The organism is Nocardioides oceani (assembly GCF_030412965.1).
Taxonomy (GTDB): Bacteria; Actinomycetota; Actinomycetes; order Propionibacteriales; family Nocardioidaceae; genus Nocardioides; species Nocardioides oceani.
The window spans coordinates 746,133-803,280 of sequence record NZ_JAUHJQ010000001.1 but is presented as its reverse complement, the minus strand read 5'-3'; the positions used below and the strand labels follow the sequence as shown (position 1 = coordinate 803,280).

The 57,148-nt window shown below is 74.4% G+C and carries 47 protein-coding genes and 2 tRNA genes (1 of these 49 running past the window's edge); 33 read left to right on the top strand and 16 right to left on the bottom strand.

Translation table 11 applies throughout. From position 1 onward, the window contains the following. The first annotated feature begins 32 nt into the window (after positions 1 to 32). The 3 genes from QWY28_RS03840 to QWY28_RS03830 all read left to right on the top strand — a co-directional run bounded on the left by QWY28_RS03840 (position 33) and on the right by QWY28_RS03830 (position 1,022). On the top strand, positions 33 to 494 hold the full coding sequence (locus tag QWY28_RS03840) for a hypothetical protein (RefSeq protein WP_300950976.1): 462 nt from the start codon (positions 33 to 35) through the stop codon (positions 492 to 494). 72 nt (positions 495 to 566) lie between these two features. Next, positions 567 to 660: transfer RNA gene (locus tag QWY28_RS03835), tRNA-Ser, on the top strand. 227 nt (positions 661 to 887) lie between these two features. After that, on the top strand, positions 888 to 1,022 hold the full coding sequence (locus tag QWY28_RS03830) for a hypothetical protein (protein ID WP_300950975.1): 135 nt from the start codon (positions 888 to 890) through the stop codon (positions 1,020 to 1,022). A gap of 159 nt (positions 1,023 to 1,181) precedes the next feature. Here QWY28_RS03830 and QWY28_RS03825 read toward each other — a convergent pair whose 3' ends face one another. Together QWY28_RS03825 and QWY28_RS03820 are read right to left on the bottom strand one after the other, a co-directional pair. Then, positions 1,182 to 2,180, bottom strand: a complete 999-nt coding sequence (locus tag QWY28_RS03825) for a phospholipase D-like domain-containing protein (RefSeq protein WP_300950974.1) — start codon at positions 2,178 to 2,180, stop codon at positions 1,182 to 1,184. Positions 2,181 to 2,309: 129 nt separating this feature from the next. After that, positions 2,310 to 4,118: a phosphoenolpyruvate carboxykinase (GTP) gene (locus QWY28_RS03820; protein WP_300950973.1), complete on the bottom strand. Its 1,809-nt coding sequence runs from the start codon at positions 4,116 to 4,118 to the stop codon at positions 2,310 to 2,312. A gap of 329 nt (positions 4,119 to 4,447) precedes the next feature. Here QWY28_RS03820 and QWY28_RS03815 point away from each other — a divergent pair. Then, positions 4,448 to 4,520: transfer RNA gene (locus QWY28_RS03815), tRNA-Arg, on the top strand. 79 nt (positions 4,521 to 4,599) lie between these two features. Here QWY28_RS03815 and QWY28_RS03810 read toward each other — a convergent pair. Genes QWY28_RS03810 through QWY28_RS03795 form a run of 4 tightly spaced genes read right to left on the bottom strand, consistent with a single transcriptional unit; the run spans position 4,600 to position 8,895 of the window. Then, the gene (locus QWY28_RS03810) at positions 4,600 to 5,313 is read right to left on the bottom strand and encodes a TSUP family transporter (protein WP_300951307.1); all 714 of its coding nucleotides are present in this window, start codon (positions 5,311 to 5,313) and stop codon (positions 4,600 to 4,602) included. Continuing rightward, the gene (locus QWY28_RS03805) at positions 5,313 to 6,689 is read right to left on the bottom strand and encodes an MFS transporter (protein WP_300950972.1); all 1,377 of its coding nucleotides are present in this window, start codon (positions 6,687 to 6,689) and stop codon (positions 5,313 to 5,315) included. The genes QWY28_RS03810 and QWY28_RS03805 overlap by 1 nt, the downstream gene beginning before the upstream one ends. Further along, positions 6,686 to 7,516: an SDR family NAD(P)-dependent oxidoreductase gene (locus QWY28_RS03800; protein ID WP_300950971.1), complete on the bottom strand. Its 831-nt coding sequence runs from the start codon at positions 7,514 to 7,516 to the stop codon at positions 6,686 to 6,688. The genes QWY28_RS03805 and QWY28_RS03800 overlap by 4 nt, the downstream gene beginning before the upstream one ends. Beyond that, positions 7,513 to 8,895 (bottom strand): flavin-containing monooxygenase, encoded by a 1,383-nt coding sequence (locus tag QWY28_RS03795; RefSeq protein WP_300950970.1) that lies wholly within the window; start codon positions 8,893 to 8,895, stop codon positions 7,513 to 7,515. The genes QWY28_RS03800 and QWY28_RS03795 overlap by 4 nt, the downstream gene beginning before the upstream one ends. A gap of 81 nt (positions 8,896 to 8,976) precedes the next feature. On the opposite strand from QWY28_RS03795, the gene QWY28_RS03790 reads away from it, so the two are divergent. Then, entirely contained in the window at positions 8,977 to 10,179 is a 1,203-nt protein-coding gene (locus tag QWY28_RS03790) for a helix-turn-helix domain-containing protein (protein WP_300950969.1), read from the top strand. Between the two features lie 6 nt (positions 10,180 to 10,185). Here the strand turns inward: QWY28_RS03790 and QWY28_RS03785 are convergent, their stop codons facing one another. After that, entirely contained in the window at positions 10,186 to 10,956 is a 771-nt protein-coding gene (locus QWY28_RS03785) for an IclR family transcriptional regulator (protein ID WP_300950968.1), read from the bottom strand. A 125-nt stretch (positions 10,957 to 11,081) separates the two neighbouring features. Here QWY28_RS03785 and QWY28_RS03780 point away from each other — a divergent pair, with 125 nt between their 5' ends. Genes QWY28_RS03780 through QWY28_RS03770 form a run of 3 tightly spaced genes read left to right on the top strand, consistent with a single transcriptional unit; the run spans position 11,082 to position 14,067 of the window. Continuing rightward, positions 11,082 to 11,855: a CoA transferase subunit A gene (locus QWY28_RS03780; RefSeq protein WP_300950967.1), complete on the top strand. Its 774-nt coding sequence runs from the start codon at positions 11,082 to 11,084 to the stop codon at positions 11,853 to 11,855. Further along, positions 11,852 to 12,493 (top strand): 3-oxoacid CoA-transferase subunit B, encoded by a 642-nt coding sequence (locus QWY28_RS03775; RefSeq protein WP_300950966.1) that lies wholly within the window; start codon positions 11,852 to 11,854, stop codon positions 12,491 to 12,493. Before QWY28_RS03780 ends, QWY28_RS03775 begins: the two co-directional genes overlap by 4 nt. 29 nt (positions 12,494 to 12,522) lie before the next feature. Then, a complete protein-coding gene (locus tag QWY28_RS03770) occupies positions 12,523 to 14,067 on the top strand; it encodes an alpha/beta hydrolase family protein (protein ID WP_300950965.1) in 1,545 nt (514 codons plus the stop codon). 7 nt (positions 14,068 to 14,074) lie between these two features. On the opposite strand, the gene QWY28_RS03765 is transcribed toward QWY28_RS03770, so the two are convergent. Further along, a complete protein-coding gene (locus tag QWY28_RS03765) occupies positions 14,075 to 15,436 on the bottom strand; it encodes a cytochrome P450 (protein ID WP_300950964.1) in 1,362 nt (453 codons plus the stop codon). Positions 15,437 to 15,489: 53 nt separating this feature from the next. Here QWY28_RS03765 and QWY28_RS03760 point away from each other — a divergent pair, with 53 nt between their 5' ends. The 3 genes from QWY28_RS03760 to QWY28_RS03750 all read left to right on the top strand — a co-directional run bounded on the left by QWY28_RS03760 (position 15,490) and on the right by QWY28_RS03750 (position 18,068). Beyond that, positions 15,490 to 16,140, top strand: a complete 651-nt coding sequence (locus QWY28_RS03760) for a TetR/AcrR family transcriptional regulator (RefSeq protein ID WP_300950963.1) — start codon at positions 15,490 to 15,492, stop codon at positions 16,138 to 16,140. A gap of 171 nt (positions 16,141 to 16,311) precedes the next feature. Beyond that, on the top strand, positions 16,312 to 17,241 hold the full coding sequence (locus tag QWY28_RS03755) for an alpha/beta fold hydrolase (protein WP_300950962.1): 930 nt from the start codon (positions 16,312 to 16,314) through the stop codon (positions 17,239 to 17,241). A gap of 32 nt (positions 17,242 to 17,273) precedes the next feature. Next, the gene (locus QWY28_RS03750; RefSeq protein WP_300950961.1) at positions 17,274 to 18,068 is read left to right on the top strand and encodes an HAD-IIA family hydrolase; all 795 of its coding nucleotides are present in this window, start codon (positions 17,274 to 17,276) and stop codon (positions 18,066 to 18,068) included. Positions 18,069 to 18,077: 9 nt separating this feature from the next. On the opposite strand, the gene QWY28_RS03745 is transcribed toward QWY28_RS03750, so the two are convergent. The 3 genes from QWY28_RS03745 to QWY28_RS03735 all read right to left on the bottom strand — a co-directional run bounded on the left by QWY28_RS03745 (position 18,078) and on the right by QWY28_RS03735 (position 21,159). Beyond that, on the bottom strand, positions 18,078 to 19,751 hold the full coding sequence (locus QWY28_RS03745) for an FAD-binding dehydrogenase (RefSeq protein WP_300950960.1): 1,674 nt from the start codon (positions 19,749 to 19,751) through the stop codon (positions 18,078 to 18,080). Positions 19,752 to 19,830: 79 nt separating this feature from the next. After that, positions 19,831 to 20,199, bottom strand: a complete 369-nt coding sequence (locus QWY28_RS03740; RefSeq protein WP_300950959.1) for a response regulator transcription factor — start codon at positions 20,197 to 20,199, stop codon at positions 19,831 to 19,833. Between the two features lie 138 nt (positions 20,200 to 20,337). Further along, positions 20,338 to 21,159 (bottom strand): adenylate/guanylate cyclase domain-containing protein, encoded by an 822-nt coding sequence (locus QWY28_RS03735; RefSeq protein WP_300950958.1) that lies wholly within the window; start codon positions 21,157 to 21,159, stop codon positions 20,338 to 20,340. Between the two features lie 176 nt (positions 21,160 to 21,335). On the opposite strand from QWY28_RS03735, the gene QWY28_RS03730 reads away from it, so the two are divergent. The 12 genes from QWY28_RS03730 (at position 21,336) to QWY28_RS03675 (ending at position 34,901) form a co-directional block, all read left to right on the top strand. Next, positions 21,336 to 22,403: a TerC/Alx family metal homeostasis membrane protein gene (locus QWY28_RS03730; protein ID WP_300950957.1), complete on the top strand. Its 1,068-nt coding sequence runs from the start codon at positions 21,336 to 21,338 to the stop codon at positions 22,401 to 22,403. Positions 22,404 to 22,556: 153 nt separating this feature from the next. Then, the gene (pstC, locus tag QWY28_RS03725) at positions 22,557 to 23,567 is read left to right on the top strand and encodes a phosphate ABC transporter permease subunit PstC (protein ID WP_300950956.1); all 1,011 of its coding nucleotides are present in this window, start codon (positions 22,557 to 22,559) and stop codon (positions 23,565 to 23,567) included. After that, positions 23,564 to 24,793, top strand: a complete 1,230-nt coding sequence (gene pstA, locus QWY28_RS03720; RefSeq protein WP_300950955.1) for a phosphate ABC transporter permease PstA — start codon at positions 23,564 to 23,566, stop codon at positions 24,791 to 24,793. The genes pstC and pstA overlap by 4 nt, the downstream gene beginning before the upstream one ends. After that, positions 24,790 to 26,436, top strand: a complete 1,647-nt coding sequence (locus QWY28_RS03715) for a phosphate ABC transporter substrate-binding protein PstS (protein WP_300950954.1) — start codon at positions 24,790 to 24,792, stop codon at positions 26,434 to 26,436. The genes pstA and QWY28_RS03715 overlap by 4 nt, the downstream gene beginning before the upstream one ends. After that, a complete protein-coding gene (locus tag QWY28_RS03710) occupies positions 26,433 to 29,033 on the top strand; it encodes a hypothetical protein (protein ID WP_300950953.1) in 2,601 nt (866 codons plus the stop codon). Before QWY28_RS03715 ends, QWY28_RS03710 begins: the two co-directional genes overlap by 4 nt. Further along, entirely contained in the window at positions 29,030 to 29,998 is a 969-nt protein-coding gene (locus QWY28_RS03705) for a sortase (protein ID WP_300950952.1), read from the top strand. The genes QWY28_RS03710 and QWY28_RS03705 overlap by 4 nt, the downstream gene beginning before the upstream one ends. 64 nt (positions 29,999 to 30,062) lie before the next feature. Then, entirely contained in the window at positions 30,063 to 31,601 is a 1,539-nt protein-coding gene (locus tag QWY28_RS03700) for a substrate-binding domain-containing protein (protein ID WP_300950951.1), read from the top strand. A gap of 85 nt (positions 31,602 to 31,686) precedes the next feature. Further along, positions 31,687 to 32,565, top strand: coding sequence for a phosphate ABC transporter ATP-binding protein (locus QWY28_RS03695; RefSeq protein WP_300950950.1), 879 nt, complete (start codon positions 31,687 to 31,689; stop codon positions 32,563 to 32,565). Then, positions 32,562 to 33,356, top strand: a complete 795-nt coding sequence (locus QWY28_RS03690; RefSeq protein WP_300950949.1) for a lytic murein transglycosylase — start codon at positions 32,562 to 32,564, stop codon at positions 33,354 to 33,356. Before QWY28_RS03695 ends, QWY28_RS03690 begins: the two co-directional genes overlap by 4 nt. A 4-nt stretch (positions 33,357 to 33,360) precedes the next feature. After that, on the top strand, positions 33,361 to 33,903 hold the full coding sequence (locus QWY28_RS03685; protein WP_300950948.1) for a nuclear transport factor 2 family protein: 543 nt from the start codon (positions 33,361 to 33,363) through the stop codon (positions 33,901 to 33,903). A 48-nt stretch (positions 33,904 to 33,951) separates the two neighbouring features. Beyond that, a complete protein-coding gene (locus tag QWY28_RS03680) occupies positions 33,952 to 34,416 on the top strand; it encodes a PGPGW domain-containing protein (RefSeq protein ID WP_300950947.1) in 465 nt (154 codons plus the stop codon). Then, positions 34,413 to 34,901 (top strand): PGPGW domain-containing protein, encoded by a 489-nt coding sequence (locus QWY28_RS03675; RefSeq protein WP_300950946.1) that lies wholly within the window; start codon positions 34,413 to 34,415, stop codon positions 34,899 to 34,901. Before QWY28_RS03680 ends, QWY28_RS03675 begins: the two co-directional genes overlap by 4 nt. Positions 34,902 to 35,244: 343 nt before the next feature. Here the strand turns inward: QWY28_RS03675 and QWY28_RS03670 are convergent, their stop codons facing one another. After that, positions 35,245 to 35,946, bottom strand: coding sequence for a hypothetical protein (locus QWY28_RS03670; protein ID WP_300950945.1), 702 nt, complete (start codon positions 35,944 to 35,946; stop codon positions 35,245 to 35,247). Positions 35,947 to 36,248: 302 nt separating this feature from the next. On the opposite strand from QWY28_RS03670, the gene QWY28_RS03665 reads away from it, so the two are divergent. The 5 genes from QWY28_RS03665 (at position 36,249) to QWY28_RS03645 (ending at position 46,233) form a co-directional block, all read left to right on the top strand. Beyond that, a complete protein-coding gene (locus QWY28_RS03665; RefSeq protein ID WP_300950944.1) occupies positions 36,249 to 36,917 on the top strand; it encodes a SemiSWEET family transporter in 669 nt (222 codons plus the stop codon). A gap of 102 nt (positions 36,918 to 37,019) precedes the next feature. Further along, positions 37,020 to 40,349 (top strand): exodeoxyribonuclease V subunit gamma, encoded by a 3,330-nt coding sequence (gene recC, locus QWY28_RS03660; RefSeq protein WP_300950943.1) that lies wholly within the window; start codon positions 37,020 to 37,022, stop codon positions 40,347 to 40,349. Further along, positions 40,346 to 43,741, top strand: coding sequence for a UvrD-helicase domain-containing protein (locus QWY28_RS03655; RefSeq protein ID WP_300950942.1), 3,396 nt, complete (start codon positions 40,346 to 40,348; stop codon positions 43,739 to 43,741). The genes recC and QWY28_RS03655 overlap by 4 nt, the downstream gene beginning before the upstream one ends. Beyond that, complete coding sequence (recD, locus tag QWY28_RS03650; protein WP_300950941.1) at positions 43,738 to 45,576, top strand: exodeoxyribonuclease V subunit alpha; 1,839 nt, start codon at positions 43,738 to 43,740, stop codon at positions 45,574 to 45,576. Before QWY28_RS03655 ends, recD begins: the two co-directional genes overlap by 4 nt. Before the next feature lie 45 nt (positions 45,577 to 45,621). Beyond that, entirely contained in the window at positions 45,622 to 46,233 is a 612-nt protein-coding gene (locus QWY28_RS03645; protein ID WP_300950940.1) for an ACT domain-containing protein, read from the top strand. A gap of 134 nt (positions 46,234 to 46,367) precedes the next feature. Here the strand turns inward: QWY28_RS03645 and QWY28_RS03640 are convergent, their stop codons facing one another. Further along, complete coding sequence (locus QWY28_RS03640) at positions 46,368 to 46,820, bottom strand: nitroreductase family deazaflavin-dependent oxidoreductase (RefSeq protein WP_300950939.1); 453 nt, start codon at positions 46,818 to 46,820, stop codon at positions 46,368 to 46,370. 71 nt (positions 46,821 to 46,891) lie between these two features. On the opposite strand from QWY28_RS03640, the gene QWY28_RS03635 reads away from it, so the two are divergent. The 3 genes from QWY28_RS03635 to QWY28_RS03625 are packed head-to-tail and all read left to right on the top strand — an operon-like array spanning position 46,892 to position 49,108. Continuing rightward, on the top strand, positions 46,892 to 47,836 hold the full coding sequence (locus tag QWY28_RS03635) for a 1,4-dihydroxy-2-naphthoyl-CoA synthase (protein ID WP_300950938.1): 945 nt from the start codon (positions 46,892 to 46,894) through the stop codon (positions 47,834 to 47,836). Positions 47,837 to 47,859: 23 nt separating this feature from the next. After that, positions 47,860 to 48,381: a DUF4333 domain-containing protein gene (locus tag QWY28_RS03630; protein WP_300950937.1), complete on the top strand. Its 522-nt coding sequence runs from the start codon at positions 47,860 to 47,862 to the stop codon at positions 48,379 to 48,381. A 37-nt stretch (positions 48,382 to 48,418) separates the two neighbouring features. After that, positions 48,419 to 49,108, top strand: coding sequence for an NAD-dependent deacylase (locus tag QWY28_RS03625; RefSeq protein ID WP_300950936.1), 690 nt, complete (start codon positions 48,419 to 48,421; stop codon positions 49,106 to 49,108). 157 nt (positions 49,109 to 49,265) lie between these two features. Here the strand turns inward: QWY28_RS03625 and treZ are convergent, their stop codons facing one another. Genes treZ through glgX form a run of 3 tightly spaced genes read right to left on the bottom strand, consistent with a single transcriptional unit; the run spans position 49,266 to position 55,614 of the window. Further along, positions 49,266 to 51,041, bottom strand: coding sequence for a malto-oligosyltrehalose trehalohydrolase (treZ, locus tag QWY28_RS03620; RefSeq protein ID WP_300950935.1), 1,776 nt, complete (start codon positions 51,039 to 51,041; stop codon positions 49,266 to 49,268). Next, positions 51,038 to 53,446, bottom strand: a complete 2,409-nt coding sequence (gene treY, locus QWY28_RS03615) for a malto-oligosyltrehalose synthase (protein WP_300950934.1) — start codon at positions 53,444 to 53,446, stop codon at positions 51,038 to 51,040. The genes treZ and treY overlap by 4 nt, the downstream gene beginning before the upstream one ends. A gap of 2 nt (positions 53,447 to 53,448) precedes the next feature. Then, a complete protein-coding gene (gene glgX, locus QWY28_RS03610; protein ID WP_300950933.1) occupies positions 53,449 to 55,614 on the bottom strand; it encodes a glycogen debranching protein GlgX in 2,166 nt (721 codons plus the stop codon). Between the two features lie 148 nt (positions 55,615 to 55,762). Here glgX and QWY28_RS03605 point away from each other — a divergent pair, with 148 nt between their 5' ends. Then, positions 55,763 to 56,908 (top strand): acyl-CoA dehydrogenase family protein, encoded by a 1,146-nt coding sequence (locus QWY28_RS03605; protein ID WP_300950932.1) that lies wholly within the window; start codon positions 55,763 to 55,765, stop codon positions 56,906 to 56,908. Between the two features lie 152 nt (positions 56,909 to 57,060). Next, positions 57,061 to 57,148 carry the beginning of a GNAT family N-acetyltransferase gene (locus tag QWY28_RS03600; RefSeq protein ID WP_300950931.1) on the top strand. It continues 224 nt past the right edge of the window, so the window shows 88 of its 312 coding nt (coding positions 1–88); its start codon is at positions 57,061 to 57,063; its stop codon lies off the right edge, out of view.

Here is a 57,148-nt window from a genome sequence, read left to right as displayed (position 1 = left end):
GGGCGACAAGGGGCTGGAGGACAATCGGGGGCATGCCCGACGCCGCGCCGACCCGCTACCGCCTCGCCCCGTCCGTGGCCGCCCGGTTCGTCGGCCTGGCGCTCGTCCTGCTCGCGGTGCTGGTGCTGGTCGGGACCGCGTTGGTCTCCTTCGCCGGCCTGCCCGGCGACGCCGTGGTGGTGCTCGCCGCGGCGGGGCTGCTCGGCGTGCTGGCCCTGGCGTGGTGGCTGCGCGCCGGCCTCGCGGTCGTGCGGTTCGACGACGCCGGGTACCGCGTCCGGATGGTGCGCGGGGCCGGCACGAAGCAGGCGGCCTGGACCCAGGTGCAGGAGGTGTCGACGGCCTCGCCGCGCGGGATCCGCTGCGTGGTCCTGCGCCTGGTCGACGGGAGCGCCACGACGATCCCCGTCGACGTCCTGGCGGCCGACGGCGACGCGCTGGTCCGCGAGCTGCAGGTGCGGCTGCGCCACGGCGAGGGCCTGCGCCCGTTCTGAGCCACAGGTGCCCGGCCGGGCCCCTGATTGGCCGCAGCGGTGCGGGGCCTTGTAGCCTGTGCGCGCTGTCGAGGAGGCGTCGCCTAGTCCGGTCTATGGCGCCCGCCTGCTAAGCGGGTTGAGGGCTACAACCCTCTCGCGGGTTCAAATCCCGCCGCCTCCGCCAGCCCGGCCCCCGCGCGGTTCGATCCGCGCGGGGGTCGTCTGCACTACGGTGCCTGCGGCGCGTCCCTCCCCCGAGCGGCGGCGGCTGTCGTGCTGCCCGCCGACTGCACGTTCGTGCAATGCACATTTCTGAGCCAACCCGCGGGGAGTCGGCCGCGCGCGACCGGGTCAGACTGAGGTTCCGACGCCGGCACGGGGGTCGGGACTCAGGACACAGAGGTGGGACTCATGAACTTCGCTCGCAAGGTCGGCATCACGTTCGCCGCAGCCGCCGTCAGCTTCGGTCTCCTCGCGGTCTCCGCGCCGGCGGCCCAGGCCGACACCACGTGGGGCTACCGGATCGCCCCCACGGCCGGGAGGTAGACCCTGCAGACCCGCTCGGGACGCTGCCCCTCCCCCCGGTAGCAGCGATCGTCGTCCACCCCCCAAGAAGGACGGCGCCCGAGCCGCTCGAGACCGGCGACGTCCGTCGCCGGTCTCGTGGCGTCTCCGGGGCAGGTCCGCTCGTGCGGCGGAGCGGGGTCACTCCTCGCCGGAGAGGCCGAGCTGCCCGATCGTGTAGCCGAGCTGGAAGCGGGTCTCGGCCTCGAACTCGTTCTTCAGGTCGGCCACGTAGCCGGCGTAGGTCCGCGGGCTGACGCCCAGCCGCTTGGCGGAGACCGGGTCGGGATGGCCCTCGATGAGCATCCGCAGGGTCATCGCCCGCTGCTCCGCGGCGATGTCCTTGAGCATGGTGGCGCTGCGGCTGGTAAAGGGCCGCCCGCGCTCCCAGGAGCGCTCGAAGACGTCGACGAGGTAGGCGACCACCGACGGCTCGCGGACCGCCAGGGCGGTGCTGAGGTCGTCCCCGCTGGGGATCACCGCCACACGCCGGTCGATGACGATCATCCGGTTGAAGAACTCGTCGAGCGTGCGGACCTCCGCGCCGCGGGCGCTCACCTCGGCGACGTACTCCCGGGTGGCGGAGCTGCGGCGGGCGCTGTGCTGGTAGAGCGTCCGGATCCGGGCGCCGCGCTCGAGCAGGGCGGTGTCGCGCCGGATGCCGACCGCGAGGAGCTTGGGGTCGCGTCCGGTCTGCGGCTGGGCGGTGAGCGCCTCCTCCTGGCACTCCGCGACGAGGGCGGCGAGGAACGGCTCGATCGCCTCGGCCCGCAGGTAGGTGAAGGGCCCGACGTCGGCGGCCTGCGGCGTACGTCGCCAGGCCTGCCCCAGCGCGGCCAGCGTCGAGGACCAGGCGGCCGACTCCTCGAGGAGGCGCGCGCCCTCGCGCCCCAGCGGCGAGACGACCCGCGCGACGCTGCTGGTCGGGTCCTCCGGCAGCCACCGGTCGGTCTCGGTGTCGCGGCGCACCAGGCCGAGGTCGAGGAGCAGCTCGAGCGCCCGCCGCGGCTCGGCGTCGGGAGCGTCCGGGGCGAGCCGCGGGTCGTCGGGGGCGAGCCCGGACCCGGTCAGCATCTCCTCGTACAGCGGCGCGGCCACCGTCTCGAACAGCCGCCGGTCCTGCGAGTCGTACTCGGCCACGGACCTCCCCTTGCTCTCCTGTTGCGGCCCCGAGACCCGGCTCATGCTCCCACACGCGCCGAGGGCCCCGTCCGGGTGGACGGGGGCCCTCGGTGGGTGCTGCGGGGTGCTGCGGGGTGGAGCCGCGGCTCAGGCGCCCAGGCGGGACTTGAGGCCGTCGAGCTCGGTCCAGAGCACGGCGGGCAGGTCGTCGCCGAACTTCTCGAACCACTCCTGGATCTGCGGGAGCTCCGCCTTCCACTCCTCCGGGTCGACCTCGAGGGCCGAGCGGAGCGCGTCCTCGGTCATGTCGAGGCCGTCGATGTCGAGCGAGCCCGGCGCCGGCACCCGGCCGATCGGGGTCTCCTCGGCGGCGGCCTGGCCGTCGATGCGCTCGACGATCCACTTCAGCACGCGGCTGTTCTCGCCGAAGCCCGGCCACAGGAAGCCGCCCTCGTCGTCGCGGCGGAACCAGTTGACGTAGAAGATCTTCGGCAGCTTGGCCGCGTCGTTGTCCTTGCCGACGTTGATCCAGTGGCTGAAGTAGTCACCGGCGTTGTAGCCGATGAACGGCAGCATCGCCATCGGGTCGCGGCGCACGACGCCGACCGCGCCGACCGCGGCGGCGGTGGTCTCCGAGGAGAGCGTCGCGCCGAGGAAGGTGCCGTGGGTCCAGTCGCGGGCCTCGAAGACCAGCGGGACGGTCGTCTTGCGGCGGCCGCCAAAGAGGATCGCGTCGATCGGGACGCCGCGCGGGTCGTCGTACTCGTCCGCGAGGATGTCGCACTGCTTGATCGGCGTGCAGTAGCGGCTGTTCGGGTGGCTGGAGAGCTCCTCGGACTCGGGGGTCCACGGCTCGCCCTTCCACGAGGTCGCCTTGGCCGGCGGGTTCTCCAGGCCCTCCCACCAGACGTCGCCGTCCTCGGTGAGCGCGACGTTGGTGAAGACCGAGTTGCCCTTCTCGATGGTCTTCATCGCGTTCGGGTTGGTGTGGTAGTTCGTGCCCGGCGCGACGCCGAAGAAGCCGTACTCGGGGTTGACCGCCCACAGGCGGCCGTCCTCGCCGACCCGCATCCAGGCGATGTCGTCGCCGAGGGTCTCGACCTTCCATCCGGGGATGGTCGGCTCCAGCATGGCGAGGTTGGTCTTGCCGCAGGCGCTCGGGAACGCGGCGGCGATGTACTTCACGACGCCCTGGGGGCTGGTCAGCTTGAGGATCAGCATGTGCTCGGCGAGCCAGCCCTCGTCGCGGGCCATGACGCTCGCGATGCGCAGCGCGTAGCACTTCTTGCCCAGCAGCGCGTTGCCGCCGTACCCGGAGCCGAAGGACCAGATGCCCCGCTCCTCGGGGAAGTGCACGATGTACTTGGTGTCGTTGCACGGCCAGGCGACGTCCTTCTCGCCCTCGGCGAGGGGGTGCCCGACGGAGTGGACGGCCTCGACGAAGTCGGCGTCGAGCTCCTCCATGCGGCGCAGGACGTTGGTGCCCATGCGGGCCATGACGCGCATCGAGGCGGTGACGTACGCCGAGTCGGTGATCTCGATGCCGAACATCGGGCGCTCGGACTCGAGGTGGCCCATGACGAAGGGGATGACGTACATCGTGCGGCCCTTCATGCAGCCCTCGTAGAGGCCGTTCATGAGGGTCTTCATCTCGTCGGGGGCCATCCAGTTGTTGGTCGGCCCCGCGTCCTTCTCCTCGACCGAGCAGATGTAGGTCCGGTCCTCGACGCGCGCGACGTCGATCGGGTCGGAGGCGGCGTAGAAGGAGTTCGGCTTCAGCTGCGGGTTGAGCCGCGTGAAGGTGCCGGTGGACTCGAGCGCTCGGGTCAGCTCGTCCCACTCCTGGTCGTCACCGGTGCACCAGTGGATGCTGTCCGGCTGCATGATCGCGGCCCACTTCTCGACGAAGTCGGCGATGCCTCGGTGGGTGGTCGGTGCCTGCGTCTCGGCGGTCATAACCTTGAGTTCCGTTCCCTCTCGCGCATTCGCGGTGGCCGCCCCGCTCGGGCGGAGGCGCCGCCGGCCGTCGAGCGTATCGACGGTGTGTCGTGGAGTTGCTGTGGATCGCGCGGCGTCGTTGTCGGCGACTTCTGTGGGTCACCGGGGTCGGCGAGGATGCGCCGGGGCCTCCGGTCCGCTGAATGTACCCCCGGCCTCTGGGGGTCACTATTGGATCGTTCAACGGTTGGTGGGCCAGGTCACACCGCGGTCGCGGGCCCCTCCAGATTTCGGCTTCGCCGCTGTCGTCGGCTAAGGTCTTCCCTTGTCCGCCGCGAGGTGGACGGGCGCCCGTAGCTCAACGGATAGAGCATCTGACTACGGATCAGAAGGTTTGGGGTTCGAATCCCTACGGGCGCGCAGATCGAGAGCCGCAGGTCAGTCCACCGACCTGCGGCTCTCGTGTTCTCCACCCGTACGTCGGGTGGGGGCCCGCGGCTCAGACGGTCCCGGTCACGAGCCAGACGCCGCCGATGAACGAGACGGCCAGGATGCCGGCGCGCACGGTCGTGACGCCCATCCGCCCGGCGAGCAGCAGCCCCGCGGCCGTCCCGAGCACGAGCGCAGCGAGCTGTGCCGGGTCGGGCAGCACGAGGCCGAGGACCAGGGCGGTGACGATGTTCTGCACGCCGAAGAACGCCTGGAGCGTGCCGCGGGCGGTGCGCGGCTCCCAGCCGGCGTTGGCCACGTAGAGGCCGACCGGTGGTCCGCCGACGCCGCCGACCACGTTGAGCGCGGCGCTGGCGGCCCCGACCCCGACGGTCGCCCCGCGGCGGCGGAGCCACGGGGAGCGCAGGCCGCTGGCGAGCAGGAGCGTCGCGAGGATGACCCCGACGCCGCCGCCGAGCGCGAGCCAGCGCGTGTCGACGTCGTGGACCACCCAGGCCGCGACCGGGGTGAACGCCAGGGTCGGGACCAGGAGGCGGGCGACCGCGCGGGGGTCGACATGGGCGCGGTTGCCCCACAGCGGGGCGACCGAGGACAGGGCGGCCAGCACCAGCGTCACGACGACGCCGTCGCGCGGCCCCAGGACGGCGGAGAGGCAGGGGGCGACGACGAGGGAGAAGCCCATGCCGGTCGCGGCCTGCGCGATCGCACCCACCACGATGGCGGCGAGCGCGACGAGCGTCGCGACCGAGCCCGGGTCGGCCATCACCTCCGCGCGGTGGGGGCGTCGAGGGCGCAGCGGCGCTGGATGAGCCACGCGAGGGTCATGAGGACCGCCGGGACGGCGGTGAACCCGAGGAGCACCGCGCGGACGGCGGTCGCCGTCTGCGGCACGCTCTCCCCGTCCACCGAGGCCGCGAAGCCACCCAGCGCGAGGGCGGCGGAGTAGACGTAGGGCCCGACGGCGGTGCCGACCGCCTCGGTGGCCGTCCACACGCCGGTGTACGCGCCGGCGCGCGACTCGCCCCGGCGCTCGGCGGCGGCCACCGCATCGGGCACCATCGAGAACGCCAGCAGCTGCAGGCCGGCGAAGGACGTGCCGAGGAGGACGACGACCACGACGGTGACCGCGGTCGGCACGTGGTCGCCGGCGAGGAGCGCCACGGTGCCGAGCACGAACATCAGCTGCGCGAGCAGCAGCCCGCGGTGCTTGCCGATCCGCCCGGAGACGCGCAGCCACAGCGGCGAGGTGACGATCGCCGGTGCGAGGAACGCCCCCATCAGGACGGCGGTCAGTCCGGAGCGGCCGAGCACGTGCTCGGCGTAGAACGGCACGGCCGCGAGGACGAGGTGCGTCGTCGCACCGGTGAAGAGGTAGGAGAGCACCAGCAGGCGGAAGTCCCGGTCGCGCCAGGCCAGCCGGAGGTCGGCCAGGGCGGACTGCGCGTGCGGGGTCGGCGCCCGGAAGCCGCAGGTGTCGTTGAGGCCCCGCACGCCGCGCACCGCGACCCAGGCGGTCCCCAGCATGAGGACGGCGAAGACGAGCGCCATCCGGGTGTAGCTGCCGCGCTGCTCGTCGGAGACCAGCACCGGCGCCAGGACGCCGGCGAGGAGGAGCCCGACCGTCAGCAGGACCATCCGCACCATGAAGACGCGGGTGCGTTCGTGGTAGCCGACCCGCAGGTCCGAGGGGGTCGTGAGGTAGGGCACCTGGAACGCCGCGAAGAGCACGTTCCCGACGACGTACCAGCCGGCGACCCACAGCGCGGCCGGCGTCCCGTGCAGGTCACCGGGCACGGTGAACATGGCCAGCATCGCGCCGCCGAGCAGCAGGCCCCAGCGCATCATGCCGCGGCGGTGGCCGCGCCGGCCGGCCTGCCGGTCCGACCACGTCCCGAGGAGCGGGTGCAGGACGGCGTCGACGATCTTGGGCACCAGCAGCGCCAGGCCGGCGACCAGCGGCGAGACGCCGAGGGTGTGGGTGAGGAAGTAGAGGAGGAGCAGTCCCGGGACCGTCACCCAGGCGCCCATGCCGAGCGAGCCGGTGGCGTACTGCACCAGGGGCCCGCGCCCCGCGCGGGCCGACTCCTCGTCCGTGACCTGCGTGCCGGCGCCGGGCGGGACCGGTGCGGTGGCGGTCACGACCCGGCCTCGGCGTGCCGCGCCACGGCGGGGGCGGCGAGCGCGGCGTCGCCGAAGGCCCCCGCACGGATCCGGGAGGAGAACGTGCGGGCGACGATCCGGTCGGTCAGCGCGGGCAGGTGGCGGGCCAGGAACAGCTCCACCGCTCCTCGGCGGGTGGTGGGCACGTCGCGGGGCGCCCGCGGCGACAGGGCCGCGCGGACCACGGCGTCGACGACGCCCTCGAGCGGCTCGTAGGAGCTCATCCCCTCCAGGGACAGCCCGGCCTGCGCCGTCGAGTCGTGGATCGGGCTGCGCACGGCGGAGGGGTAGACGCAGGAGACACCGACGTGCGTGCCGAGCTCGAGCCGGAGGGCGTCGGCGTAGGCGACGAGGGCGCGCTTGGAGGCGCCGTACGCCGCGGCGAGCGGCAGCTGCATGGCCGCCATCCGCGAGGCCACCATGACCACGCGGCCGCGGGAGTCGACGAGCGCCGGCACGCAGGCCGCGGTGACCCGCCAGGCGCCGAGCAGGTTGATGTCGAGCTGGCGCCGGACCTCCTCGCCCGGCGGCAGCTCGGCCGGCGCGGGGCCGCCGATGCCCGCGTTGTTGACCAGCAGGTCGAGCCCGCCGAGCTGCTCCAGCGCCGCGGCGACCGCCACGGGCACGGCGTCGTCGTCGGTCAGGTCGCAGGCGATGACGGGGACCGGGTCGTCGGGCCGCGGCGCGACGTCGAGCCCGACGACGTGTGCGCCGCGGGCGGTCAGGTCGGCGGCGAGCGCCCGGCCGAAGGTGCCGGAGGCGCCCGTGACCAGGACGCGGAGGCCGGTGGCGTCACGCAGGTTCATGCGAGGACCTCGTCGGTGGTGGTGGCGGTGGTGGTGGCGGACGGCTCGAACGGGTGAGCGCCGCTGGTCAGTCGCTGCCGGCCCGCCGCGAGCTCGCGGGGGACCGACGCGACGTAGGCGTCGAAGTCGATGCGCATCGCGGGGCGCTTCTCCCCCCACCGGGCGCGGGCGTCGCGCAGCGCGCGGGCGGCGAGCGCGCGCCGCTCGGTCGCGTCGGGGAGGGCGTAGGAGCCGCCGAGGTGGGCCGCGACGAGCGTGGCCTGCGCCTCGACGACCGGGAGGGCGGCGCCGGTGGACTGCATGAGGCCGACGAACGCCAGGCTCGGGTCCTCGAGGTGGAAGACGCGGTGGTGCAGCTGCAGCCGCTCGGGGTCGGGGCCGAGCCAGCGCTCGGAGAGGAACGGGATGGTGACGCGGTAGCCGGTCGCCCACACGATCGTGTCGACGCGGTCGGCGCGGCCGTCGGTGAACACCACCCGGTCGCCGTCGAGCCGCTCGATCCCGGGGCGCGGCACGACCTCGCCGTGGGTGAGCCGGTGCAGGATCGTGTCGCTGATCGTCGGGTGGTTCTGGAACAGGCCGCCGGCCGGCGCGGGCAGGCCGTAGTCCTCGGGCCGGCCGACGGCGATGCGGAGCATGGTCTCGGCCAGCCGCTGCCGCAGCCGCCACGGCAGGCCGGAGATCGCGCCGCCGGTGGCGTCGGCGGGGCGGCCGAAGAGGTACTTGGGCACGATGTGCACGCCGTGGCGGGCCGACAGCAGCACCGGCGAGGCCGCGACGTACGACGCGTCGACGGCGATGTCCATCGCGGAGTTGCCCATGCCGACGACCAGCACGTGGCGGTCGCGGAAGGCCTCGGCGTCGCGGTAGTCGTGGGCGTGCACCTGGGTGCCGTCGAACGTGCCGGGGTAGCCCGGCGTCGGCCAGCGGGGGTCCCAGTTGTGGCCGTTGGCGACGACGACGGCGTCGTACCGCTCCGTCGCGCCGTCCTCGGTGGTGACGCGCCAGGTCCCGCGCGCGGGGCCGGACTCCTCGCGCTCGACGCCGGCGACGGCTGTCGAGAACCGGATCCGTTCGGTCACGCCGAAGGTGTCGGCGTAGTCGGCGAGGTAGCCCGCCACCAGCGAGGCCGACGGGTAGTCGACCCAGTCGGCCGGCATCGGGAAGTCGGCGAACTGGGTGCGGCCCCTGCTGGTGTTGAGGTGGAGCGAGTCGTAGGCCGGGGAGAGACCGCTGCTGTTGCGCTGGTCCCACAGGCCGCCGGGACGATCGCCCTTCTCGTAGGTCACGACGTCGGCTCCGACGTCGAGCAGCGCCTTCGTGGTGGCCAGGCCGGCAGCGCCGGCGCCGACCACGGCGACGCGAGGGGACGTGCGCATGGTGTGTGCTCCTGTTCGCGGGGAGTGATCGGGGCCACTCCGTGGTGACGGGCACAACGCTAGGCCGCCGGCAGGCGGCCGGTGCTGGCGCTCGTCACCGACCTGGGCCGCTCGGTTGTGGCCGGCCACAAGGTGCGCGACCATCACGACGTGGCGGAGGACCGGGAGTGGCAGGCGTTCGTCGACCTGGTCGAGCGGGTCCTCGCCGACGAGGAGCTGCTCCCGCAGGTCGTCGCGGCGGTCCGCGGGCACGTCCAGGAGTCGGCGACCCTGCCGGTCTCCGACATCACCGGTCACACCCGGGTGCTGCTGACCGCCGCCGCCCGCGCCCTGGTCGGGCGGCGGGCGCCGACCGAGGCCGAGCTGACGGTCGTCGAGCAGCTCGCCGTCACCCGTGCGCGGCAGGGCATCCCGATCGAGGTGGTGCTCGGCTCGGTGCGGATCTCCGAGCGCGCCATCTGGGCGCGGGCCCGCGAGCTGGCCGAGGCGGCGGCCATCCCGGCCGAGCGGCTGCTCGACGCGCGCGAGCTGTACGACGACTGGGCCGACGCCGTGCGGTCCCGGCTGATCCGTGCCCACCGGGACGCGCCGCGTCACCACGACGCCTGGGACCGCGACACCGAGTCGGTGCGCCGCCTGCTGGAGGGAGGCTCGGCGGCGACCCTCGCCGCTGCCGAGCGGGGGTTCCCGGCCGGCGCCGGCCTGTGGGTGCTGGTGACCCGTCCCGGCGACACCGACGCCACCGCCGCCCTGCGGCGGCTGGTCGACGGTGCCGGACCCGGCATCGCGGCCCTGGTGGGGGACACGCTGGTCGCGGTGGTGCCCGGCCGCCCGACGTTCCGGGCCCGGGGACCGCGCCAGGTGGTCGGCATGGCCGGACCGGTCGTGGCCGAGGAGCTCGGGCTCGCGCACCGCTCGGCCGTGGCGGCCGTCCCGGCCGCGGAGGTCACCGGGCTGGTCGGCCCCGTCCACATCGCCGAGGTCGCCCCGGTCGTCGCCGTGCTGTCCCGGACCGACCTCGGGGGCGCCCTCGCCGCGCACCACCGCGCGGCACGCACCGCGCTCGGCGCCCCCGCCGCGGCGATCGCCCGGACCGTGCGCGCCTGGCTGGAGGCCGACCGCGACGCCGCGCAGGTGGCCCGCGACCTGTACGTCCACGAGAACACCGTCCGCAACCGCGTGCAGCGCTTCGCCGCCGTGACCGGCATCGACCCGCACTCCACCTTCGGCGGCGTGACGGCGTGGTGGCTGTGCCGGGCCTGGACGGACGGGGACCCGAGCTAGGCGTTCCTACCGGGCCCGGGCGCCCGACGGCGGCGCGTCGGTGCCGAGCCGGTGGGCTGCGCGCATGAGCAGCGCGCCGAGCTCGGGCACCCGGGAGGCGGGGAACCGGCTCTCGACGCCGGTGAGCGAGAGGGCGCCGACCGGACGCCCGCGGTCGTCGAGGACGGCGGCCGCGAGGCCCCAGCTGCCCTCGACGACCAGTCCGGGGTTGACCGCGTAGCCGACCCGCCGGGCCTCGGCGAGGCGGTCGGCGAGGGCGGGGGTCGCGTGGGCCGGGCCGTGGTGCGCCGCGAGGTCGGCGTGCTCGAGGTGGCGAGCCGCCTCGGGCTCGGGGACGAGCGCCAGGATGATCAGCCCCGCGGAGGCGACGCCGAGGGGGAAGCGCTTGCCCACGTGGAGGACGTGCGAGCGCAGCGGGAAACTGCCCTCCTCGGCGATCAGGCACACGGTCTCCGCGCCCCGCCGCACCGAGTAGAAGGCGCTCTCGCCCGTGGCCAGCGCCAGCTCGCGGACGACGGGCTGGGCCCGGGCCGAGACGTCGTGGCGCGGCGCCGCGGCCACGCCGAGGAGGTAGGCCTCCGGTCCGAGCGTCCACCGGGCGTCGACGGCACGGTCGAGGAACCCCTCGTCGGCGAGGGCGTGCAGCAGCCGGTGGGCGGTGGCCCGGGGGAGGCCGGTGCGCCGGGCGACCTCCGTGGTCGAGGCGCCGGACGGCTCGCACGCGGCGACCGCGCGCAGGACCGCGGTCGCCTTGCCGACCAGCTCGACAGTGGCCACGCGCGCTCCTCGGGGGCGTTCACCAGGTGGACGCGCGGAACGCTACCCGTCCGCCGGCCGAGCACGTCGCGGGCAGTTCCCGCGAGGCGGTTGCCGGCCCGCGGCCCGCGCGGTTGCATCGGCGCATGGACAAGGTGATGGGTTCGGCCGCCGAGGCGGTGGCGGACGTCGCGAGCGGCTCGACCGTCGCGGTCGGCGGGTTCGGGCTGTGCGGGATCCCGGCGGTGCTGATCGAGGCGCTGCTCGAGGCCGGTGTCGACGACCTCGAGGCGGTGTCGAACAACGCCGGGGTCGACGACTGGGGCCTGGGCCGGCTGCTCGCGGCCGGCCGCCTGCGGCGGATGGTGGCGTCGTACGTCGGGGAGAACCGCGAGTTCGCCCGGCAGTACCTCGCCGGGGAGCTCGAGGTCGAGCTGACACCGCAGGGCACGCTCGCCGAGAGGATGCGCGCCGGCGGCAGCGGCATCCCGGCGTTCTTCACCGCGACCGGCGTCGGGACCCAGGTCGCCGAGGGCGGCCTGCCGTGGCGCTACGACAGCGACGGGAACGTCGTGGTCGCCTCCCCGCCGAAGCCGACCCAGGTCTTCGAGACCGCGGAGGGCCCGCGGGAGTTCGTGCTGGAGCACGCGATCGTCGCCGACGTCGCGCTGGTCCGGGCCTGGAAGGGCGACCGGCACGGCAACCTCGTCTACAAGGACGCCGCCCGCAACTTCAACCCGCTCGCCGCGATGTGCGGCCGGGTCACCGTCGCGGAGGTCGAGGAGCTCGTCGAGCCCGGCCAGATCGACCCGAACCAGGTCCACACCCCCGGCGTGTTCGTCCAGCGAGTGGTCGCGCTGACGCCCGAGCAGGCCGCCGACAAGCGCATCGAGAAGCGAACGGTCAGGAGCGCGTCATGAGCTGGAGCCGCGAGGAGATGGCCGCGCGGGCGGCCTCGGAGCTGACCGACGGGTCCTACGTCAACCTCGGCATCGGGCTGCCGACGCTGGTGCCGAACTACGTCGCCGACGACGTCGAGCTGGTGCTGCAGTCGGAGAACGGCATCCTCGGCGTCGGTGCCTACCCGCTCGAGGGCGAGGAGGACCCCGACCTGGTCAACGCCGGCAAGGAGACCGTGACGGTGCGCCGCGGGGCGTCGTTCTTCGACTCCGCCACCAGCTTCGGGATGATCCGGGGGGGCAAGATCGACGCCGCGATCCTCGGCGCCATGCAGGTGAGCGCGCGCGGCGACATCGCCAACTGGATGATCCCCGGGAAGATGGTCAAGGGCATGGGCGGCGCGATGGACCTCGTCCACGGCGCGAAGAAGGTCGTCGTGCTGATGGAGCACGTCGCGCGCGACGGCTCCTACAAGATCGTCGAGGAGTGCTCGCTGCCCTACACCGGCCGCGGCGTGGTGCAGCGGATCATCACCGACCTCGCGGTCATCGACGTCGTCCCGCCGGCCGAGGGGGGAGGGCTGCGGCTCGTCGAGCTCGCGCCCGGGGTCACCGAGGACGAGGTCCGCGAGAAGACCGAGCCCGAGCTGCTCCGGTAACCGCCGCGGGAGGCGGTCGTTGGTCCGGCGTGCGACGTACCCGGACCTCCCGCGCCCTGGCCCTGCTCGCGACCACGGTGGTCGGCGTGACCGCCGCGCTGGCGCCCAGCCCGTCGGGCGCCGCGCCCGAGGGAGGGGAGGACGGCCCGGAGGTGCACTCGCCGGCGTACGTCGCCCGCGACCTGCAGAACATCGCCGACGCCTACGGCCGCATCACCGGGCCCGGGGGACAGCTGCAGGACCCGGCGTACCTCCCGGCGCTCGTCGCGGCGTCCAGCGCCACGACGGTCGCCCAGCTGCTCGCGCAGGTGGCGACGCCGACCCGGCTCGCCCTGACCGCCGGCAACGTCGTGCCCGGGTGGAACGTCGGCAACCCGCTGCGCGCCGGCTGGGACGGCACGCGCGGCCGGATGCGCGAGGTCTCCTTCACCAACCGGTACGGCGCGCTGCTGCGCGGCACGGTCTACCGGCCCCTGCCGGGGGCGGTGGACCCCTACACCGGCGCGCGCGTGCGCGGCCCGTTCCCCGGCGTCGTGATCACGCCGGGGTCGGTGCAGGGCTCGGAGGGGATGTACCGCTGGCTCGCGCAGGACCTCGCCGAGCGCGGGTACGTCGTGCTCACCTACGACGTGCAGGGCCAGGGCCGCAGCGAGACCCTGCCGCACGAGGGCGACCAGCTGTCCGCGCTGCCGTTCTGCAACCCGTTCGCGCCGCCACGGGACCGCGAGGTGCTGGGCTGCCCGGGCGTGCCGTTCCAGCAGGTCTCGAACTTCGTCGTGGGCACCGAGGACGCGATCGACTTCTTCGTCTCCACCCCAGCGAAGCCCTACGCCAACCCGGCTGGCGCCGGCGCCACGCCGGATCGGTTCAACCCCTTCTGGCGCTCCTTCGACCGCAGCCGCGACCCGCGTCCGGCAACGCCGGGGCGCACGACCCGGCTGGCGATCATCGGCCACTCGATGGGTGCGCGGGCGGTCTCGGAGGTGCAGGGGACCGACGACCGGGTGGCCACCGTCGTCGCGCTGGACAAGCTGTTCGCGGGCGAGGACGGCGGGACCATCCCGTCGGTGCCGACCAACACGACAACGCCGTCGGTGCCGGCGCTGGCGGTGCAGTCGGAGTACGGGTTCACCGTCGCGCCGTACCTCCTCTCCGCCGGCTCCTCGCTGGTGCCGGCGCCGACCCCGGACGGGCCCGACCCCCGGCGCGAGCGCAGGGCCGGCTACGACCGGTGGGCGGCGTCGCGCCACGACGCGATGCTCGTCGTGCCCCGCGCCTCGACGCACCTCGACTACACCGACATCCCGCTCGTGCTGCCCGCGAGCCGGCACGGCCAGGCGCTGACCAGCGTCTACGTCCAGCGCTGGCTGGACCGCTACCTCAAGCACCGGGGCGGCCCCGAGGCGCTGCTGCGCACGTCGTACCGCTACCTGGAGCCGGCGGCCGGTGGCGCCCGGCGCGCTGTCCGGCTGCAGCGCGACGACCTGCTCAGCTTCTACTACTGCTCGGCCTACGACCTGGGTCGCGGGGAGGACCGGCGGACCGACGGCGACGTCACCGACGTGGGCTGCTGAGCCCGCGTCAGGAGAGGTACGCCGGCAGGGTCTCGAAGCCGCGGAGGATCCGGGTGTCGCGGCGGGTGGCGCCGGGTGCGAGCCGCAGGTCGGGGTAGCGCTCGGTGATCCGCTGCAGACCCACCTGGCCCTCCATCCGCGCGAGCGCGGCGCCGAGGCAGAAGTGCCGGCCGGCGGAGAACGACACGTGGTCGGCGGCGTTCTCGCGCGTGACGTCGAAGCGGTGGGGGTCGGCGAAGACCTCGGGGTCGCGGTTGGCGCCGGCCAGCAGCGTGGTCACCACGGCCCCGCGCGGCACGGGCATGCCGGCGACCTCGGTGTCGCGCACGACGGTCCGGCCGGTGAGCAGCACCGGCGGGTCGATCCGCAGCACCTCCTCGACGGCGTTCGGCCAGCGGTCCGGCTCGTCGCGGAGCAGCGCGCGCTGGTCGGGGTGGTCGTGGAGCAGGGCGATGCCGTTGGAGAGCAGGTTCACCGTCGTCTCGAAGCCGGCGGCGAGCACCAGGCCGGCGGTCGCGATGAGCTCGCGGTCGGTCAGCGCGACACCGTCGTCGTCCCGCGCGGCGACCATCTGGCTGAGCAGGTCCTCGCCCGGGTCGCGGCGCTTGGCGTCGATGTGGTCGACGAGCCAGGCCTCGAACGACACCAGCGCCCCCTCGACGCGGCGGAACCGGCGCCAGGACAGGCCCAGGTCGAGGCTCGGCGCGGCGGCGGTGCCGAAGTCCAGCACCTTCTGCCGCTCGGAGTCCGGCACGCCGAGGATCTCGGCGATGACGGTGACGGGCAGCAGCGCGCAGTAGGCCTCGACCAGGTCGACCGGCCGGCCACCCCGGCCCTGCTGCTCCAGGGAGGTCAGCAGGTCCTCCGCGATCTCCTCGGTCCGGTCGCGCAGCCGCTGGACGGCCTTGACCGAGAACACCCGGGTGACGAGCTTGCGCATCCGGGTGTGGTCCGGCGGCTCGGTGACCAGGAGCGAGGGCGGCGTGAGCGGCCCCATCGGCGTGGTCCGGTGCGCCCAGCGGCCGAGCCGCCCGAGCGGGCCGGCGCCGGTGCCGAGGTCGACCCCGGCGCGGACGTCGGGGTTGGCGAGCACCTCGCGGACGACCGGCAGGGTCGCGGTGACGTACGCGTACCGCGAGCGGTGGATCGGCCCGCTCGCGCGGATGGCGTCGAAGAGGTCGACCGGCACGTCGCTGCTGGTGCTGCTCGCCACGATGAGCCGGCCGTGCAGGTCGCCCCGGCGGGCGGCCGCGCCGATGACGCTCTTGGGCAGGGCGTGGCCGAGGCCCCACCGGACGGCGGGGCGGGCCGCCTCGCGCAGCGCGTCGGCGCGCGGCGCGAGCGGGCGGGTCGCGGTGCGGAGCAACACGGATCCTCCTGGATACTGATCGGTATCCAGTACTCTCCGGTATCGTCACGCGCATGTCAACGGTCCCGCCCACCCCGGCGGAGGTACGTCGCCGGCCACCGCGCGACGAGGTGCGCCGCGCGCTGCTGGACGCCGCGGCGCGGACGTTCGCGCGGCAGGGGATCGACGGCGCGAGCCTCGACGACGTGGCGGCCGCGGCCGGGTTCACCAAGGGCGCGGTCTACTCCAACTTCGGCAGCAAGGAGGGCCTGGTCGCGGCCCTCGTCGACGACCGCGTCTCGGCGTACCTCGACCTCGGCCTCGCCGCCGTCGACGACCCCTCGGCGACCCTGCCCGAGCGCGCCCGGGCGCTCGGGGACCGACTGACCGCCGCGAGCGACGAGCAACACGACTGGCACCTGCTCTTCCTCGAGCTGTGGCAGCGCACGGTGCGCACCGGCCGGTCCGACGGCTCGTTCCTGCAGCGTCGCCGGGAGCTGCACGCCGCCGTCACCGACGCGATCACCGCCCACGCCGAGCAGGCCGGCGCCCGGCTGCCGGTGCCGGCCGCCTCGATGGCCACGCTGCTGCTGGCGCTCTCCCACGGGCTGGCGATCGAGCGGATGGTCGACCCGGCCTCGGTGCCCGACGACCTCATGGGGCAGGTGCTCGCGCTGCTCGTCGAGGGCGGCCCGGTCGAGCCCACCGGACCGGACCGGCGCTGACCTGCACGTTTGTGGGGCCGAGGGGGCGGGCACCAGCCGGGCACCCCCGAGAAAGGTGAACCATGAACACCCGCACCATCGCCATCATCGCCCTGATCATCGCCGTCATCGTCCTGGCCCTGCTCGTCCTCTGACGGCCGCGCGCCCCCGGGCGGACGGGACACTGTCGGCGTGACCGTCTCGCTGACCGCCGTCCGCCTCGGGGGCCGACCCGACCTGCCCCTCCTCGTCCTCGGTCCGTCGCTGGGCACCTCGGCGAGCGCCCTGTGGGGCGACTGCGCGCGTGAGCTCGCGCGCGACTTCCAGCTCGTCGCCTGGGACCTGCCGGGCCACGGCATCCACCGCCTCGCGCCGGGTCCGTCCGAGCCGGGCGGCCGCGACGAGCCGCTGACCGTCGCCGCCCTCGCGGCCGCGGTGCTCGACCTCGTCGACACCATGGCGCAGGCGCTCCAGGCGCCGCGCTTCCACTACGCCGGCGTCTCGGTCGGCGGCGCCGTCGGGCTCCAGCTGCTGCTCGACGCGCCCGACCGGGTCGAGAGCGCCACCCTGCTCGGCACCGCCGCGCGCCTCGGCAGCCCGGAGTCGTGGTCCGAGCGCGCCGCGACGGTGCGCGAGCGCGGGACCGAGGCGCTCGTCGAGGCGTCGACCCGGCGCTGGTTCGGGCCCGGCTTCGTCGAGGGCGAGCCCGAGCGCGCGGCCGCGCTGCTCCGCTCGCTGACCGACGCCGACGACGAGGGGTACGCCGCGGTGTGCGGCGCGCTGGCCGGCTTCGACGCCCGCGGGCGGCTGGGCGAGGTCGCGGTCCCGGTGCTCGCGGTCGGCGGCTCCGCCGACGTACCCGCTCCTCCCGCACAGGTCCGCGAGCTGGCCGACGGCGTGCGGGACGGCCGCTTCGTCGAGCTCGACGGCGTGGCGCACCTCGCCCCGGCCGAGGCGCCGCTGGAGGTCGCCCGGTTGGTCCGCGAGCACGCGCTCGGGCCCGAGGAGGCGCCGCCGCCGCCCCAGGCCGAGCGGCTGGCCGAGGCGGTCCGGGCCGCCCGCGCCGGTGGCCTCGCGGCCGGGGACGTCGAGGCGGTCGTCCGGCGCGTGCTGGCGGAGTGACCGCCGCTCGCCCGGGTGCCAGACTCGGCGCCATGAGCGAGGACCGCCCGATCGAGTACTGGCTGACCGACATGGACGGCGTCCTCGTCCACGAGGAGGTGCCGATCCCCGGGGCGAGCGAGTTCCTCGAGGCGCTCCGGTCCTCGGGCCGGCCGTTCCTGGTGCTGACCAACAACTCGATCTTCACCCCGCGCGACCTGCGCTCGCGGCTGCTGGCGAGCGGCATCGACGTGCCGGAGGGCGCGATCTGGACCTCCGCCCTGGCGACCGCGCAGTTCCTCGCCGACCAGCGCCCCGAGGGCCGGGCGTACGTCGTCGGCGAGGCCGGGCTGACCACGGCGCTGCACGACATCGGTTACGTGCTGACCGACCGCGACCCCGACTACGTCGTGCTCGGCGAGACCCGCACCTACTCCTTCGAGGCGATCACCAAGGCGATCCGGCTCATCGACGACGGGGCGCGGTTCATCGCGACCAACCCCGACCCGAGCGGGCCCAGCCAGCAGGGGAAGCTCCCGGCGACCGGGTCGGTGGCCGCGCTGATCAGCACCGCGACCGGGCGGACGCCGTACTTCATCGGCAAGCCGAACCCGCTGATGATGCGCTCGGCGCTCAACCGGCTCGACGCGCACTCGGAGTCGGCGGTGATGGTCGGCGACCGGATGGACACCGACATCATCAGCGGCCTCGAGGCGGGCCTGCGCACGGTGCTGGTGACCACGGGGTCCACCCGCCGGGAGCAGGTCGAGACCTTCCCGTACCGTCCGACGCGGGTCGTCGACTCGGTGGCCGACCTGGTCGCGGTGGCGCGGGGCGGCGCGTTCTAGCGGGCTCGCTCAGACGGCCGCGGCCGCTGCCCGCCCGGCGACCCGGCCGGAGAACAGGCAGCCGCCGAGGAACGTCCCCTCGAGCGCGTTGTAGCCCATCATCCCGCCGCCCCCGAAGCCGGCCACCTCGCCCGCGGCGTACAGGCCGGGGTACGGCGTGCCGTCGGCGCGCAGGCAGCGGCCGTCGAGGTCGGTCTCGAGCCCGCCGAGGGTCTTGCGGGAGAGGATGTTGAGCCGCACGGCGATGAGCGGGCCGGCCGCGGGGTCGAGCAGCTTGTGCGGGCTCGCGACCCGGATCAGCCTGTCGCCGAGGAAGCTGCGCGCCCCGCGGATCGCGGTGACCTGCGCGTCCTTGCTGTAGGCGTTGTCCATCTCGCGGTCGCGGGCCTCGACGAGGGTGCGCAGCCGGGCGGCGTCGATCGGCGGGACGTCCTCGTCGGCGACGCGGTTCATCCCGGCGACCAGCTCCTCGAGGGTGTCGGCGACGACGAAGTCCTCGCCGTGCTGCTTGAACGCCTCGACCGGCCCGGCCGCGCCCTTCTTGACCCGCGACAGCAGCAGGCGGACGTCCTTGCCGGTGAGGTCGGGGTTCTGCTCGGAGCCCGACAGCGCGAACTCCTTCTCGATGATCCTCTGGGTCAGCACGAACCACGAGTAGTCGTGGCCGGTCGCCCGCAGGTGCCGCAGCGTGCCGAGGGTGTCGAAGCCGGGGAAGTACGGCGCCGGCAACCGGTTGCCCTCGGCGTCGAGCCACAGCGAGGACGGCCCCGGGAGGATCCGGATGCCGTGGTTCTCCCAGATCGGGTCCCAGTTGCGCAGGCCCTCGACGTAGTGCCACATCCGGTCGGGGTTGACGACGGTCGCGCCGGCGTCCTGGGCGATCCGGAGCATCCGGCCGTCGACGTGGGCCGGGACGCCCGCGACCATCCGCCGCGGCGGGGTGCCGAGCCGGGCCGGCCAGTTGCGGCGTACCAGCTCGTGGTCGCCGCCGATCCCGCCGCTCGTCACGAGCACCGCGGCCCCGCGGGCCTCGAAGTCGCCGACGACCGTGCGGCTCGACGGCCGGCCGCGGTCGACGGAGGTCGGCTCCAGGACGGCGCCGCGCACGCCGACGGCGACGCCGCCCTCGACGAGCAGGTCGTCGACGCGGTGCCGCAGGGCGAGCCGGATGCGGCCGGTGGCGACGTGCTCGCGGACCCGTCGCTCGAACGGCTCGACGACACCGGGGCCGGTGCCCCAGGTGATGTGGAACCGGGGGACCGAGTTGCCGTGGCCGCTGGCGGTGCCGTCGCCGCGCTCGGCCCAGCCCACGACGGGGAAGATCCGGTGGCCCATCTGCCGCAGCCAGGCGCGCTTCTCGCCGGCGGCGAACTGGAGGTACGCCTCGGCCCAGGCGCGCGGCCAGCGGTCCTCGGGGCGGTCGAACTGCGCGCTGCCGAACCAGTCCTGGCGGGCCAGCTCGAGGCTGTCCTTGACGCCCATCCGGCGCTGCTCGGGGCTGTCGACGAGGAACAGGCCGCCGAGGCTCCAGAACGCCTGCCCGCCGAGGTTCTGCTCGCCCTCCTGGTCCAGCAGGAGCACGCGCCGGCCCGCGTCGGCGGCCTCCGCCGCCGCGACCAGGCCGGCGAGGCCGGCTCCCACGACGACGAGGTCGGCGTCCAGCGGCGGGGTCAGGTCAGCCATGGCGACATGCTCGCCCATGCCGGTCGAGCGGCGGCGTACGGGGCGGGCGCTGGGCGGGTCCGGGCGGGTCCGGGACGGGTCAGGGGGTGGCTGCGTGCGCGTCGACCCAGGAGCACAGCGAGCGCATGCTGAACGGCTTGGTCATGTAGTCGTCGGCGCCGGCCGCGAGGCCGCGCTCCCGGTCGTCGGGGTGGGCCAGGGCGGTGAGCAGCACGATCGGGATGCTCGCGTTGCGGTCGCCGCTGCGGATCGAGCGGATGACGTCCAACCCGGTCGCGTCGGGCATCGAGACGTCGAGCACCGCCACGTCGACGTCGTGTTTCGCGTGCACCCGCAGCGCCTCGCGGCCGTCGGCGGCGGAGACCACCTCGTGCCCCGAGAGCTGCAGGGTCACCTCGAGGAGGTAGCGGATGTCGGGGTCGTCGTCGGCGACCAGGACCGTGGCCATGCTCCGAGGATCGCGCGGGGAGCGGTCGCGGGTGACCACAATCGTCCGATTGAGCGATGGCGACGTGTGCAAGCGCTTGCATCCGGTCAGAACCGCGCAGGTGAACGACGGCGACCGCCCCGGACGCCGGCGGGTGCGCTAGCCCACCGACCAGTCGACCGCGGCGACGAGGTGCTCGCCGGCGAGCCCCTTGAGCTCGACGGCGCGGGGCTGGTCGAGCACGAGGTCGTCGACCTCGGCGAGGGCGTCGACGACGGGACCGCTCACGAGGACCTCCCCGCCGGCGGCGAGCGCCGCGACGCGGGCGGCGTGCGCGACGTTGCGGCCGAAGATGTCGTTGTCGCGGTGGACCACGTCGCCCTGGTGGACGCCGATCCGCACGGCGACCGGCGTGCGGCCCTTGAGCCGGCCGCGGTCCAGGGCGCGCTGCACCGACGCGGCGCAGCGCACCGCGGCCTCGGCGGTCGGGAAGGCGACCATGAACCCGTCGCCCTGGGTCTTGACCACGTGCCCACCGTGCCGGGCGACGCGGCTGCGGACCAGCTGGTCGTGGCGGGCCAGCAGCTTGACGAACGCCTTGTCCCCGAGCTGGTCGTTGAGCGCCGTGGAGCCCTCGATGTCGGAGAAGAGGATCGCGACCGTCCCGTCGGCGCCGGCCATCCGCACCAGGTCCGGCCGCTCGACCTGCGCCCAGCCGGCGAGGTCCTCGACCGAGCTGCGCAGCGCGCCGCCGAAGCCCTTCTCCCGCACGAGCGCCGCGGTCTCCCACACCGCCTTGACCACCTCGTCGGGCCGGGGCACCAGCCTCCGGGGCGGCTTGCGCTCGCCGCTCAGCGCCGCGACCTTCGCGCGCAGGAACCGCACCCGGCGCCGGCCGCCCAGCCACAGCCCCAGCAGCACGGCGAGCCCCACCCCCTCGAGCGCGACCGCGACGACCAGCAGCAGCGTCGAGGTGTCCACGCGGAGATCATCGTGCCTTGGACCGGTCCTCTACGCTGCTGTCCGAGGGGAGTACCCCGCTCAGAGCCGCCGGTCAGTACGACGTCCCCTGCGACGTCCCGGTGGCCGCCCGGCCCGGCTCGTCCGGACCACCGGGTGGGGGAGACCTCGAACGACACCCGTTCGAGGAGTCCTGCATGCCCACCATCGGCACACCCCTGCTGTGGACGGTCACCATCGGTGCCGTCCTGGTCCTCCTGCTCGTCGACTTCCTGCTGACGCGCCGTCCCCACGAGGTCTCCATGAAGGAGGCGCTCGGCTGGTCGGCGTTCTACGTCGCCCTCCCGCTCGCCTTCGGCGTCTGGATCTGGGCGCAGCACGGCAGCACGACCGGCGTGGAGTACTACACCGGCTACCTGGTCGAGAAGACGCTGAGCGTCGACAACCTGTTCGTCTTCATGCTCCTGCTGGCGGCCTTCGCCGTGCCGCGCGAGCTGCAGCAGCGCGTCCTGCTGTACGGCATCGTCGGCGCGCTCGTGCTCCGCGGCATCTTCATCGCGCTCGGGGCGGCCGCCCTCGCGGCGTTCGACTGGGTCTTCCTGGTCTTCGGCGCGGTCCTGCTCCTCACCGGCCTCAAGCTGCTCCGCGACGCCGTCCGCGGCCAGGAGCACTCCACCGACGTCGACGACATGCGCGTGGTCCGGCTGGTGCGCCGGGTCTTCCCGGTGACCGAGGACTACGAGGGCCCGCGGATGCTGACCCGCACCACCGTCGCCGGCCGCACCCGCCGGGCGCTGACCCCGCTCGCGCTGGTCGTCATCGCGGTCTTCGCCACCGACGTCGTCTTCGCGGTCGACTCCGTCCCGGCGGTCTACGGCATCACCGGAGACCCGTTCCTCGTCTTCGCGACCAACGCCTTCGCGCTGCTCGGCCTGCGGGCGCTCTACTTCGTGCTCGAGGGCGCGCTCTCGAAGCTGGCGCACCTCTCCTACGGCCTGGCCGCGATCCTCGGCTTCATCGGCGTCAAGCTCGTCCTGCACTGGGCCCACCTGGTGTGGCCGTCGGTCCCGGAGATCCCGACGCTGGCGTCGCTGGCCGTGATCGTCGGCGTCCTCGCCGTCACGGTCACCACCAGCCTCCTGGCCTCGCGGCGCCGCCACGACGCCGCCGAGGAGCACGCCGGAGAGGAGCTCATCGAGGAGCTCACGGGGGCACCCCTGGCCCGTTCGGGCCATGCGGGCCAGGGTTCGAGTAGTCCCTTGTGACCAGCGGGAACGGCGGCGCCTGACCTGTTCGGGAAAGGCCGGAGACGAGTTCCCCGGCCGTTCACCGGAGGCGGCCCATCCGTTCCCGGAGGGTCCTGAGCATTCAGGGCGCGCGGACACCTGGTCCGCGCGCCCGACCAGATCAGGACCACCGTGACCACCCTCCCGCTGCCCGGCACGGACGACGACGTACGTCCCCGCCGGATCTCCCGTCGCGCCACCGGCGCGGACGCGGTCTTCGAGCACGCCAGCCGTGCCGTCGGCGCGTCCGTGCTGGTGGTGACCGGGGGCGTCGGCCTCTTCCTCGCCTGGCAGGCCTACCCGACCCTGGACCGGTACGGCTGGTCGTTCTTCACCGAGACCCAGTGGCAGCCCGAGGCCGACGTCGTCGGCATCGCCGCCGTGCTCGCCGGGACCGCCTCGGTCGCGCTGGTCGCGATGGCCTTCGCCTTCCCGCTGGCACTGCTGACCGCGCTCTACATCAGCGAGTACGCCCCGGCGCGGCTCCGCTCGACGCTGGTCTCGCTCGTCGACCTCATGGCCGCGATCCCCTCGATCGTCTACGGCCTCTGGGGCTTCTCGCTGGTGATGCCGCACGCGGCCGAGCTGGCGCTGTGGCTGCACCGCAACCTGGGCTGGATCCCCCTCTTCGACGTCCGCGGGTCCGACCCGGACGCCGCGGTGTGGGACGCCAGCCGCTACACCGCCAGCGCGTTCTGCGCCGGCATCGCCGTCGCCGCGATGGTGATGCCGATGTCGTGCGCGGTGATGCGCCAGGTGTTCTCCCAGACCCCGCCCGGCGAGAAGGAGGCGGCGCTCGCGCTCGGCTCCACCCGCTGGGGGATGATCCGCACCGTCGTGCTGCCCTTCGGCCGCGGCGGCATCATCGGCGGCACGATGCTCGGCCTGGGCCGGGCGCTCGGCGAGACGATCGCGGTCTTCCTCATCGTGTCGCCCGCCTTCGAGCTGAAGTGGAACGTCCTGGAGATCGGGACCAGCACCGTCAGCGCCCTCATCGCCGGCCGCTTCGGCGAGGCCAGCGACGCCCAGCTCTCCGCGCTGCTCGCCGCCGGCTTCGTGCTGTTCCTCATCACGCTCGTCGTCAACACCCTCGCCGCGGTCGTCGTCGGCCGCAGCCGCTCCGGTGCGGGGACCGACGCATGACCGCCACGCTCCCGCCCGAGGCGCCGACGGACCAGGCGACCACGCCGGCCGTGCCGGCCGTGCCGGCCGTGCCGGCGCCGCTCACCCACCTGCCGACGTACGACGAGGACGCGGCGCCCGCGGTCCCGCGCGCGAGCCTGGGCCGGCTCAGCCCCGACGAGAAGTTCTCCCGGCTCGGCCCGTGGGCCGCGGCGCTCGGCCTCTCGTGGCTCCTCACCCAGCAGCTGCTGCCGCTGGCCGGCCCGGCCTGGTTCGTCGTCGTGTGGTTCGGCCTGGGCCTGGCCCTGACGGCCACCACCGCCGCGATGTCGGGCGGCTCGACCGAGGTCCGCGACCGGCTCGCCGAGGCGCTCGTGACCGGCGGCGCGGTGGTCGTCGCCGGCGTGCTGGTCACCACCGTCTACGACGTGGTCTCGCAGGGCTGGCGCCCGCTGACCCACCTCAACTTCTTCCTCGACGACATGGCCGGCGTCGGCCCCAAGGACTCCTTCGACCGTGGCGGCGTCGCCCACGCGGTGGTCGGCTCGCTGATCGAGCTCGGCATCGCGCTGGTCATCACGCTGCCGCTCGGCATCGGCACCGCGGTCTTCATGACCGAGGTCGGCGGCCGGTTCGCGACCCTGGTCCGCACGGTCGTCGAGGCCATGACCGCGCTGCCCTCGATCGTCGCCGGCCTGTTCGTCTACACCGTGCTGATCCGGGCGCTGGGCTACCCGCGCTCGGGCCTGGCCGCCGCGCTGGCGATCGCGGTGATGATGCTGCCGATCATCGCCCGCGCCGCCGACGTCGTCCTGCGCGTCGTGCCGTCCGGCCTGCGCGAGGCGAGCCTGGCGCTGGGCGCCAGCCGCTGGCGCACCGTGTGGTGCGTCGTGCTGCCGACCGCCCGGCCGGGCCTGGCGACCGCGGTGATCCTCGGCGTCGCCCGCGGCATCGGCGAGACCAGCCCCGTGCTGCTCACCTCCGGCGCGGCGGCGTTCCTCGTCGCCGACCCGAGTGAGGGCGCGATGAACTCGCTGCCGCTCTACATCTTCTCCCTGGTCCGCTCCGGCGAGCCGACCGCCATCACGCGGGCCTACGGCGCCGCCGCGGTGCTGCTCGGCCTCGTCCTGCTGCTCTTCGTGGTCGCCCGCCTGCTGGCCCGGCCCCGCGGCACGCGGCCCTCCCTCCGCACCCGTCTCGTCACGCGCCTGCGCCAGGCGCCCTCGATCTCGCAGGAGAACCGTTGAGCACCGCGTCCCGAGCGGTCCGCCGCTGCACCCGCAGCTGGATCGCCTTCCTGATCGCCCTCGGCTGCGTCGCGACGCTGCCGGGCGCCGCCCACGCCGCGGCGTACGCCCAGATCGAGGGCACCGGGTCGACCTGGTCGGAGCTGATCGTCCAGCAGTGGATCTCCGACGTCGACGCCAACGGGATGAAGGTCGTCTACACCGGCGGCGGGTCCTCCAAGGGCCGCAAGGACTTCTCCCAGGACAGCACGGACTTCGCGATCTCCGAGATCCCCTACCAGGGCGTCGACGAGGCCGGGAACGCCGACACCAGCGGCGGCCGGGAGTTCGCCTACCTGCCGATCGTGGCCGGCGGCACGGCGTTCACCTACCAGCTCAAGATCGGCAACGAGCTGGTCCGCAACCTGCGCCTGTCGGGCGAGACGATCGCGAAGATCTTCACCAACCAGATCACCAACTGGAACGACCCGGCGATCGCGAAGGACAACAACGGGCGCACGTTCCCCTCCCTGCCGATCACGCCGGTCGTCCGCTCCGACGGGTCGGGCACGACCGCGCAGTTCACGACCTGGATGGACCACGAGCACCCGTCGATCTGGCGGCCCTTCTTCGGCCGCTCCGGCCTGACGTCGTACTACCCGCGCAAGGGCCGTGCCGTCGGCCAGGCCGGCTCGGACCAGGTGATGAACACCATCGCGGGCTTCGCCGGCAACGGGACGATCGGCTACGTCGAGTACTCCTACCCGGTCAACAAGGACTACCCCGTCGTCAAGGTGCTCAACAAGGGCGGCTACTTCGTGGAGCCGACGCAGTACAACGTGGCCGTCGCGCTCACCAAGGCCCGGATCAACCAGGACAAGGGCTCGCCGCTCTACCTCACGCAGGTGCTCGACGGCGTCTACACCGCGACCGACCCGCGGGCCTACCCGCTGTCGTCCTACAGCTACATGATCATCCCGACCGGGGCGAGCGACCCGCGCATGTCGACGGCCAAGCGCCAGACGCTCGCGGACTTCCTCTACTACTCCCTGTGCGCGGGCCAGGCCAAGGCCGGTCCCTACGGCTACTCCCCGCTGCCGCTGAACCTCGTGCAGGCCGGCTTCCAGCAGATCGCCCAGCTCAAGCAGGCCGACAGCGCGGTCGACCTCACCGACCGCGACGTCACCGCCTGCAACAACCCGACCTTCGACGGCAAGAACCTCGCGGGCAACAAGCTGGCCCAGATCGCCCCGCAGCCCGCGGCGTGCGACAAGGTCGGCGCCGGCCCCTGCGGCACCGCGACGGGCACGGGCGAGCCGTCCACCGACGAGGGCACGGGTGCCGCCGGCGGCCAGGGCGGTGGCACGGGCGGCGCCGCGGGCGGCGGTGGGGGTGCCGGGGGAGCGGCCGGCGGCGGGACCGCCGGCGTCCCCGGCGGGGACGCTGCCCCGGTCATCGACCCCGAGACCGGTGCGGTCGTCGGGGGCGGGGACGTCGTCGCGACCGGCGGCGAGGCGATCTACGCCAACCCCTCCGAGCTCGCCGCCGACCGCTCCGCCGACACCCGTGCCTTCGGGTGGCTGGCCGCGCTCGAGCTGGTCGCGCTCGTCCTGCTCCCCGGCCTGTACGTCGCCTCGCTCAAGCGCCGCCGGAGCGTCCGGTGACGCGCCGGACCGGCTTCGCGCTGGTCGCCCTGGTGCTCGTCGCGCTCGGCCTCGCCGTCCCCGGCCAGGCCGGCGCGCCGGCCCAGGCCGCGCCCGCCGCACCGGCCGCGGCGAAGGGCGACGGCTACCGGGCCACCCAGGAGCTGACCCGCGTCTTCGAGAACGCCGACGGGACGACGTACTCCTTCCCGACGCAGACGGTGACGGTGACCGCCGACAAGACCCGGAACCTGCGCGGGCGCCAGCGGATCCGGATCAGCTGGAAGGGCGCGCAGCCCAGCGGCGGCCGAGCCAGCAACCCCTACGGCGAGAACGGTCTGGCCCAGGAGTACCCCGTCGTCGTGCTGCAGTGCCGCGGCGTCGACGACCCCTCGCTCCCGCCCGGGAAGCGGCTGCGGCCGGAGACCTGCTGGACCGCGTCGGTCGCCCAGCGCTCGCAGGTCACCCGCTCGGAGAGCGAGGCGACCTGGCGCCACGACCTGTACGCCGACGAGGCGGACAAGGCGCGCGTCTCGGGCGTGGCGCCGTTCCCCGGCGCCGACGAGTGCCCGACCGCCGACATCGACCCCTACGCGACCCGGCTGACCCCGTTCGTCGCCCGCGACGGCCGCACCCACCTGGCCTGCGACGCCGAGCACATGCCGCCCGAGGCGGCCGTCGGCGCGGCGTTCCCGCCCGCGGAGATCGCCGCGTTCACCGAGCCCGACGGCACCGGCAGCGTGCAGCTGGAGGTCCGCAGCGACACCGAGAACGAGTCGCTCGGCTGCAACCACCGGGTCGCCTGCTCCGTCGTCGTCATCCCGATCGTGGGTCTCAGCTGCGACGCGCCGGCGGAGCCGCCGACCGCCGGCGACCAGGCGTGCCGCAAGGGCGGCCGGTTCGCGCCCGGCTCGAGCAACTACAGCAACGAGGGCATCGACCAGGCCGTCGGTCCGGCGCTGTGGTGGGCGGAGTCGAACTGGCGCCACCGGTTCGCGATCCCGATCACCTTCGGCCTGCCGCCGGACACCTGCGACATCCGCGACCCGCGGCCCCCGACGGGCTTCTACGGCTCCGAGCTGCTCGCCCAGGCCGCGACCCAGTGGTCGCCGGCGTACTGCCTGGCCGAGGACCGGTTCAAGTACCAGCTCAACCAGATGTCCGACGAGGCCGGCTGGAACCTCATGGAGAGCGGCGGCGGCGTCGCCGCGGCGGTCTCCTCCGAGCACGAGCGTCGCGGGACCGACCCGGTCGGCTACGCGCCGACGGCGGTGACCGGGTTCTCGATCGCCTACGTCGTCGACGAGCCCGACAACGGCGGGGAGTACACCCGGCTGCGGCTCAACGCGCGCCTCGTCGCCAAGCTGATGACCCAGAGCTACCTCGGCTCCGACCTCGGCCGCGGCCACCCCGGCATCGGGGGCAACCCGCTGGCGATCATGAACGACCCGGAGTTCCAGCGGCTCAACCCCGGGCTGAGCACCACCACGCAGGAGGCCGGCGCCGCGCTGCTGTCGCTGTCGAACTCCTCCGACGTGGTCGAGCAGGTCACGGCGTACCTCGCCGAGGACCCCGACGCCCGCGCGTTCCTCGCCGGCAAGCCCGACGAGTGGGGCATGAGGGTCAACCCGGAGTACGAGGGCATCGAGGTGCCCCGCGCGGAGTGGCCGCTGCTCGACACCTACGTGCCGGAGACCGAGAACACCTGCCGCCAGGAGAACCCCGCGGTCTACTTCACCCAGCTCGCGGCGCCGGTGACCACGCTGCGCAAGATCTCCGAGGCGCTGCTCGACGCCTGGCCCAACGTCCAGACCCGCTGCGAGTTCGACCAGTCCGCGCAGCAGTACAAGCTCGGCCGGGTCGACCGGCAGTCCTTCGGCTCGCGGTTCATGCTCGGCATCACCAGCCTCGGCGACGCGGCGCGCTACGGCCTCCGGTCGGCCGCGCTGCAGACGAAGCCGGGGCGGTACGTCGCGCCGACCGATGTCTCCCTCGGCGCGGCCGTGCGGCTGGCCGAGCAGGCGAAGCCGATGCAGCCCTTCGTGCTCGACCAGGCCGACGTGCGGCGCAGCGGCGAGGCCTACCCCGGCACGATGGTCGTCTACACCGCCGCCCGGCTGAGCAACCTGCCCGAGGCCGACGCCGCCAAGGTCGCCCAGTTCATCCGGGTCTCGACCACCGAGGGCCAGCGGCCCGGCAGCGGCAACGGCGAGCTCCCCGAGGGCTACCTGCCCATCCGGCGCACCGGGGTGACCGCGAAGCTCTTCCGCTCCGCCCAGGTCGTCGCCGAGGCCGTGGCCGCCCAGCGCGAGCCGGCCCCGGACGGCGGCGGCCCGGGCGGCGGCGCCGGCGGTGACACCTCCGGTGGCGGCACCGGGCTGCCCGGCGGCGACCCCGTCGTGGGCGGCGTGCCGACCGGCGAGATGCCGGCCGCGGACGACCCGGCGGCCCCCGGTGCCGCGCCCACGGCGCCGGCCACCGCGGCCCCCGTGATGCCGGCGACCGAGCCGGTCGGCTCCCGCCTCGGCAGCGGCCTGCTGCCCGCGCTCGTCCTCGTCGGCCTGGTCTCGGTGCTGGTCGCCAGCGGCCTGCGCTTCTTCGTGCGGGTGCCCCGGTGACCGCGCTCGAGACCCGGCCCGCCGTCGACGGCGGCGCCCGGGCGGCCCGCCCGCCGCGGCGGCTCCCGCGGCTGCCCCGCCGGCCGCGTCCGCCGGGACCCGGCCGCTCGAGGACCCGGCCGGCCACCCGCCCCGACGAGCGGACCGCGCCGGTCGCCTCGGCGCTGACCATGCTCGCCCTGGTCTGCCTGTGGCCCGCGGCGCAGCTGCTGTTCCTCGGTGCGCTGTCCCACGAGCGCGCCCAGGAGCTGCTCTACCGCGACCTCCGCACGCAGGTCGCCTCGGCCACGGCCCCGATCGGTCCCGTCGTGCCGGTCGGCGACCCGGTCGCGCTGCTGCGCATCCCCAGCCTCGGGCTCGAGGAGGTCGTGGTCGAGGGCACCGCGTCGGGCGACACGCTCGACGGGCCGGGCCACCGGCGCGACACCGTGCTTCCCGGCCAGGTCGGCACGTCGGTCGTCTACGGCCGCGCGGCGACGTACGGCGGTCCCTTCGCCGACCTGCCGGACCTCCGGGCCGGTGACGCCGTCGAGGTGACCGGCGCCCAGGGAGCGGTCACCTTCCGGGTCCTCGGCGTCCGCCGCGCCGGCGACCCGCTGCCCGCGCCGGCCGGGGAGGGCGCCGCCCGGCTCACCCTCGTCACCGCCGAGGGCGAGGGCAGGTTCGCCGCGGTCTCGCCCGGCTCGGCGGTCTACGTCGACGCCGAGGCCCGCGAGGGCTTCCCGGCGCCGCCCGGCCGGCCCACCGCGGTGCCGGAGTCGGAGAGGGCGATGGCGACCGACGAGGGCGCCGTCCCGCTCCTGGCCCTGCACCTCGCGCTGCTCGTCGCGCTCGTCCTCGCCGTGGTCGCCGCGCGTCAGCGCTGGTCGACCGTCCTGGTCTGGGTCCTCGCGACCCCGATCGCCCTCGCCCTGTCCTGGGCGACCACCGACGTGGCCGTCCGGCTCCTGCCGAACGTCCTCTGACCCACCCGCACCACCACCACGCAGGACCCACCGCACCACCCACTTCCAAGAAAGCGATGTCGAGATGTCTGTACGCAAGTCCCTCGCCGGTCTCGCGGCCGCGGCCGTGACCGGCTCCGTGCTCGCGCTCACGGCGACCCCCGCGACCGCTGCCGTCGACCCCGACGACACGACGTTCACCCCGGCCGCGGCGGACCTGGTCGGGGTCGGGTCCGACACCAGCCAGCACGCGCTGAAGCTGCTCGCCGACGGCTGGAACGCCACCTCGCCGGCCGCCCGGCTCGCGACGTACGCCGCGACCGGGGGCGGCGACGTCACCCTCCACACCGGCGCCCTCAAGCGTCCCAACGGCTCCGGCGCGGGCAAGGCGCTGCTGTACGGCGCCGGCAACAACGCCGGTGTCGACTTCGCCCGCTCCTCCTCCGGCCCCTCGACCGCCGAGGTCCAGGCCGGCCTCCAGAACTTCCCGTTCGCCCTCGACACGCTGGTGATGGCCGTCTCCGGCTCGGCGCCCTCGAACGCGCCCGCCGCGCTGACCAAGGACCAGATCGTCGACATCTACGACGGCACGGTCACCAACTGGTCGCAGGTCGGCGGCAAGGACGGCGCCATCAAGCCGCTCATCCCGCAGGCCGGCTCCGGCACCCGCAGCTTCTTCACCTCCCAGCTCCAGGCCGCCAACGGCGGCGTCGCGGTGACCCTCGCCAAGTCCGTCGCGGAGGTCCAGGAGCACGACGACACCGCGATCAAGAGCGACCCGAACGCCGTCGCGCCGTTCTCCGAGGGCCGCGCCGGCCTGCTCGGCAAGACCCTGCGCCTCGAGACCGGCTTCCGTGCCGACCGTGCGCTCTACAACGTGGTCCGCGGCACCGACCTCGCCACGGCCGCCGTCCAGTCGGTCTTCGGCGAGAACGGCTACCTGTGCTCCACCGACGCCCGCGCCCTCATCGAGCGCGCCGGCTTCAAGCAGCTCGCGACCCCCGCCCAGGGCGGCGTCTGCGGCCAGGCCACGCAGAGCGCGACCAGCAACTTCACCCTCAACGAGGCCGTCGAGACCTCGGTCGCGCTGACCGGCTCCAGCACCAAGGCGCGGTCGGCCACCCTCGTCGCGCAGGTGACCGCCGGCACCGCCCCGCAGGGCACGGTCACGTTCACCTCCGGCGGCTCGACCCTGGCGACCGGCGTCCCGCTGGTCTCCGGCCGCGCGACGTACACCGCGACCGGCCTCGAGCTCGGCAGCCGCGAGTTCACCGCCGAGTTCGTCCCCGCGCAGGGCTCGGCCTTCGAGGGCTCGACCGCGACCGCCTCGGTGGTCGTCAAGGCCGGCTCGACCGTCGCCGAGACCTTCCCGGCGAAGGTCGCGAAGGGCAAGAAGGCCACCGGCACCGTCACCGTCGCCCTCACCGGCGTCAGCGGCCAGGCCACCGGCACCGTGAAGATCATGGAGGGCGCCACGACCCTGAAGTCCGTCACCCTCCAGGGCGGCAAGGCCACCGTCAAGCTGGGCAAGCTGGCCAAGGGCAAGCACTCCCTGAAGGCCGTCTGGGGCGGCAACGGCGTCGCCGTCGGCGCCACGAAGTCCTTCACCATCACCCAGAAGTAGCCCGCACCACCGGCACCGGGCGGTCGTCCACGACGGCCGCCCGGTCCGCGCGGTCCGCGCGGACGACCAGCGAGGAACCCGATCCATGAGCACCACCGACGACACCACCGTCCTGCCCGCCGTCCCGGCCGGCCCGCCGGAGACCCCGGCGCCGCTCGGCCAGGCCGCCCCCGGCGCGCCGCTCGCGCCGCTCGCCGAGCTCCAGGCCCGCGAGATCACCGCCTGGTTCGGCGAGCGCAAGGTGCTCGACCGGGTCTCGCTGACGATGCCGGCGGGCGGCATCACCGCCCTCATCGGCCCGTCCGGCTGCGGCAAGTCGACCTTCCTGCGCATCCTCAACCGGATGCACGAGCTCGTGCCGTCGGCCCGGCTCGCGGGCGAGGTGCTCCTCGACGGGCAGGACGTCTACGACCCCGACCGGCGGCTCATCGACGCCCGGCGGGCGATCGGCATGGTGTTCCAGAAGCCCAACCCGTTCCCCGCGATGTCGATCCGGGAGAACGTGCTCGCCGGCCTCCGCCTCACCGGCACCCGCGCCTCGCGCGCGACCAAGGAGGAGCTCGTCGAGAGCTGCCTGACCAAGGCGGGGCTGTGGACCGAGGTGCGCGACCGCCTCGACGCGCCCGGCGGCGGCCTGTCCGGCGGCCAGCAGCAGCGGCTGTGCATCGCCCGGTCGCTCGCGGTCAAGCCGCGGGTGCTGCTCATGGACGAGCCGTGCTCGGCGCTGGACCCCACCTCGACACGCGTGATCGAGGAGACCATGCTGGAGCTCGCCCGGGAGGTCACCATCGTCATCGTCACGCACAACATGCAGCAGGCCGCACGCGTCTCCACACAGTGCGCCTTCTTCCTGGCCTCCCACGGGACGCCCGGCGTGATCGTCGAGCACGGCGACACCGGCGCGATGTTCTCCGCCCCGCGCGACCAGCGCACCAGCGACTACGTCAACGGCCGGTTCGGATGACCGGTCGCGTCCGCGCGCTCCCCGCGGTCCTCGGGTTCCTGCTCGCCCTCGCGGTGCTCTCCGGCACCGCGTTCTGGGCCCAGCAGCGGGTGCTCGACCCGGCCCGCACGCGCAGCGCGGACGCGACGACCGAGCCGCTGGTCGCGGTGGTCCCCGAGGTCGCGGCCCCCGAGGGGACCGCGGGGCGGGCCGCCCCGGGCAGTCGTGCGGGCGCGCGGCCGGCCGGCGGCGTACCCTCCGTCGACCCGGGGTGGGCCGCCGCCACCGCCGAGCGCGCCGGCATCCCGCTGCCCGCCCTCACGGCGTACGGCCGGGCGACGCTGATGGCGCCCGCGGGCTGCGACGTCGGCTGGACCACGCTGGCCGGCATCGGCTGGGTGGAGTCCCAGCACGGCACCATCGACGGCCGCACGATCGCCGACGACGGCCTCTCCTCCGAGCCGATCCTCGGCCCCGCCCTCGACGGCCGCGGCGAGGTCGCCGCGATCCCCGCGACGCCCTCCTCGACCCGCTGGCACGGCAACCCCGTGTGGGACCACGCCGTCGGCCCTCTGCAGTTCATCCCCTCCACCTGGCGGCGCTGGTCCGCCGACGGGGACGGCGACGGCGCCGCCGACCCGAACGACATCGACGACGCCGCGCTCGCCGCCGCCCGCTACCTGTGCGCCGACGGCCACGACCTCACCACCGGCGCGGGCTGGTCCGCGGCGGTGTTCTCCTACAACCACGCGCAGGAGTACGTCGCGGCCGTCCACGCCGCCGCGACCGCCTACGCCGAGCGGACGGGGTGACCGGGTGGCGCACGAGGGGACGGACCGGACGGGGAGCTTCGGCGCCGAGGAGATCACCGAGGCGTACGCCGCGTTCCACGAGCGGGTCGCGGGGTTCACCGCGAGCGGCGACTGGCACGGGTACGCCGACCTGTTCACCGAGGACGCGACGTACGTCGAGCACGCCTACGGCACCTTCCGCGGCCGCGAGGAGATCCGCGCCTGGTCGGTCCGCACGATGACGAGCTTCCCCGGCCGGTTGATGACGGGCTTCCCGATCGCCTGGCAGACCGTCGACGTCGAGCGGTCACGGCTGATCTGCGAGGTGGGCAACCCGATGCCCGACCCCGGGGACGGCTCGGTGCACTCGGAGTCGAACCTGACGATCATGACCTACGCCGGCGACGGCCTGTTCTCCCGCGAGGAGGACGTCTACAACCCGCTGCGGTTCCTGCGCACGACGCTGCGCTGGGCCGCGGTCGCGGAGGCGCACGGGCGCCTCGACGACGAGGGACGGGCCTACGTCGCGGCGTACGGCGGGGCGTACGGCGGCACGTCGGGCGGCTGAGGCCCGGCGTTCACGCGGCGTTCGCGCCGGCGGCGTACAACCGGCGCGGTGCGGGTGCTCGTGGAGCCGGTCGGCTGGCTGCTGGTCCTGCTGGGGCTCGTGCTGCTGCCGCTCCCGGGGCCCGGCGTCGTCGTGCTGGTCGGCGGCCTCGTGGTCCTCGCCGAGCGCTACGAGTGGGCGGCCCGGCAGCTGCACCGAGCGCGTGCGGTCGCGGGCGACCGGGCGGTGAGCACGCCGGCGCGCGCCGCGGTCAGCATCACCAGCACCGCGGTCCTCGCGCTGGCCGGGCTGCTGTGGATCTGGCCCGGCTGGTCCTGGCTCCCGGGCGGCGTGTGGGCCGGCGTCGGGCAGCTGGTCTCCGGCGTCGCGGCCCTGGCGCTGCTGCTGGTCGAGCACCGCCGGCACCGTCGCGCCCGGCAGGCCACCGCCGCCGTCGCGTCGGTGGGCTTGCGCCGCTCTGGGATGCTCGACCCCATGGAACCCGGCGGCGTGGGCGTGGAGCAGGACCGGTGAAGGGCGCGGCCCGCCGGGTGACGCTCGAGGTGGTCGGCTGGCTGTTGGTGGTCGCCGGCGTCGCCGCGCTGATCCTCCCCGGCCCCGGCCTGCTGATGCTCTTCGGTGGCCTGGCCGTGCTGAGCCAGCAGTACGAGTGGGCCGAGCGGCGCCTGGAGCCGGTGAAGTACCGCGCCCTCAAGGGGGCCGCGGAGTCGGTCGAGACCACGCTGCGGATCGTGCTGTCCACCTCGGGCGCCGTGCTCCTCCTCGCCGCCGGCGTGCTGTGGTGCTGGAAGCCCGACGTCCCCGGCTGGTGGCCCTTCGCGGAGTCCTGGTGGCTGCCCGGCGGCATCGCCACCGGCATCACCCAGATCGTCTCCGCGCTCGTCGCGCTGGCGCTGCTCGTCTACAGCTACCGGCGCTTCCACGGCAAGCCCGATGCCGTCGCCGCCCTGGAGCGCGACATCGACCGCGCGGACCGCGCGGACCGCTCCGCCGGCTGACCGCGGGGCGTGGTCGCTCCCGCCCCTGGCGCACCACATCCCACGGAAGTCCTGCACTTGTCGGGGCAGATCTCCCGTGGGAAGCGCAGGGGTCCCCGGTGAACCGGGGACCCCTGCAGCGCCGCACCGGAGAGCCTGGCGCAGCGACCGTCGTCGTCCGGGTCGTCCGGGTCCGTGGGTGACGGTCATCGGCCGCCCGGGCCGGAACGCGACGACACCCCGGGCGAGGACGCTGACACGTGGGTCCAGCACCGCCCGGGGTGTCGTCGGAGTCGAGGACTACCCAGCCCTCCTCAGCCTTCGGCGAGCCAGGTGCGGACCCGGCCCGTCGAGGGAGGTGTCGTCAGGGGTTCGTGCAGAGGACCGGGATCGGCAGGACGTCGCACAGCGGGTCGAGCGGGCTGCCGCCACCGCACGGGTTGCTGGTCGGGCTGGCCGTCGGGCTCGTGGTCGGCGTGACGGTCGGGCGCGGGCTCGTCGTGGTGGTCGGCGAGGTGGTCGCGGTCGGCGTCGGGGTGCAGGTCGGCGACGGGCTCGTGGTCGCGGTCGTCGAGGGGCTGGTGCTCGGGCTCGTCGTGGCCGAGCCGGAGGGGCTCACCGTCGTCGTGACGGTCGCGGTGACGGTCGAGGTGCTGGTCGGCGACGCGGACGCCTGGGCGCGGCAGTCGGCGAGGTCCTGGCGGGCCGCCTCGCGGTCGGAGCGGGCCTGGGCCAGGTCGCGCTGGGTGCGCTTCTTCGCGGCCTTCGCGGCGACGAGCTTCCGCTTCGCCTTCGCCCGCTGCTCGGAACCCTTCTCCGCCTTCTGGTAGGCCTTGCGAGCCGCCTTCACCTTGGCGGACTTCTGGGCGAGCGCGCGCTCGAGCCGGCTGACCCGGGCCCGCTCGTTGTCGTAGGTGTTCTGCTCGGCCGTGCAGTTCGGCGGCGCTGCCGCGGCCGGCGCGGTGCCGGCCGAGGTGAGCAGCACGCCGGCGCCGACGATCGAGCCGACCACGAGGGCGACGGCGGCGACGGCGGTCAGGAGCTGGCGGAGGACGGGGTGCGACATGGCGACTCCTGGAGTGGCGGGACGTTCCTCAGGTCAACGAGCCAACCACGACCGGGTTAGGCAGGCGAGTGTGCGGGAGATCACCGGATCGACCCGCGAGAACGGCAGCAGATCGTCCGGTTGCACTGGTGCGAGGCCGTAAGATTTCCTTCGAGACCCCGGCTGGTCGCACGCCGGCGCGTCTCCAACCAGCACGACGAGCAGCACCACTCCCAGCAGACCTCCGCGGTCGTCCCGCCACAGCGGGACGGCCGCGTCGTACGTGCGCGCCACCGCGCGCCCAGGAACAGGACGGACCAGCAGTGCCCCTCGAGCTCGCGAGCCTGATCGGACTCGCCGCCACCCTTCTCGCCTTCGGCTACACCGTGCCGCAGTTCCGCAAGCTGCGCCGCACCACCTCCGCGGCGGGCGTCAGCGTCGCCGCGCTCGCCTGCTCGAGCATCAGCAACGTCGCCTGGACGACGTACGGCGTCATCGAGCGCGACGTGTGGGTGGCGCTGCCCGCGGCCGTGAGCATCCCGGCGACCCTCGGCGCCCTCGTGCTGGCCTGGCACCGGGGTGGCTCGCGCGAGCGGCTGTGGCTGCCCGCGGCCTGGGCGGTCCTCGTCGGCTCGGCCGGCCTCTCCGCGCTGTGGGTGGGGCACGGCCCCGCCACCGTCGTCCTCGGCTGCTCGGTCGCCCTGCTGGTGACCCCGGCCGCGCTCACCGCCTGGCGCAGCCACGACGTCGCGGCGATCGCGGTCTCCGGCTGGGTGATGCTCATCGTCGACGCGCTCTTCGCCGGTGCGTACGGCGTCCTCGCCGACGTCGACGCCAACGTCATCTACGCCGCGGTCGCGACGGCCGGGTCGCTGGCGATCCTGGTCCGAGTGGGCCTGCCGGCCCACGTGCACGCCCGGCTGGTCCGCCTGCCGGCGCTCCCCGCCGGGGCGCCGGCCGTCTCCGCGGACGAGCTGAGCCTGGTCGCCTAGCTCGCCGCCGACGTCCTCGCAGGACGCCGGCCCCGCCCGACGCCGAGCCGCCGACGAACCAGCCGGGCCGGGCTGTCGGTGGCGGGTGGCATGCTGCGCCGCGTGCCGCTCCACCTCCACTCCGCCCCGCGGACCGACCGCCTCGCCGACGCGCTCGGCGAGCTGCTGTCGCGACCGCTGCCGGACCCGTTCGCGGAGGAGGTCGTGGCCGTCCCGGCCAAGGGCGTCGAGCGCTGGCTGACCCAGCGCCTCTCCCACCGGCTGGGTACGTCGCCGGGCGGCGCGGACGGCGTGTGCGCCGGTGTGCGGTTCCTCAGCCCCCGCTCGCTGGTGGGCCTGCTGCTCGACCGGGACCGCGACGACCCGTGGGACCCCGACCGGCTGGTGTGGCCGCTGCTCGGGGTGATCGACGAGACCCTCGACGAGCCGTGGTGCGCCACGCTCGCGCGGCACCTCGGGCACGGCCTCGAGGGCGAGGAGGCGGCGCTGCGGCGCAACCGGCGGTGGTCGGTCGCGCGCCGGTTGGCCGGCCTCTACGCGTCGTACGCCGTGCAGCGACCGACGCTCGTGGCCGACTGGCGCGCGGGCCGGGACACCGACGGCGCCGGCGGGCCCCTCGAGGAGGACCTGCGCTGGCAGGCCGAGCTGTGGCGGCGCCTGCTGGACCGGGTGCCGCTCGACCCGCCCGACGTCCGGCACGCGCACACCGTGGCCGCGCTCCGCGCCGGGGGCGACGGCCTCGACCTGCCGGACCGGCTCTCCCTGTTCGGCCACACCCGGCTGCCGGCGACCGAGGTCGAGCTGCTCGGCGCCCTCGCCGAGAGCCGCGAGGTGCACCTGTGGCTGCCGCAGCCCTCGCCGGGCCTGTGGCGGTCGCTCACCGGCCTGGGTGGTCCGGTCGTCCGTGCCGAGGACGACTCCGCCCTGCGGGTGGGACACCCGCTGCTCGCCTCGCTCGGGCGCGACACCCGCGAGCTGCGCCGCACGCTCGCCGCGGTCGCCGCCGAGGAGCACGAGCACCCGCTGCCGACGACCACGCCGGCGACGCTCCTCGGCTGGCTGCAGCACGACCTGCGCGCCAACGCCGCGCCCGACGCCGCCACGCGCGCCGGCCGGGCTCCGGCCGCGGGGGACCGCAGCGTCCAGGTGCACGCCTGCCACGGACCCGCCCGCCAGGTCGACGTGCTGCGCGAGGTGCTCGTCGGGCTGCTCGCCGACGACCCCACGCTCGAGCCCCGCGACATCCTCGTGATGTGCCCCGACATCGAGACCTTCGCCCCGCTGGTCTCGGCCGGGTTCGGGCTGGCCGACGTGGTGCCCGACGAGCACGGCCACCCCGCCCACCGGCTCCGCGTGCGGCTGGCGGACCGGGCGCTCACCAGCACCAACCCGCTGCTGTCGGTGGCCGCGCGTGTGGTCGAGCTCGCCGGTGGCCGGGTCACGGCCAGCGAGGTGCTGGACCTGATGGCGGCCGAGCCGGTGCGGGCGCGGTTCCGGCTGACCGACGACGAGCTGGCCCGGATCACCCGCTGGGTCGGTGACGCCGGCATCCGGTGGGGCCTCGACGCGGAGGGCCGCGCCGGCTTCTCGATGAGCGGCTTCGAGCACAACACCTGGCGCGCCGGCCTCGACCGGGTGCTGCTGGGCGTCGTCATGAGCGGGGACGACCACCGGCACCTCGGTCGCGGCCTCCCGCTCGACGACGTCGGCAGCGGCGACATCGACCTGGTCGGCCGCCTCGCCGAGCTGATGGCCCGGCTCGAGGAGTGCCTGCGTGCGCTCGGCGCCGCAGGCCGGGTGGGGGAGTGGATGGGCGCCCTGCGCGACGGCGTCCGCGCCCTGACCGACGTGCCGGTCGACGACGCCTGGCAGCTGCCGCAGCTGGAGCGCGAGCTCGCCCGCGCCGTCGAGGCGGCCGGCGAGGGCGCCGACGTGCCGCTGAGGCTGGCCGACGTGCGCGCGCTCCTGGAGTCCCGGCTGGCCGGGAGGCCCACCCGCGCCAACTTCCGCACCGGGACCCTGACCGTCTGCACGATGGTCCCGATGCGGTCGGTGCCGCACCGGGTGGTCTGCCTGGTCGGCCTCGACGACGGCGTCTTCCCGCGCACGGGCGCCGTGGACGGCGACGACGCGCTCGCCCGCCGGCCGCTCACCGGCGAGCGCGACCTCCGCAGCGAGGACCGCCAGCTCCTCCTCGACGCGGTCATGGCGGCGACCGAGACGCTCGTGGTCACCTACACCGGCGCCAACGAGCACTCCGGCGCGACGCGGCCGCCGGCGGTCCCGCTGGGCGAGGTGCTCGACGCGCTGGACCGCACCACCGCCGAGCCGGTGCGCGACCGGGTCCTCGTCCGCCACCCCCTGCAGCCGTACGACGCCCGCTCGTTCGCCGACGGCGCGCTCGGCACCCCGGGCCCGTTCGCCTTCGACGAGCCGGCCCTCGCCGGGGCCCGAGCGGCCCTGGGGGAGCGGCACCCGTGCCCGCCGTTCCTCGCGACGCCGCTGGCCGAGCGGGACACCGAGGACGTCTCGCTGGCCGACCTCCACGACTTCCTCCGGCACCCCGTCCGCGCGTTCCTGCGCCGCCGGCTCGACGTCGGCAGCCCGCGCTCGGCCGAGGAGGTCAGCGACGCGATCCCGGTCGACCTCGACGGGCTGCGCTCCTGGGAGGTCGGCGACCGGCTGCTCAACGAGCTGCTCGCCGGGCAGGACCCGACGGCGGTCCTCACCGCCGAGCAGCTGCGCGGGTCGCTCCCGCCGGGTCGGCTCGGCCACCAGAAGCTCAGCGAGGTCGCCCAGGAGTCCGAGAAGCTCTGGAACCGCACCGCCGACCTCCGCTCCGGCCCGGCGCGCAGCATCGACGTCGACGTGGCCCTCGGCGACGGTCGTCGGCTCAGCGGCGTGGTGCAGCGGGTCCACGCCACGCGGATCGTGACGCTGAGCTACTCCCGGCTCAAGGCCAAGCAGCGGCTCGCCTCCTGGGTGGACCTGCTCGCGCTGAGCGCGGGCCGTCCCGACCACCACTGGACCGCGCACGCGGTCGGGAAGGACAAGGCGGGGCCCAAGCGCGCGCTCTCCGGCCCGCTCGACCACCGGGCGACGACGTGGCTGCGCGAGCTCGTCGAGCTGAGGGACCTCGGCCTGACCCGCCCGCTGCCGGTCCCCGTGCTGACCGCGCACGCCTGGGCCGAGGCCCGGGTCCTGGAGCTGATGGGCAACGACCGGTCCCCGGAGCAGGCCGCCGAGCGGGAGTGGCGCACCGACCCCGGCAACAGCTGGGGCATCGAGCGCGAGGACGCCGACCCGCACCACGTGCGGGTGTGGGGCGAGCGGGCCCCGTTGTCGGACCTCCTCGACGCCGGCCTGGCGACGTACGCCTGGGTCGTGTGGGAGCCGCTGCTCACCGGCGGGGAGCGGGTGGCCGCGCTGTGAGCACGACCGCCTTCGACATCCGCGACCCGCTGCCCACCGGCACCACCCTGCTCGAGGCGAGCGCCGGCACCGGCAAGACGTGGACGATCGCCGCGCTCGTGACGCGCTACGTCGCCGAGGGGGCGTGCCTGCTCGAGAAGATGCTCGTGGTGACGTTCGGCCGCGCGGCCAGCCAGGAGCTGCGCGAGCGGGTCCGCGCGCAGCTGGTCGAGGCCGAGCGGGCCCTGGCCGACGACCCGACCCTCGCGCCGGCGGAGCCCTCCGCGCTGATCGACCTGCTGCTGGACTGCGACGCCGACGAGCGGGTGCGCCGGCACCGCCGGGTGACCGAGGCCCTCGCCGGGTTCGACGGCGCCACCATCGCGACCACCCACCAGTTCTGCTCGATGGTGCTGGGCTCGCTGGGCGTCGCCGGCGACACCGACGCCCGGGCGCGGCTGGTGGAGGACCTCGACGACCTGCTGACCGAGGTGGTCGACGACCTGTACCTGCGCGCGTTCGCCTTCGCCGACACCGAGCCGGCGTTCAGCCGGGCCGAGGCGATGGGCATCGCCCGCACCGTGGTCGGCGACCCGCAGGCGCGGCTCGAGCCGGCCGACCAGGACCGCTCCACGCCGGCCGGCCGTCGGGTCGCCTTCGCCCGGGCGGTCCGCGCGGAGATGGAGCGACGCAAGCGCCGGCTCGGGGTGCTGTCCTACGACGACCTGCTCGAGCAGCTCGCCCACGCCCTCGAGCACCCCGACGCGCCGGCCCGCGCACGGATGCGGCAGCGATGGAGCATCGTCCTGGTCGACGAGTTCCAGGACACCGACCCGGTGCAGTGGCAGGTGCTCGACCGCGCGTTCACCGGCCACGCGACGATGGTGCTCATCGGCGACCCGAAGCAGGCGATCTACGCCTTCCGCGGCGGCGACGTCACGACGTACCTCCAGGCAGCGGCGACCGCGACCACCACCAAGACCCTCCCGGTCAACTGGCGCAGCGACGAGCACCTGCTCGACGCGTTCCAGACGGTGCTGCGCGGGGCCGAGCTCGGCGACCCGCGGATCGTCGTCCACGACGTCACGCACCACCACCCGGGCTCACGGCTCGAGGGCGCGCCGAGCACAGCGCCGTTCCGGCTGCGGGTGCTGCGCCGCGACCAGCTCGGCCGGCGGGGGACCGCGCCGCTCTACGTGAGCCAGACCCGCCCGCACATCGCCCGCGACCTCGCGCTGGACGTCCGGCGACTGCTCGCGTCGGGCGCGACCTTCGAGGGTCGCCCGCTGGAGCCGCGCGACGTCGCCGTCATCAGCTACCGCCACGCCGACCTCGCCGCCTGCCGCTCGGCGCTGCACGACGTGGGAGTGCCGGCCGTCATCGCCGGCGGCGGCAGCGTGTTCGCGACGCCCGCCGCGACCGAGTGGCTCGAGCTGCTCGAGGCGCTCGAGCAGCCGCACCGCAGCGCCCGGGTCCGCACCGCCGCGCTCACCTGCTTCCTCGGGCACACCGCTGCCGAGCTGGACGCCGGCGGCGACCCGTTGACCGACGACGTCGCCGACACGCTCCGGTCCTGGGTGGAGGTGTTCACCCGTCGCGGCGTGGCCGCCGTCCTCGAGGCGGCGACCGTCGGCGGCCTCCCGGCGCGCGTGCTGGCCGAGGTCGGCGGCGAGCGTCGGCTCACCGACCTGCGCCACATCGGCGAGGCGCTGCACGAGGCCGCCCTCGCCGAGCGCCTCGGCCTCGTCGCCATGGTCACCTGGCTGCGCCAGCAGGTGGCCGACGCCCAGGAGGGCCGCGGCGCCGAGCGCACCCGTCGCCTGGACTCCGACGCCGCCGCCGTGCAGCTGGTGACCATCCACGCCAGCAAGGGCCTGGAGTACCCCGTCGTCTACCTCCCCGCGCTCGCCGACCGCAACGTGCCCAAGCCGTCGACGCCGCTCTTCCACGACGCCGAGGGCCGCCGCTGCCTGGCCGTCGGTGGGCCGGGCGGGGACGGCTGGGACGGTTACGTCCGGCGCTGGGCCGACGAGGAGGCCGCCGAGCACCTCCGCCTGCTGTACGTCGCCCTCACCCGCGCCCGCTCCCAGGTCGTCGCCTGGTGGTCACCGACCCGCAACACCCCCTCCTCGCCGCTGCACCGCATGGTCCTCGGCCGGCGTCCCGGCATGGCCGAGGTGCCTGCGGAGTTCGCCAACCGCAGCGACGACGAGGCCGCCGAGTTCCTCGCCCGGTGGCAGGCCGCCGGCGGTCCGACCGTCGAGCCCGCCGTGCCCGCCGACCCAGGCCCCGACCCCGACCGGCCGGCCCCGCCGGCCCTCGCCGTCCGCCGCTTCGAGCGCGAGGTCGACATCGCGTGGCGGCGCACGTCGTACTCCGCGCTCACCCGGGTCGAGGTGGTCGCCACCGCGGGCACGCCTGGCGGGGTCTCCAGCGAGCCGGAGTCGGTCACCAGGGAGGACGAGCCGGCCGCGGCCGTCCCCACGCCCTCCGCGGACGCCCAGCCCGAGCCCGGGCCGGGCGAGGCGGTGCCCTCCCCGATGGCCGACCTGCCGGTCGGCGCGACCTTCGGCTCGCTGGTCCACGCGGTGCTCGAGCACGCCGACCCCCAGGCGGCCGACCTGCGCGCCGAGCTGCTCGACCACGCGCGCGAGCAGCTCGTCCGCTGGCCCGTGCCGGTCGACCCCGAGCGCCTCGCGGACGCCCTCGTGGCGGTGTGCGACTCCCCGCTCGGCTCGGTCGGCGGGACGGTCGCCCCCACCACGCTGCGGCGGGTCCCGCTGCGCGACCGGCTGCGCGAGATGGAGTTCGAGCTGCCGCTCTCCGGTGGCGACCTGGCCGGGGGAGGCGGGGACGCCCGCCTCGGCGACCTCGCCCCGCTGCTGCGCCGGCACCTGCCGGAGGGCGACCCGGTCCGGGCCTACGCCGACCAGCTCGACCAGGCGGCGCTCGGGGCGCAGAGCCTGCGCGGCTACCTGACCGGGTCGGTCGACGTGGTCCTCCGGCTGCGCGACGAGCACGGGCGGCCGCGCTACGTCGTGGTCGACTACAAGACCAACTGGCTCGGCCCGGCCGACGAGCCGCTGACCGCCCACGCCTACCGGCCCGAGGCGCTCGACGCCGCCATGGGGCACTCCGACTACCCGCTGCAGGCCCTGCTGTACGCCGCCGTGCTGCACCGGTTCCTGCGCTGGCGCCAGCCCGGGTACGACCCCGAGGTGCACCTCGGCGGGGTGCTGTACCTCTACCTGCGCGGCATGTGCGGCCCGGACACCCCGCTCGTCGACGGCGAGCCCTGCGGGGTGTTCACCTGGCGACCGCCGGTCGCGCTCGTCGAGGAGCTCTCCGACCTGCTCGACGGTCGGCTCGACCGCCCGCGCAGGGCCCGCGGCACGCAGGAGGTGCGCGGATGACCGAGCTCTTCGAGCCGGTCGGCGACCACGACCACCGGCTCGCATCCGGCGCGGGCGGGCTGCTCGGCGCGCTCAACCGGGCCGGCCTGCTCGAGGCCGGCGACCTGCACGTCGCGACCCGGGTCGCCGACCTCGCGGGCGAGGACCCCGACGCCGAGCCGGTGCTGCTCGCGCTGGCCCTGGCGGTGCGTGCGGTCCGGCACGGCTCGGTCGCCGTGGACCTCGCTCGGTTCCCCGACGTCGCCCGCGACCTGGTCCCGGAGCCGGCCGTCCCGGGACTGGTGCTGCCCGAGCCGGACGCCTGGCTCGCGGCGGTGGCCGGCTCGCGGCTCGTCGAGCAGGGCGCGCTCCGCCTCGAGCACGGCCTGCTCTACCTCGACCGGTACCACCGCCTCGAGCAGCAGGTCTGCGACGACCTCGTGGCGCGCGCCGCGCAGGACCCGCCGCCCGTCGACGAGGTCGCCCTCGCCGCGGCGCTGGAGCGGGTCGGGGGCGGCCGGCTCAGCGACCAGCAGCGCGAGGCGGCCGAGCGCAGCGTGCGGCAGTGGACGACCGTGCTGACCGGCGGCCCCGGCACTGGCAAGACCACGACGGTCGCGCGGATCCTGGCCGTGCTCGCCGACCAGGCGGCCGCCCGCGGCGAGCGGCTCTCGGTCGCGCTCAGCGCCCCCACCGGCAAGGCCGCGGCCCGGCTGCAGGAGGCGGTCGAGACCGAGCTGGCCGCGCTGCCGGCCCAGGACCGCGACCGGCTGCTGCGGACCACCGGCCGAGGCCGTGGGCTCGACGCCATGACCCTGCACCGGTTGCTGGGCTGGCGCCCCGACAACGCGACCAGGTTCCGGCACGACCGGACGAACCGGCTGACCTACGACGTCGTGGTCGTCGACGAGTCCTCGATGGTCGAGCTGACCCTGATGGCCCGGCTGCTGGAGGCGGTCCGCCCGCAGGCGCGCCTGCTGCTGGTGGGCGACCCGCGCCAGCTCACGTCCGTGGGCGCCGGAGCCGTCCTCTCCGACCTCGTGGCCGGCCACGAGGGCGACCCCGCCTCGCCGGTCGTCTCCCTGACCGAGAACTACCGCTCGACCCAGGACATCAAGGCGCTCGCCGAGGCGCTCCGGACCGGGACGGCCGACGAGGTGCTGGCCGCGCTCCGGACGCCGTCGACCGAGGTGGAGTACGTCGAGACCGACGACCCGGCGAGCGTCCTGCGGACCGACGCGCTGGCCTCGGCGCTCGCCGTCCGGCGCGCTGCCGAGCGGGGCGACGCGGCGGCCGCCGTACGCGCGCTCGACGACCACCGCCTGCTCTGCGCGCACCGCGAGGGCCCGTACGGCGTGCGCGTCTGGAACCGCACGGTCGAGCAGTGGCTCGGCGAGGAGATCGGCGAGGACCTGCACCAGCAGTGGTACGTCGGTCGCCCGTTGCTGGTGACCACCAACGACCACGCGCTCGAGGTCTACAACGGGGAGACCGGCGCCGTGGTGCTCGGCGACGACGGCCGGGTCCGCGCCTGGATCGCCGGCTCCGGCGGGCTGCACGACTTCGCGCCCGGCCGGCTCGACGCCGTCGAGACGATGCACGCGATGACGATCCACAAGAGCCAGGGCAGCCAGGCGCGGCGGGTGACGGTCCTGCTGCCCGAGGAGGGGTCGCGGCTGCTCAGCCGGGAGCTGTTCTACACGGCGGTCACCCGCGCCCAGGAGCACGTGCGCGTGGTCGGCTCGGAGGCCGCGGTGCGTGCGGCCGTCGGCACCAGCGCCGAGCGCGCGACCGGCCTGCGGCGACGGCTGCAGGCCGCCCGCGTCGGAGCCGGGACACGCGGGTCCGGAGCGTGACACGGGGAAACGGGCGCGCAACCTCCGCGGACTAGGGTCCGCAGCATGCCCTTCCTGCTGCGCGTCGAGCTGCCCGACGTCCCCGGTTCGCTGGGACGCCTGGCGACCGCGATCGGTGAGGCCGGCGGCGACATCGAGGCGATCGAGATCGTCGAGAAGCGCCACGACGGCACGGCGCTCGACGACGTGCTGCTCGAGATGTCCGGCGGCGCGATGCCGGACTCGGTGGTCTCGGCGTGCAACCAGCTCGAGGGCGTGGAGGTCGTGTGGATCAGCCGGTACGCCGCCGGCGGCAACCTCGTGCTGGACCTCGAGGCCGTCGAGGAGCTGACGGCCGACCCTGCCCAGGCCGTCGACCGCTGCATCGACCTGCTGCCCGTCACGTTCCGCGCCGACTGGGCCGCCCGCGTCCACCGCGCCTCGGGCATCCGCCACCGCACCGAGGCGGCCCCCGACGGCCTCGGCTTCGTCGAGATCGACCGCACCGAGCGGCTCGAGGTCGAGGGCGACGACGTCACGATCTACGCCGCCGTACGGCTCGACGGCAACGAGATCATCATCATCGGCCGCCGCGGCGGCCCGGAGTTCCTCGACTCCGAGCTCGCCCGCCTCGACCACCTCGTCGGCCTGGCCCAGACGATGGCCCGCGTCGGCTGACACCTCGCGGCCGGGGTAGTCACGGACGTTGTCGTCCTCGCCGGTCACCGCCAGGGACGTTTTCGTCCGTGACTACCCCGCCGGCGGCGCCCCCATCACACGACCACGCCGACCCACGACCAGGGCCGCCGAGGTCAGTCCTCGACGCGCTCGAGGAGGAAGACGGGGATCTCGCGGTCGGTCTTCTCCTGGTACTCCGCGTACGGCGCGTACTGGGCGACGCAGCGCTCCCACCACTCCGCGCGCTCGGCGCCGGTGGCGACCCGGGCGCGGTAGAGCGCCGGCTCCGGACCGTCCTGCAGCTGGACGACCGGGTGGGCGAGGAAGTTGGCGTACCAGCTCGGGTGCTCCGGCGCGCCGCCCTTCGAGGCGACCGCGGCGTACACGCCGTCGTGCTCGACCCGCATGACCGGGTTCTTGCGCAGCTTGCCCGACCGGGAGCCCCGCGAGGTGATGACCACGATCGGCCACTCCGGCTTGTCCATCAAGATGTTGCCCTCGCGGCCGCCGGTCCGCTCGTAGGTCTCGACCTGGTCGCGCACCCACGCCTCGGGGCTGGGCTGGTACTCACCGTCCAAGAGGTCCATGACCCTCCGGAGCCCACGGGGGCGCCGACCTATTCCCCGGGGGCCGTCGCAGCCCCACTAGGGTCGGGCGCATGAGCGCGATCGACGGGGTGTCGGAGATCTTCGACGCCGAGCAGTGGGACGTCGTCCCCGGCTTCGAGGACCTGACCGACCTGACCTACCACCGCGCGAAGGCCCACGGCACGGTCCGCGTCGCCTTCGACCGGCCCGACGTGCTCAACGCGTTCCGCCCGAACACCGTCGACGAGCTGCTCGCCGTCCTCGAGCACGCCCGCACCAGCGCCGACGTCGGCTGCGTGCTGCTCACCGGCAACGGCCCGAGCGCCAAGAACGGCAAGTGGGCGTTCTGCACCGGCGGGGACCAGCGGATCCGCGGCAAGGCGGGCTACCAGTACGAGGACGTCACGGCCGGGGCGGCCGACACCGGCGCCGAGCAGCCCAGCCCCATCGACAAGGCGCGGCTCGCGCGGCTGCACATCCTCGAGGTGCAGCGGCTGATCCGGTTCATGCCCAAGATCGTCATCTGCGTCGTCCCCGGCTGGACCGCCGGCGGCGGGCACAGCCTCCACGTCGTGTGCGACCTGACGGTGGCGAGCCTCGAGGAGGCGCGGTTCAAGCAGACCGACGCGGACGTCGGGTCGTTCGACGCCGGGTTCGGGTCGGCGTACCTCGCCCGCCAGGTCGGCCAGAAGTTCGCCCGCGAGATCTTCTTCCTCGGCCAGGAGTACTCCGCCGAGGACGGCGTCCGGATGGGCACCGTCAACCGCGCCGTCCCCCACGCCGAGCTCGAGGCGACCGCCCTGGAGTGGGGCCGGCTGGTCAACGGCAAGAGCCCGACCGCCCAGCGGATGCTGAAGTACGCCTTCAACGCCATCGACGACGGGCTCGTCGGCCAGCAGCTCTTCGCCGGCGAGACCACCCGGCTGGCCTACATGACCGACGAGGCGCAGGAGGGCCGCGACCAGTTCCTGGAGAAGCGCGACCCCGACTGGTCGCCCTACCCCTGGTACTACTGAGCCGACCCGGGCACCGGCCGCCCGTGCGACGTCTCCTGCTCCCCGTGGCGGCCCCCGCGGCGGTCCTCGTGACCGCCATGGCGCTGGGCGGGTGCGGGACGGAGGACGCCGACCTGTCCGCGGACGCGCTGGCCGACGAGGTGGCCGCGCTCTACCCGGGCGCCGGTGACGCTCGGGTCGACGTCCGCTGCGACGGCCCGCTCGCGGCGCAGGTGGGCGCCACGCAGGACTGCCGGTTGGCGGTGCGCCGCGACCTGGCGACGGTCCGGGCGACGGTGACGCGGGAGTCCGACGACGGCCTCGAGTTCACGACCGTGCCGGTGGTCCCCGCCGACCGGGTCGCGCGGACGGTCCTGCGCGGCCTCGGCGAGGAGGGGTACGTCGTCGGCGAGGTGGTCTGCGCGGAGGAGCTGGTCGGCGTGGTCGGCGAGTCGGTGGCGTGCCGGGCCGGCCCGCCGGACGGCGGGCGGCGTACCGAGGTGGAGGCGACCGTCCGCGCGGTGGACGGCCTGGACGTGCGGATCCGGTTCCGTCTCCCGGGCTGACCCGCGCGGCGCCCGGTGACCTGAGACACTCGACGGCATGAAGGTCGTGGTGCTGACCGGAGCCGGTATCTCCGCCGAGAGCGGGGTGCCGACCTTCCGGGACGCCGACGGGCTGTGGGAGGGGCACCGGGTCGAGGACGTCGCGACGCCGGAGGCCTACGACGCGCAGCCGTTCGTGGTCCACCGGTTCTACGACGCCCGGCGCAAGGCGCTGGCCGCGGTGGAGCCCAACCCCGCCCACCACGCGCTCGCGCGGCTGGAGGAGGCGCTCGGCGAGGACCTGCTGGTCGTCACCCAGAACATCGACGACCTGCACGAGCGCGCCGGGTCCTCGCGCGTCCTGCACATGCACGGCGAGCTGCTCTCGGCCGTGTGCCGGGCCTGCCGCGGCCGGTCCCGCTGGGAGCACGACCTGGCCGACCTGCCGCCGTGCCCGCGCTGCGGCACCCCCGACCTGCGCCCGGACGTGGTGTGGTTCGGCGAGATCCCCTACGAGATGGACCGGATCTACCTCGCGCTGGAGTCGGCCGACCTGTTCGTCTCGATCGGCACCTCCGGCGCGGTCTACCCCGCGGCCGGCTTCGTGCAGCAGGCGGCGACGTACGGTGCCCGCACCCTGGAGCTGAACCTCCAGGTCAGCGAGGTCACCACGCTCTTCGACGAGACCCGGCACGGCCGGGCCGGCGAGCTGGTGCCCGCCTGGGTGGACGAGCTCGTCGGCCGCTAGCGGCTCGCCCGCTGGGCGTCCCCGGAGACCCCGTAGCCCTCGGGGACGGCACTTCGCGGCCGATCCTGACGCTTCGCGGCCATCGCGATGGCCGCGAAGCGTGGAGATCCCAGGTTCACTTGGGATGTTGCAGCTCCGCGGCCATCCCTGAGACCGGCTACCCCAGCAGCACGCCGACGTGCGGCGGCAGCGACAGCGCGCCGCCGGGGAGCAGCTCGGCGCCGGTGGGCGTGGCGAAGAGGACGGCGAGGTCCGGGTCGACGGTGAGGTCGGCGGGGGCGTCCCCGAAGTTGATCGCCATCAGCGTGCCGGCGCGCTCCATGGTGAAGACCCGGCTGCCCTCGTCCGCGGTGCAGGAGACCGAGGTGAACGCGGGGTCGGTCAGCGCGGGCACGGTCCGCCGCAGCCTCGCCAGCTGCCGGTAGACGTCGAGCAGCACGGCGTGCCGCCCACCGGACAGCTCGGTCCAGTCGAGCTTCGAGCGTCGGAACGTCTCCGGGTCCTGCGGGTCGGGCACGACCGAGGGATCCCACCCCATCTTCGCGAACTCCGAGATCCGGCCCTCGGCGGTCGCCTTGCCGAGCTCCGGCTCGGGGTGGGAGGTAAAGAACTGGAACGGCGTGGACGCCGCCCACTCCTCGCCCTGGAAGAGCATCGGGGTGAACGGACCGGCAAGGGTGAGCAGCGCGGCGCACGCGAGCTGGTCGTCGTCGAGCACCTCGGCGATCCGGTCGCCGACGGCGCGGTTGCCGATCTGGTCGTGGTTCTGGTTGGCGACGACGAGCCGCCAGGTCGGCATGTGCTCGGTGTCGACCGGCACGCCGTGGTCGCTCTCGCGGAACGACGACCACGTCCCGTCGTGGAAGAAGCCCTTCTCGCAGACCTTCGCCAGCGCCGAGAGCGGCTCGAAGTCGGCGTAGTAGCCGGTCGTCTCGCGCGTCAGCGCCACGTGCACGGCGTGGTGGAAGTCGTCGCTCCACTGCGCGTCGAGCCCGTAGCCGCCGGCCTCGCGCGGCGTGACCAGCTTCGGGTCGTTGAGGTCGGACTCCGCGATGAGGGTGAGCGGCCGCCGCAGGTGCGCGGACAGCGCGGCCACCTCGACCGCCATCTCCTCGAGCAGGTGCACCGCGGAGGTGTCCTCGAGGGCGTGCACGGCGTCGAGCCGCAGCGCGTCGACGTGGTAGTCGTGCAGCCACATCCGCACGTTGTCGAGGATGTAGCGCCGCACCTCCGCCGAGCCCTCGCCGTCGAGGTTGACCGAGTCGCCCCAGGTGTTGCGGCCGCTGGTGAGGTACGGGCCGAAGACCGGGAGGTAGTTCCCGCTGGGCCCGAGGTGGTTGTAGACGACGTCCTGGACCACGCCGAGGCCGGCCTGGTGGCAGGCGTCGACGAAGCGCTGGTACGCCGCCGGGCCGCCGTACTGCTCGGCGACCGTGTGCCACAGCACGCCGTCGTAGCCCCAGTTGTGGGTGCCGTTGAACCCGTTGACCGGCAGCAGCTCGACCAGGTCGACGCCGATGTCGCGCAGGTGCTCGAGCTTCCCGGCCGCCGCGTCGAGGGTGCCCTCGGGGGTGAAGGTGCCGACGTGGAGCTCGTAGACGACCGACCCGGCGAGCTGGCGGCCGGTCCACGCCCCGTCGCCCCAGGTGTACGACGCGGGGTCGTAGGTGCGGGACCGCTCGTGCACCCCCTGCGGCTGGCGGCGCGCGCGCGGGTCGGGCAGCACCGTGTCGGAGTCGTCGACGAGGTAGCCGTAGTCCACGTCGCCGCCCGCCGGAACCGGCTCGACCGGCGTCCACCAGCCGTCGTCGCCGCGCGTCATCCCGACGACCTCGGTCGCGTCCGCCGGGCCGAGGGCCAGGCGCACGCGGGACGGCTTGGGCGCCCACAGGTCGAAGGGACCCCGGGCGGGGGCGCGGTCGGTGGTGGTCATGAGTCCTCCTGGACGAGCAGGGCGACGGGGTAGGCGTCGAGCAGCTCCGCCAGCCGGGTCGAGGCGGGCCGGTCGGCGACCACGTCGTGCCACCGGCCGGGCGGCAGCTCGAGCTCGGTGTCGCCCCAGCCGCCGCGGGCGGCCAGCCCGACGGGCAGGCGGGTCACGACGGCGATCGCGCCGCCGCGGTCGTAGGCCAGCACGTGGTCGGCGGCCGAGCCGGACGCCGGCACGGCGGCGTACGACCCGAAGAGCTCGGGGCGGTCGCGGCGCAGGGTGAGCGCGGTGTGGGCGACGCGGAGCTTGGCGGACCCGGGGTCGTCGAGGGCCTCGCCCAGCGGCGACCACTCGGCCAGCTCCAGCATCGTGCGGCGGGCCTCGAAGTCGACCGGCCGGCGGTTGTCGGGGTCGACCAGCGACTGCTCCCACAGCTCGCTGCCCTGGTAGACGTCGGGCACGCCGGGCAGCGTGATCGAGAGCAGCTTCGCCGACAGCGCGTTGACCCACCCGGGGCCGACGACGCGGGGGAGCAGGTCCTCGATCGCGCCGCGCACCTCCGCGCGGTCGAAGGCGGCGTCGACGGCGGCGTGCACTGCGGCCTCGTAGGCCTCGTCCGGGTCGGTCCAGGTGGTGCGGTCGCCGGCCTCGCGCATCGCCTTCTCGGCGTACCCGTGGAGCCGGTCGCGCAGGTCGGGGTCCGACGGCAGCCAGGCGCCGACGACCGCCTGCCACAGCAGCGAGGCGAAGCCGGGGTCCGGCAGCGGCACCAGCTCGAGGAGCCGGTCGAGCGTCGCCTCCCAGGCGCCGGGCACCTCGGCGAGGGCGGTGATCCGGGCGCGGACGTCCTCACCGCGCTTGGTGTCGTGCGTCGAGAGCGTGGTCATCGCGTGCGGCCAGTGGCCCTGGCGCACCGTCATGTGCTCGTGGAAGGTCGCCGGGTCGAGCGAGAAGACGCTCGGGTCGCCGCCGACCTCGTTGAGCGAGGTGAGCCGGGAGTAGCGGTAGAACGCACAGTCCTCCACGCCCTTGGCCATCACCATCCCGCTGGTCTGCTGGAAGCGCCGCGCGGGCGGCGTCCACGGGTCGCTCAGCACCGGCAGCAGCACGTCGAACGTCGACGCGAGGTCGGGCCGCTCCTCGCGCGCAGCCGCGAAGGCCTGGTCCAGGTGCTCGCGGCCCTCGGGCAGGTAGGAGCGGTAGACCGGGAAGCAGGCCAGCAGCTCCGCGACGGCGTCGACGACGCGGTCGGTCGTGGTGTCCGGGCCGGCCGGAAGGATCCGGCGGACCTCGCGGGTGATCCGGCGGACCTCGCTGTTGAGGATCCCGTCGGCGACCTCGCGCTTGGTGCCGTGGATCATCGCGTGCCAGTCGACCGGGCCGCCGCGCAGCCGCGCCTCGAGGGCGTCCAGCGGCTCCTGCCCGGCGGGGTCGGTCAGCACCCGGTCGACGTGGGCCAGCACGTCGTACCCGGTCGTGCCGGCGGTGGCCCAGCTCTCGGGGAGCTCCTCGCCGGGCTCGAGGATCTTCTCCACGAGCACGTAGGCGCCGCCGGTCAGCTCGGCCAGGTCGTCGAGGTAGCGCTTGGGGTCGCGCAGCCCGTCGGGGTGGTCGACCCGCAGGCCGTCGACCAGGCCCTCCTCGAACCAGCGACGCACCTCCTTGTGCGACTCCGCGAACACCTCGGGGTCCTCGACGCGGACCGCGGCGAGGGTGTTGACCGCGAAGAACCGGCGGTAGTTCAGCCCCTCGTCGGCGACCTGCCAGTGCACCAGCTCGTAGTGCTGGCGGGCGTGGACGTCGTTCGCGTCGTCGCCCTCCGACCACGTGCCGGGCGCCACCGGGTAGTGGTTGTCGTGGTATAGCAGCTCGGCGCCGTCGGGGGTGTCGACGACCCGCAGGTTGCGGATCGGCCCGGCCGCCGACGGGTCCGCGGCGGGGTCGTCGAGGTCGTCGTCGCCGATGACCGGGATCCGGATCCGGCCGTCGCCGGCCGCCCACTCGATGTCGAACGCCGTCGCGTGCTCGGACTCGCGCCCGTGCTTGAGGACGTCCCACCACCAGGTGTCCTCCGACGGGGCCGCGACACCGACGTGGTTGGGCACGATGTCGACGAGCACGCCGAGCCCGAGCCGGCGGGCCTCGGCCGACAGAGCGGCCAGGCCGGCCTCGCCGCCGCGGGTGGGGTCGATCCGGTCGTGCGCCACCACGTCGTAGCCGTGGGTGCTGCCGGCCTCCGCCGCGAGCAGCGGGGAGAGGTAGACCCAGTCGACGCCGAGGTCGCGCAGGTACGCCAGCCGGCGGGTCGCCTCGAACAGGTCGAAGTCCTCGCTGATCTGGAGCCGGTAGGTGCTGACCGGCACCCGCTGGCCGTCGGCGGGCCCGGCGTCGCGGTGCTTGCCCTCCACGCTCACTCCTGCTCGCTCTCGATCAGCGCGGCGACCGACGCCGCGACGGAGGTGTCGACCTCGGCCTCGGGCGCGGAGTGCTGCTGGAGCACCACGAGGCTGTGGGTCTCCAGGGAGACCGTCGAGCCGGGCTGCAGCCCGGTCGCGTCGCTGTCGCGGCCGGTGTCGACCACGACGTCCCACGCGGCGGCGTACTCGTCGGGCGGGAGGGTGACCTCGGTCGGGCCGTCGGCGTTGAAGTAGAGCAGGAAGTGGTCGTCGACGATGCGCTCGCCTCGGGCGTCCTTGCCGGCGATGCCGTCGCCGTTGAGGTACATCCCGATCACCCGCTGGCCGCTCTCCCAGTCGCCGTCCTCCATCGGTCGGCCGTCGGGGTGCAGCCAGACGATGTCGTTGAGCCGCTCGCCGTCGCCGGTGCGGACCTCGCTGCCGGTGAAGAAGCGCTTGCGGCGGAACGTCGGGTGCGTCCGGCGCAGCTCGGCGATCGCGGCGGTGAACTCCACCAGCGCGGCGTCCGTGCGGTCCCAGTGCATCCACGCGATCTCGGAGTCCTGGGCGTAGGTGTTGTTGTTGCCGTCCTGGGTGCGGCTCATCTCGTCGCCGTGCAGCAGCATCGGCACACCCTGGCTGAGCAGGAGCGTGGCGAGGAAGTTCCGCTGCTCCCGGGCGCGGGCGGTGAGGACCTCCGCGTCGTCGGTCGGGCCCTCGACGCCGTGGTTCCACGACCGGTTGTGGCTCTCGCCGTCGTTGTTGTCCTCGCCGTTGGCGTCGTTGTGCTTCTCGTTGTACGACACCAGGTCGCGCAGCGTGAAGCCGTCGTGGGCGGTGACGAAGTTGATGCTGGCGAAGGGGCGCCGGCCGGAGTGCTCGTAGAGGTCCGAGGAGCCCGCGAGGCGGCTGGCGAACTCGCCCAGCGCCGGCTCGCCGCGCCAGAAGTCGCGGACGGTGTCGCGGTAGGCGCCGTTCCACTCCGACCACTGCGGCGGGAAGCCGCCGACCTGGTAGCCGCCGGGGCCGATGTCCCAGGGCTCGGCGATGAGCTTGACCTGCGAGACGACCGGGTCCTGCTGCACGAGCTCGAAGAACGTCGCCAGCCGGTCGACCTCGTAGAACTCGCGCGCCAGCGTCGAGGCGAGGTCGAAGCGGAACCCGTCGACGTGCATCTCGGTGACCCAGTAGCGCAGCGAGTCCATGATCAGCTGCAGCGAGTGCGGGTGGCCGACGTTGAGGCTGTTCCCGGTGCCGGTGTAGTCCATGTAGTAGCGCTTGTCGTCGTCGACGAGGCGGTAGTAGGCCTGGTTGTCGATGCCGCGGAAGCTCAGCGTGGGGCCCATGTGGTTGCCCTCGGCGGTGTGGTTGTAGACCACGTCGAGGATGACCTCGATGCCCGCGGCGTGCATCGCCTTGACCATCGACTTGAACTCCTGCACCTGCTGGCCGGCCTCGCCGGAGGCGGCGTACTCGTGGTGCGGGGCGAAGAAGCCGAGGGTGTTGTAGCCCCAGTAGTTGCGCAGCCCCTTCTCGAGCAGCGTGCTGTCCTGGACGAACTGGTGGACCGGCATCAGCTCGATGGCGGTCACGCCTAGCTTCTGCAGGTGCTCGGTGATCGCGGGGTGCGCGAGGCCGGCGTACGTGCCGCGCTGGGCCTCGGGGATGTCCGGGTGCAGCTGGGTGAGGCCCTTGACGTGGGCCTCGTAGATGAACGACTCGTTGTAGGGGATGCCGAGCGGCCGGTCGCCCTCCCAGTCGAAGAACGGGTTGATCACCACGCCCTTGGTCATGTGGGCCGCGGAGTCGTCGTCGTTGCGGGAGTCGGGGTCGCCGAAGTCGTAGCCGAACAGGGCCTGGTCCCACGCGATGTCGCCGCTGGTGGCCTTGGCGTAGGGGTCCAGCAGCAGCTTGTTCGGGTTGCAGCGCAGGCCCTGGGTCGGGTCGTTCGGACCGTGCACGCGGTAGCCGTAGCGCTGGCCGGGCTGGACCGCGGGCAGGTAGCAGTGCCAGACGAACGCGTCGACCTCGGTGACCTCGACGCGCGTCTCGGCGCCGTCCTCGTCGAACAGGCAGAGCTCGACGCGTTCGGCGACCTCGCTGAAGAGGGCGAAGTTCGTGCCGGTGCCGTCGAACGTCGCGCCCAGGGGGTACGGCTGGCCGGGCCAGACCTCGGTCATGGGGTGCCCTTCGTGGTGCGTGGTGGTGGTTTGGATCGATCGAATCCCGGGGCGCGCGGGGACGCCCCCAGGACGCTCCCGTTACCCACTCCGTCCGCAGGACACCCGTCACCCGCACGGGCGTGCTACCGGCGAGTAGGATCGCGGCATGAAGCGCGACATCTACGACGAGGACCACGAGGCCTTCCGCGGCTCGGTCCGGGAGTTCCTCGAGCGTTCGGTCATCCCCCACGTCGAGGAGCACGCCGAGGCGAAGGCGATCCCGCGGGAGTTCTGGATCGAGGCCGGCAAGCAGGGCTTCCTGGGCCTGGAGATCCCCGAGGAGCACGGCGGGGCGGGCGCCGGCGACTACCGGTTCAACGCGGTCATCGCCGAGGAGCTGTCCAAGGTCAACGCCGCGCTCGGGTCGTGCTGGGGCATCCACGCCGACATCACCGCGCCGTACCTCGTCGAGCTCGGCACCGAGGAGCAGAAGCAGCGCTGGCTGCCCGGTGTCGCGTCCGGCGAGATCCTGCTCGCGATCGGCATGACCGAGCCGTCCGGCGGCTCGGACCTCGCCGCGCTGAAGACCACCGCCGTCCGCGACGGCGACGACTGGGTCATCAACGGCTCGAAGACGTTCATCACCAACGGCTACTCCGCCGACCTGGTCATCACCGCGGTGCGCACCAGCCCGGAGAAGAAGGCGCGCGGCATCACGCTGTTCGCGATCCCGGCGACGGCCGAGGGCTTCAGCCGCGGCCGCAAGCTCGACAAGGTCGGCCAGCCGGAGTCCGACACCGCCGAGCTGTTCTTCGAGAACGTCCGGCTCTCCGACGACCACGTCGTCGGCGAGCTCGACATGGGCTTCATCCACATGATGCAGAAGCTCCCGCAGGAGCGGCTGGGCTGCGCGATCTCCAACCTCGCGCACGCCAAGCAGATCTTCGAGGAGACCGTCGCCTACACCAAGGAGCGCACCGCCTTCGGCGCCCCGGTCGGCTCCTTCCAGCACAACAAGTTCCTCATGGCCGAGATCGACACCCAGATCGACGTCAGCCAGGCCTTCATCGACCGCTGCGTCGAGATGCACGACAAGGGCGAGCTGACCCCGGTCGACGCGGCCAAGGCCAAGCTGTGGACCTCCGACATCCAGAACCGGATCCTCGACCACTGCGTCCAGCTCCACGGCGGCTACGGGTTCATGAACGAGTACCGCGTGGCCCGCGCCTGGCGCGACGCCCGCGTCTCGCGGATCTGGGCCGGCTCGAACGAGATCATGAAGGAGCTCATCGGCCGCGACCTCGGCCTCTGAGCGCCTCGTGCCCCTCGCTGGACGGCCCGCGAGCTGCGGGCCGTCCAGCGACCCACGTGCCGCGCCACACGCGTCGTACGCCCAGTGAAGCGGCACCAGGGTCGCTGGAGATCCGCCGCCGGCGCCCCGGGCCTCTCCCCTACGCTCGGGGCATGACTGGCGTCGCGATCGCGCACAACCCGGGCAAGAGCCGCTACGAGGCCACGGTGGACGGCGAGCCGGCCGGCTTCGCGGAGTACC

What these genes read in the sequence shown, in the direction of transcription:
- QWY28_RS03840 (WP_300950976.1), top strand. Translation starts at nt 33, where the DNA reads ATGCCCGACGCCGCGCCGACCCGCTACCGCCTCGCCCCGTCCGTGGCC.
- QWY28_RS03830 (WP_300950975.1), top strand. Translation starts at nt 888, where the DNA reads ATGAACTTCGCTCGCAAGGTCGGCATCACGTTCGCCGCAGCCGCCGTC.
- QWY28_RS03820 (WP_300950973.1), bottom strand. Translation starts at nt 4,118, where the DNA reads ATGACCGCCGAGACGCAGGCACCGACCACCCACCGAGGCATCGCCGAC.
- QWY28_RS03810 (WP_300951307.1), bottom strand. Translation starts at nt 5,313, where the DNA reads ATGGCCGACCCGGGCTCGGTCGCGACGCTCGTCGCGCTCGCCGCCATC.
- QWY28_RS03800 (WP_300950971.1), bottom strand. Translation starts at nt 7,516, where the DNA reads ATGAACCTGCGTGACGCCACCGGCCTCCGCGTCCTGGTCACGGGCGCC.
- QWY28_RS03795 (WP_300950970.1), bottom strand. Translation starts at nt 8,895, where the DNA reads ATGCGCACGTCCCCTCGCGTCGCCGTGGTCGGCGCCGGCGCTGCCGGC.
- QWY28_RS03780 (WP_300950967.1), top strand. Translation starts at nt 11,082, where the DNA reads ATGGACAAGGTGATGGGTTCGGCCGCCGAGGCGGTGGCGGACGTCGCG.
- QWY28_RS03775 (WP_300950966.1), top strand. Translation starts at nt 11,852, where the DNA reads ATGAGCTGGAGCCGCGAGGAGATGGCCGCGCGGGCGGCCTCGGAGCTG.
- QWY28_RS03760 (WP_300950963.1), top strand. Translation starts at nt 15,490, where the DNA reads ATGTCAACGGTCCCGCCCACCCCGGCGGAGGTACGTCGCCGGCCACCG.
- QWY28_RS03750 (WP_300950961.1), top strand. Translation starts at nt 17,274, where the DNA reads ATGAGCGAGGACCGCCCGATCGAGTACTGGCTGACCGACATGGACGGC.
- QWY28_RS03745 (WP_300950960.1), bottom strand. Translation starts at nt 19,751, where the DNA reads ATGGCTGACCTGACCCCGCCGCTGGACGCCGACCTCGTCGTCGTGGGA.
- QWY28_RS03740 (WP_300950959.1), bottom strand. Translation starts at nt 20,199, where the DNA reads ATGGCCACGGTCCTGGTCGCCGACGACGACCCCGACATCCGCTACCTC.
- QWY28_RS03730 (WP_300950957.1), top strand. Translation starts at nt 21,336, where the DNA reads ATGCCCACCATCGGCACACCCCTGCTGTGGACGGTCACCATCGGTGCC.
- pstA (WP_300950955.1), top strand. Translation starts at nt 23,564, where the DNA reads ATGACCGCCACGCTCCCGCCCGAGGCGCCGACGGACCAGGCGACCACG.
- QWY28_RS03700 (WP_300950951.1), top strand. Translation starts at nt 30,063, where the DNA reads ATGTCTGTACGCAAGTCCCTCGCCGGTCTCGCGGCCGCGGCCGTGACC.
- QWY28_RS03695 (WP_300950950.1), top strand. Translation starts at nt 31,687, where the DNA reads ATGAGCACCACCGACGACACCACCGTCCTGCCCGCCGTCCCGGCCGGC.
- QWY28_RS03690 (WP_300950949.1), top strand. Translation starts at nt 32,562, where the DNA reads ATGACCGGTCGCGTCCGCGCGCTCCCCGCGGTCCTCGGGTTCCTGCTC.
- QWY28_RS03670 (WP_300950945.1), bottom strand. Translation starts at nt 35,946, where the DNA reads ATGTCGCACCCCGTCCTCCGCCAGCTCCTGACCGCCGTCGCCGCCGTC.
- recD (WP_300950941.1), top strand. Translation starts at nt 43,738, where the DNA reads ATGACCGAGCTCTTCGAGCCGGTCGGCGACCACGACCACCGGCTCGCA.
- QWY28_RS03645 (WP_300950940.1), top strand. Translation starts at nt 45,622, where the DNA reads ATGCCCTTCCTGCTGCGCGTCGAGCTGCCCGACGTCCCCGGTTCGCTG.
- QWY28_RS03640 (WP_300950939.1), bottom strand. Translation starts at nt 46,820, where the DNA reads ATGGACCTCTTGGACGGTGAGTACCAGCCCAGCCCCGAGGCGTGGGTG.
- QWY28_RS03635 (WP_300950938.1), top strand. Translation starts at nt 46,892, where the DNA reads ATGAGCGCGATCGACGGGGTGTCGGAGATCTTCGACGCCGAGCAGTGG.
- QWY28_RS03625 (WP_300950936.1), top strand. Translation starts at nt 48,419, where the DNA reads ATGAAGGTCGTGGTGCTGACCGGAGCCGGTATCTCCGCCGAGAGCGGG.
- treZ (WP_300950935.1), bottom strand. Translation starts at nt 51,041, where the DNA reads ATGACCACCACCGACCGCGCCCCCGCCCGGGGTCCCTTCGACCTGTGG.
- glgX (WP_300950933.1), bottom strand. Translation starts at nt 55,614, where the DNA reads ATGACCGAGGTCTGGCCCGGCCAGCCGTACCCCCTGGGCGCGACGTTC.
- QWY28_RS03605 (WP_300950932.1), top strand. Translation starts at nt 55,763, where the DNA reads ATGAAGCGCGACATCTACGACGAGGACCACGAGGCCTTCCGCGGCTCG.